Here is a 57,671-nt window from a genome sequence, read left to right as displayed (position 1 = left end):
AATTGCCTTTCGCTGATTACAAACTACTATAGAAATTGTTTTGAATCACTTAAGCACTTTTGGGTATAAGAAAGCCATGGCACTCTTCATCGCAAAAGTGGAACTTATTATAGCATTTACTAATCAAATACAACAAAAGTAAATAGTACCTAAAGTTACCATTGAAACCAGGTCTATACCTTAGAAAAGCGAACAAAAACACCCATAATGAAATCAAATTATTTGAAAATTAAAACTCATAATACAGCAATCACAGGGATATATTGTCTACTAATAGGAGTAATATTATTTACTTAGCTATAACTTTTTTATATTTGTGACCTATTTAAAATTAGACTATGACTACAGTAAAAATTATTAATAAATCCCAACATTCTTTACCAAATTACGAAACTGCACAATCTGCAGGTATGGATTTGAAAGCAAACTTAAGTGAAGCAGTAACTTTGGGAAGTTTAGAAAGAGCAATTATACCTACAGGATTGTACTTAGAACTACCTGAAGGATATGAAGCACAGATACGCCCTCGAAGCGGATTAGCTGCAAAAAAGGGAATCACTCTATTAAACAGTCCTGGGACAATCGACGCAGACTATAGAGGAGAAATAGGAGTGATTGTAGTCAACTTATCCAAAGAGCCATTCACAATCGAAAATGGAGAGAGAATCGCTCAAATGGTTATAGCAAAATATGAACAAATTGCTTGGCAACCCGTTGAAGTATTAACTGAAACCACAAGAGGAGAAGGTGGATTTGGAAGTACAGGTCGCAAATAGTAAAAGAAAATATTAATAAAAAGATTTAACAAATGAAGATTATAGTTCCAATGGCAGGACGAGGATCTCGCTTACGCCCCCATACACTTACAGTACCTAAACCTTTAATACCAATAGCAGGAAAGCCGATAGTACACAGATTAGTAGAGGATATTGCTAAGGTTTTAAATGACAAGATAGAAGAAATAGCATTCATTATTCACGAAAGCTTTGGAAAGGATGTTGAGAAAGATCTGATCACTATTGCTGAGAAATTAGGAGCGAAAGGAACCATTTGTTATCAAAATGAAGCATTGGGAACGGCTCATGCTATCCTATGTGCTAAAGAAAGTATGCAAGGACCAATTGTCGTAGCTTATGCAGACACATTATTCCGCGCTGATTTCAACTTAGACAAAGATGCCGATAGCGTTATTTGGGTTAAGCAAGTAAAAGACCCAAGTGCTTTTGGAGTTGTAAAAATGAATGACAAAAAGCAAATTATCGATTTCGTGGAGAAACCGAAAGAATTTGTTTCAGATTTAGCAATTATAGGGATTTACTATTTCAAAAGTGGAGAAACTTTACGCAGTGAATTAGAATATCTCTTGGATAATAATATCATCAAGGGAGGAGAATATCAGCTAACTGATGCCTTAGAAAACATGAAACAGAAAGGAATGTTATTCATGCCTGGGCAAGTAGATGAATGGATGGACTGTGGTAACAAAAATGTAACAGTAGACACCAACAATAGAATGCTTGGTTTCTTAGAAGCTGAAAATGCAAATTACATTTCTCCAACTGTAGTAAATGAAAACAGCACAATCATACCACCTTGTTTTATTGGAGACAATGTAGTTTTAAGAAATGCTACAGTAGGTCCAAATGTTTCCTTAGGAGAAAACACAAAAGTAGAAAATGCGACAATCAAAAACAGTTTGATCCAAACAAACTCAATTATTCGCAATGCAAACTTAGACAATGCGATGGTAGGAAACCACGCTGTCTATGATGGCAAACACACTAATATAAGTATTGGAGATTATTCCGTTTTAGAATAAAAAATCTTAAATCCGTTTTAAAAGCAGTTTAAAACGGATTTTTTTTAGTTATATTGGTTCATTAAACCCGTTTAAGAAGCAAATTTGATATGAAAAAAATCTTGTTGGTGGTATTTTGTCTTACCCTTTTAGTAGCTTGTAAAAAAAACAAGAATAGTTTAAACCTTGACGAAGGCAATGCGACAAATACAAAAACTGTCCTTACTATCTTAAATGAACACAGTAAACACGCACAGAACTTTAAGACAACCTTAATTCGAAGTTCAGCCTCTTATGAAACAGATAAGCAAAGTCAAAAGTTTGCTATAGACATCTCCATAGAAAAAGACAAGCAAATCATGCTCAATATACGCTACATTGGTTTTCCAGTAGCTAAAGCGTTGATCACACCTGAGCAAGTTCAATTCTATGATAAGTGGAACAAAGTTTACTTCAAAGGCACCTTTGATATCCTTACGCAATGGATTGGTACTGAATTGGATTTTAACCGATTTCAAAACCTATTACTGGGACAAGCGCTCGATAGCAAAGACAAAACAAACAACCTTCAATCAAGTATTGCAAAAGGCTTACATAAAATAGAATCAACTATCGATACTGATGTACAATCTACCTATTATTTCGAGGACAAAAATGGCCTGTTGAAAAAAGAAGAAATTTCGGAACCACAGCAAAATAGAAAAGTAACTATCAGCTATCCAAATTATCAGCGAATTGGAAAGTACACAGCGCCTACTGAAATAAATATTAAGGCTGAACAAGAAAAAAGCATAAATTTGAACATTCGTTATGAAAAGGTAACATTTAATGAAAAAACCAATTTTCAATATAAAGTACCAAGCGGATACAAAGAAATTAAAATAAATCAATAGGGAACCTCGCTACATATGAGAGCAAAATATATTACAATAGCACTACTACTTACATCTGCATTCAGCTGGAGCCAACAAAAAGAAACTCAAGCACAACTTGAACGCAGAAAGCAACAGATTATGATCGAAATCAAGTCTGTGCAAAAGCTATTGCAAGTAGAGAGAACAAAAGAGCGTAATATATTATCCGAAATAGAAGAATTCAATCGCAAAATATCCCTTAATCGCCAATTGATCAATAATGTTCAACAGCAAATTACGGTAACGACAAACAATATCGCGAAAACTCAAAAAGAGATCAACGTACTTGAAGCTGAATTGGAGAAACTAAAAAAGGACTATGCTAATATTATAGAAAAATCCTACAAAAGTAAATCCAATCAAAGCCGCATAATGTACATACTGTCGTCAGATAGCTTTCTGCAAGCTTACAAACGCCTACAGTATATGAAACAATATGCTGAATACCGAAAAGAACAAGGGGATGAATTACAGGAGAAAAAAGAAGTTCTCGATAAAAAGATTGCCAAACTTGCCATAGATAAAGAAAAACAAAGAGTTCTGCTTGAGGAGCAAAAAAGCAATCAAAAAGCATTAGAACAAGATTTAAGTTCACAGACTAATTTAATGGAAATCGTCAAAAAAGATCAAAAGAAATACAATGACGAGATTAAAAAGAAACAAGAACAAACAAAAGAAATAGACAAAAAAATACAACAGCTTATCCGCGAAGCAATTGCCGAGGCAAATAGAAAAGCAAGAGAAGCAGCAGCCAAAGCGGGTAAGACAACGACTAAGTCAACGGCGACTTCATCGTCAGCTACATTTGAATTAACTCCAGAAGGTAAATTAGTCGCTGATAACTTTAAAGCTAACCAAGGAAAACTTCCTTGGCCAGTAGAAAAAGGATATATATCACTGTCGTACGGAGATCAGCCTCACCCAGTACAAAAACATTTGACTATACACAATAGTGGTGTAGAAATCTCGACTGAACAAGGAGCACAAGCAAGAGCTGTTTTTCAAGGAGAAGTCCTACAAGTCCAAGTATTACCAGGGGGAAATAAGGCTGTACTTATTCAACATGGTGATTATATCACAGTATATCAAAACCTAAGTGAAGTATACGTCAAAAAAGGAGATAGTGTAAGTCTGAAACAAAGCATTGGTGTCATTAATACCAATAGCAGTGGTAAGACTGTCTTAAAATTCTTATTAACTCATAATGCGGATATTAACAATCCACAATCTTGGTTGAGTAGAAGTAATTAAAAAGGCTTAAAGCAATGAGTAATCAAAAAAGTATCAATATATATAAATGGATTGAAGATAATAAAAACTTACTTCAACCTCCTGTAGGCAACAAAAACATCTATCCGTTATCAGATGACTATATCGTTATGGTCGTTGGAGGACCGAATGCTCGTAAAGACTTTCACTATAACGAAGCAGAGGAGTTTTTCTTTCAACTACAAGGGACCATCTACATTGACATTCAAGAAAATGGCGAGCGAAAAAGAGTCACTTTAGAAGCAGGTGATATCTATTTATTGCCAGCCAAAGTTCCACATTCACCAATTAGAACAGAGAACTCAGTTGGCTTAGTGATTGAAAAGAAGAGAGCGAAAGGACAAAATACGAAAGATGGATTATTGTGGTATTGCGAGCAGTGCAACCACAAACTACACGAAGTCTACTTTGAACTAACAAACATAGAAACTGACTTCTTACCCCATTTTAACGACTTTTATTCCTCAGAAGAATTAAGAACGTGTAAGAACTGTAACCACATTATGGAATCAGACCCAAAATTCACTAAGTGAAATAACACTTAATCTATCCATATAAAAAATCCCCATTGTTATTTAAAGATAACAATGGGGATTTTTCTTTAACGAACTAAAAATTTCATATAGCAATGCATCAGCTATTCCAAAGATAAGTGACTATGCTAAAAATATAGTCCGTGAAAATTCTCTATTCCGTAAATGCTTGTACATTACTGAAAGATTAGCAGTTACTAAACAAACCAATTTACCCCAAGAACACATTCAAAATAGAGCCTTAATCCCCTCTACGAAGTAGATAAAATGACTAATGACTTAAAGACCTCCTAAGTACAAAAAAAGAGGGCAATACCTTGGGAGTTTTTTGCACCTTTCTTGGGGTATTCTTGCACTTTTCTTCGGAAAAAGGGGTGTTTTCCGAAGAAAACTCCCAGAAACCCCTAAGCATACCCAGAAAAAGTGCGAGGAAAACAACACAAATCACCATTCTAAAACAAAGCAATAAACAATTCGAATAACAAGAAACCACAATGCCTCGGCTATCCCCTATTGACTGCCCAAGACGAAAATTATAAAACACGGCTATGAAAGGTTCAAAAAAACACGTATAGCTATGATAAAGCGCCTTAAATGAATGAAATAAGTAAACTAATCAAACAGTAATCTCAAAGATTTTAAGACACTTATAATCATTTGCCGCAATTTTTATATATTAGCAATCAATCAACTATAAAAACCTAATAAATTAGAAAATGGCAAACTTAAATAACCAATTTGGTATTGAAGAAGCTTTACAGAAGCTTGGCTTAAAAGAAATAAATCACGGTTCATCTACGGGATTAAATTCATTTTCAAATGGAAAAATAATTGAATCTTACTCTCCAGTAAATGGCGCTTTAATTGGCAAAGTACAGGCATCTACTGCTGATGATTATGAAAAAGTAATGCAAACGGCAACGGAGGCATTTAAGACTTGGAGAAATGTACCCGCTCCAAAAAGAGGAGAAATTGTTCGTCAAATAGGTGATGAATTACGCAAAAACAAAGAATATCTTGGAAAGCTTGTATCCTATGAAATGGGAAAAAGCTTACAAGAAGGATTGGGAGAAGTACAGGAAATGATCGATATCTGTGATTTTGCAGTAGGTCTTTCTCGTCAGTTGTATGGCTTAACGATGCATTCTGAAAGACCACAGCATAGGATGTATGAGCAATGGCACCCGATAGGTGTTGTTGGTGTTATTTCAGCATTCAACTTCCCAGTAGCAGTTTGGAGTTGGAATACAATGATTGCATGGGTTTGTGGAGACGTTTGTGTATGGAAACCAAGTTCAAAAACGCCTCTATGTGGAGTAGCATGTCAAAATATAGTATCTAAAGTTTTCAAGGAAAACAATATTCCTGAAGGAGTATGTAACCTCGTAGTTGGGAACGAATGTGGTGATTTGATCAATAATGATCACCGTATCCCGTTAGTTTCCTTTACAGGATCAACACGCATTGGCCGACACGTTTCAAAAACCGTAGCTGAAAGATTTGGAAATACCATCTTAGAATTAGGAGGAAATAATGCTATTATTGTTTCTGAACATGCAGATATCAACATGGTTTTAGTTGGTGCTGTTTTTGGAGCAGTAGGAACAGCAGGACAACGCTGTACAAGTACAAGACGCCTTATCGTACACGAAAGCGTATATGACAAAACCATTGAAGTACTTCAAAAAGCGTATGCACAGTTAAAAATAGGCAACCCTCTTGATGCAACTAATCACGTAGGTCCACTAATTGATAAAGGCGCTGTTCAAGATTACTTAAACGCAATAGAAAAAGCAAAAAAAGAAGGAGGTAAAATAATTGTAGAAGGAGGCGTTCTTTCAGGTGAAGGTTATGAAAGTGGATGCTATGTAAAACCGTGTATCATAGAAGGTAAAAATGATTACGAAATCATACAAGCAGAAACCTTTGCCCCAATCTTATACGTTATGAAATACAGCGATATTCAAGAGGCAATAGCTATGCAAAATGGCGTTCCTCAAGGATTATCTTCATCTATATTCACTACTAACATGAGAGAAATGGAATTGTTCTTATCTCATGCAGGATCAGATTGTGGAATAGCCAATGTCAATATCGGAACATCTGGAGCTGAAATCGGTGGTGCATTCGGAGGAGAAAAAGAAACAGGAGGTGGTAGAGAATCCGGATCAGATGCTTGGAAAGCATACATGAGACGTCAAACCAATACCATCAATTACGGAACTGAGTTACCTTTAGCTCAAGGTATTAAATTTGATTTCTAAACGAATAGATAATAAATACTTATCGCAATACACAGAAAAGGGTTCACTGAGTGAACCCTTTTTATATTTTATCTCTATAAGCTACAATGAATCACGCGCTATACACTATTCTGAGCCGTATTAACGAACGCATCTACCAATCTTACAAGGATTTAATTAATTTTAAAAAAGAGTACAAAACTAATCCCTCTGCAATCAAAATTAAAAGTAGGTTGAAATAAAAGTCAGCATTGTTAAGATACATTTCATAGTTCAAAAAACTAATACCACTCCCCTTAAAAAAAGAAAGGTACAAACTAAAAATAAGTATAAAAAAGAAGCAGACAAGTGCTCCCGTCTTTTGAAATCTACTCATAACAGATCATATTTTAGGTAATTAATACTAGTCCTCATTGCTAATTATATACTACTACTGAAGCAGGCACGGTCGATCAAAGAATTAAACTCAACTACTCCAGGCAGAGTCAAAACAGCAACCTAAGCCAGTAATGTAGTACAGTGAAATAGAGTATTCCCTTTAAAAACATCCTTGAACAATCACCTAAATTTACACTAATTCACACTAAAAGAATTATACAAATCAAACATTAAACCACCAATAATGAAGTGAATAACAGACAAATAAGCACAATCAATATAGGGCATAAAGTCAAAAAAAAAGGAGTTCCTTGAAGGAACTCCTTTTGAAAAAGTATTTATCTCTTATTACGTTCTAAAATCTATATCCAATATTGATACCTGCATTAAACTCAATAGCTGAAAAGCGGTCGTTCACCTCACTACTGAAGTTTCTTGCAATATTTGCAAATGGATTGATAGTAAATGAATCACCCAAAGCCCATTTGTACCCTACTCCAACACCAAATATGAAACTGTCCATATCTACTTTTACAGTTTGATCTACAGCATCTATTTCATTCCATTTATCTTCTTCAAAGTTTCCAAATCTGTATTTCAAAAAAGGAGTAACCACATAACCACTACCATTAGCACCAGTCTTACCTCCAAAGTAATAGTTGTAATTAACCATTAAACTATTTGTCTTAAACTTTTGATTCTTACTGTTCTTTTCAGCGTGATAAGAAAATCGATCATTGATATTGAAATTTGCACCGATCGATTGGTTATGATCGATAAAATGTTCGTACCCTAACTCAACAGAAGCTAATACTAATGTATTCAAAACATTTATTTTAACCTCATTTAAAGCCTGTGCTTTTGCTCCAAAAGTACAAGCTAAAAACATTAGTCCTAAAAATAGTTTTTTCATATTCTAATTTGATTTAACAGCAAATATAATAAAATACTCAGTTATTTATGGTTTCTACCTTCTTCATCTGGATACATAGCGGCCACGGTGTCACTTTGCCAAAACTCCTTAGAATCAATATCAAGTATGGATATCTTTCCTAAAAAAGCAGCTCCTGTATCAATATTCCACACATTAGCAAAGTTTGTTGGTTCTGTAAAACCAAAGTGAGTCACTGGTGTGTGACCAATGTATACTTCGCTGTGATGCTTTAAGCGTCGAGGGTACAAGATATCATCTGGAGAAAGATTCGCATTCATACTCATGACAAGCTCCCACAAAGTACGATCCCAATACAGACTTTCTTCAAAATGTTCATCCGTAATACCTCTTGGATTAGTAAACCCGGCATGTACAAACAATCTATTTTTGTCATCAATATAGTAATTCATTAAAGAGTCAAAAAAATCTAAATGTTTCTGTACCTCTATTTCACTTAACTGACTATACGATTTCATAGAGGCATCTCCTCCATTATACTCCCATAGTTTATTCGTTTCTTTCGTTCTTAACCAATGTACCAAAAGCGTTTCGTGATTTCCTCGAAGAAAGATACACTTCTGTTTTAGTTTTAATTCTAATAGTAGGTTTACTACTTGAGCGGATTCGCTCCATCCATCTACATAATCTCCTAAAAAAATAAGAGTATCATTTGCAGTGACATTTGCACGGTCTAAAACTTGTAGCAGAGCCTTATATCCACCGTGAATATCACCAATAACAAGTGTTCTATTCATTACCTAATCCATTTCATATTTAAGCTTACGCAAGATACGCATTACTTCTTTAAAGGCTACAAACAATTGAGGATCACTGTGTTTTTTTAGGTAATCTTTAACCTCGAGTAGTTCGTCAATAGCTTTGTCGAAACCATTGAGGTAACACAACATCATATTGAAACACAATTTGTTTAAAACGCGTTCTTCTTTAGAGGTCAATCGCATTTCATTTTGGATTTTATAAATGACATTCATACTACTCCCATAAATATGCCCTAGTATATTTCGATTGTAGCTGGGCGGATCAAATAATAAAGTATTTGAAATACCATAAGTTCCATTGTCGTAAAAGTGAATAGCTACCTCTTCGAAAGGATAATAAGATGTTTTGTCATTCAGACCCAAATTTAGATACTCAGTAATAACAAATTCATTGTCGTCATAGTAGATAGTAACAGCATCCAAATCAGAGTAAAAAAGCTGAATCTGCTCGTTGACAAACAGGATATCCACTCGGGAGTAAAAAGGAGTTCCGCGAACTTTCATTTTGTTTCCAGCCCAACAAATGATAAACTGCTCCTTAAAGACACTATATCTGGCTTTTAAATCCTTGTGAGTATCAGCTACAAAACTGACAACTGTATCTAAAAGCGTCTTAAAGTCGATCTGTGAAACATTCTCGATACTTGTCACAACTTTGCTATTATCTTCGATAGGTACCTTTTCATTCGGAACAGAAGTACTCCCAACTCTGTAAAAAAAGGTCCCTTCCTCTATCTCATTAATTTTTCTTTTAAACGTAGTTAGAAGTCCATTTGGCTTAATCGTCACTAATCCAACTACCTTATCCTTAGGCAATAAACCAAAAGGAACATTGTCGTAGACAATGCTGGGTGCATTCTCCAAATAGGCGTTTACGAGATTCTGAATTTTACTATCGTCATAAAAATCTACGCCCGTAATATAATTATCTGTATCTTCAATGCCCACAAGCAAGTAGGAATTGTTGTTAGGGTTTGAATTAGACAAGGCACAGATATGTTTTAGAAACTTAGCTTTGCCTGACTTAGTATGTAGATTAAGCTGTCTTTTCTTATCGTAGAAGCTATTTTCGTCGTAATACCCGAGTATATTTTTAATTAGTAAACGTTTGTTAATCACATCATTTCAATTTTACTTCTTAAAATTATAAAAAGAAAGTCATAATTCACGCTTAATTACAAATTAAGCATTTTACATTTAACCATATATTAACAACTATATAAAGAATATTTTTCCAATTTGCGTAAAGGTTTAAAAAAGAGTCTATTTAACAAAACAAACAAGTATGGATAATACAGCTTCAAATTATGATATTCGTGAATTAAACGAATTAATTGAAAGAGAAAGTTCTTTCATTGATTTGTTGACAATGGAAATGAACAAAGCTATTGTAGGACAAAAACATATGATTGATCGTCTATTAATTGGATTGATAGGACAAGGTCATATTCTACTTGAAGGAGTACCAGGTTTAGCAAAGACCTTAGCTATTAATACACTTTCAAAAGCAGTACATGGAAGTTTTAATAGAATTCAGTTTACTCCAGACTTACTACCTGCGGACGTTATAGGGACAATGATTTACAATGTAAAGGAAAATGATTTCAGTATCCGTAAGGGGCCAATCTTTGCCAATTTTATATTAGCAGATGAGATAAACCGTGCACCGGCAAAAGTACAGTCTGCACTTTTGGAAGCGATGCAAGAGAAACAAGTAACTATCAGTGATGAGACATATAAATTAGAGCAACCGTTCTTGGTAATGGCTACCCAAAACCCAGTTGAACAAGAAGGTACTTATCCATTACCAGAGGCTCAAATGGACCGTTTCATGTTGAAAACGGTGATTGACTATCCAAAGTTAGAGGAAGAACGCCTTGTTATTCGTCAAAATTTAGCGGGAGAAAAACCGCAAATAAACCCTGTTGTAACTTTAGAACAGATCAAACGAGCTCAAGAGGTTGTTAAGAAGGTATACATGGATGAGAAGATTGAAAAATACATCTTAGACATTGTATTTGCAACAAGATATCCTGAGCAATTCAAATTAGAAAAATTAAAACCACTTATTAGTTTCGGTGCTTCTCCTCGTGGAAGTATCAACTTAGCAACAGCTGCCAAGTGTTATGCGTTTATTAAGCGCAGAGGCTATGTTATTCCAGAGGATGTACGCGCAGTAGTAGTAGATGTATTAAGACACAGAATTGGAGTGACATACGAAGCTGAAGCTGAAAATATCACTTCATTAGATATTATAAATCAAATTGTAAATGAAATAGAAGTGCCTTAATAATTAAGGTTCTTCTGGTAATTGATTTAACCTATTTGTACTGATCTACAAATAGGTTTTGAAGTTTGAACATTTTGAAAGATATGCTATGGATACCAAAGACATTTTAAAGAAAGTCAAAAAAATTGAAATAAAAACAAAGCGATTAAGTGATCATATATTCTCAGGGGAGTATCATACTTCCTTTAAGGGTAGAGGGATGACTTTCTCCGAAGTTAGACAATATCAGTTTGGGGACGATGTAAGAGCAATAGACTGGAATGTAACGGCAAGATATAACGAACCTTATATCAAAGTCTTCGAAGAAGAACGCGAATTAACACTAATGTTAATGGTTGATGTTAGTGGCTCTGAAAACTTCGGGTCAACAGATACTTTTAAAAATGAAATCGTAACCGAAATAGCAGCAACTTTAGCTTTTTCAGCTACACAAAACAACGATAAGATTGGTCTAATTCTATTTTCAGATCAGATAGAGCTATTCATTCCTCCCAAGAAAGGAAAAACGCATGTTCTGCGTATTATTCGCGAATTATTAGATTTCAAACCTAAGAGTCAGCATACTGATTTAGCACATGCGTTAGAGTACGCTACGAAAGTTTTAAAGAAAAAAGCTATTGTTTTTGTCCTTTCAGACTTTATCACACCGAACTTTGAATCTACATTGAGGATTACTGCAAAGAAACACGACATTACTGGTATTCGCGTCTATGACAAACGCGAACAAGAAATACCTAATGTCGGTTTAATAACAGTATTTGATGCTGAGACAAGAGAAGAAGTGGTACTCAATACTTCAAGTCAAAGTACGCGTAAAGAATATGAAGCCTACTTCCAGAAAAAGGAAAAGAAATTCTTAAAAGTATTTCAAAAATGTGGAGCAGGTACAATCAACATAGAGGTAAATGACAGTTATGTAAAAAAACTCTTAGGCTACTTCAAATCAAGATAACAATCATGAAAAAGGAATTTCTATATATACTCACAACTTTATTATTTTTTAGTAGTACGCTGTACGCTCAAAATAGAATTGAGTCTAAAGTAGATACCACTCAAATAAAAATAGGTGATAGTTTCTCCTATACAATTACAGCCCATACTAAAGAAGGGACAAAGATTACTTTTCCTGAAACAGAACAAATTGGAGCTTTTGAAGTCATAGAGAACTATCCGACAGATACAGTTGTAAAACAAGATGATATAGAGTTAATCAAGAAGTATGATTTAACGCAATTCGATGAAGGTTCCTACACTCTTCCGCAGGTACCAGTCATTGTAGATGCATCAATGTTCAAGACTGATTCGGTAAGAATTAACGTATTACCTGTACAAGTAGATACTCTAAAAACTCCATTATATGAAATTAAGGGTATTTCAAAAGAGGGTGCATCATTTTCTACTTACTGGTATTACATCATTTTCGTCGTTTTATCCATCGTCGTAGGTATAGCATTGTACTTATTCATTAAATACAAGCAGGAGAAAAACCTAACTGAGGACGATAAATATAAAACCCCTTATGAGAAAGCAGTCAAGAAATTAAAAAAACTTGAGGAGAAAAAGAACTGGACGAGAGGAGATGCTAAACCATATTATTCAGAGATGAGTAATGTCGTAAGAAACTTTCTTGAAGATACATTTGATATTTCTGCAAGAGAAATGACCACCTATGAGATTATGATACTCTTAAAAAACACTTTAAGAGATAAGAATATCAAACTAAAACCAGAGGTTATCAATGAGTTCAAAAGAATTCTCGAAACAGCTGACTTAGTAAAGTTTGCCAAATCTCAACCAACTGAGAGTGAAATCCAAGGAGATACGAGTAAGATACAGGGAATCGTAGATAAGATTAACGAGGCTTATCCTATATCTGCAGCTACTCAGACAGAGCGAATTAGAAGACGAGAAGAAAGGAAAAGACGCCGTATGCGCTTTCGTATTTGGTTGCCAATTGGCGTATCCGTTTTCTTAATGTTACTTACAGGAATAGGCTATTACTTCACTACTGCAAGTGAAAGAGAGTACAGTCTATTTACGTTTAACAACACAAAGAAACTATTGGAAAAAGAATGGATTAGTAGTACGTATGGGTCAAATCCAGGTATCACTATTACTACTCCAGTCGTGTTAGTACGCAAAAATGAAACTGTAATTCAAGAAGCGAAACTTGATGGTTTAGAATCAATACAGCAGTTTAGATTCAAAACTTTGGAGGACCCTATCAGTATGATATTGAGTAATTCAGTAACGACTAAAGAGTTCAAATCAACTGAGAAGGAAATAATCGCTCATGCGATAAAGGCAATTACGCAAAATTACAAAGTAACGGATATACAATATGAGGAAGATGACTTTGAGAACTCAAAAGGTATAGTAGGTACAGAAGTATTTGGTAGTTTCAAATTAGAAGATACGGAGACAGGTAAAATAGAAGAAATAGAATTTGAAGGAGTACTGACCCAATATGGTGAGAACCGTAGTCAGATATGGGTTTTCTATCGAAATAATGATAAACTTGCAGTTGAATTAGTTCAAAGAGTATTTGAATCAATTCAATACAATGAAGAAAAATGATAATGAAAAATGTAACTTTTTTAAATCCAGAGTTATTTTGGCTTTTTCTATTGCTACCAGTGGCATTTTATATTTGGTATATCAATAGAAAAAAACAACATGCTACAGTAAAGTTAAGTACGACAAAAGGAATAAGAAATAGTAAATCAATTCTCATAAAGCTACTACCTGTATCTATTGTACTAAGGCTATTAGCTTTATCAACCTTGATTGTAGCATTAGCACGACCTCAAATAATCAGTGTGGATCATCAGATACATTCTACACATGGTATAGATATTATCATGGCAATGGATATCTCAGGAAGTATGTTAGCGAGAGATTTACAGCCTAATCGATTGGAAGCCTTGAAAACTGTAGCTGCTGACTTTGTCAAACAACGCGTAAGTGATCGCATAGGAATTGTAATCTACGCTGCTGAAGCTTATACAAAAACTCCAGCTACAAGTGATAAGCCACTTATCTTAAATGCACTGCGCACCATAACGTATAGCAATGAAATTGAAGATGGTACTGCTATTGGCGTAGGATTGGGAACAGCGATAAACAGAGTAAAAGATAGTCCTGCTAAGAGTAAAGTCATTATCCTATTAACAGATGGAGTAAATAATACGGGAGCAATTGATCCTATATTGGCAGCAAAAATAGCAAAGGAATACAACATAAAAGTTTACACTATTGGTATAGGTACAAATGGTTTGGCAGATTCACCAGTAGGTATGAAACCTAATGGAGAAGTTGTATATGAAAAAGTCCAAGTAGAGATTGACGAAGAATTAATGAAGGAAATCGCTCAGATGACAGGAGGACAATATTTTAGAGCAACTGACACAGATAGCTTAAAAAATATTTATGAAGAAATCAACCAATTAGAGAAGACAAAAATAGACGAGCAAAAGTTCGTTAATACAGATGAGAAATTTCACTTGTTTGCTTTAATAAGTTTTATTCTCTTAAGCATTGAAATAATACTAAGAAAAACTCTTTTTAGAGGATTTATATAAGTTTATTATGTGGGAACTTGATAATAAAAAATACTTTCTTTTATTAATTGTAATTGCAGCAATTGTAGGTCTTATCATTGCTGATTTGCTATGGAAGAAAAGAAAGCAATCTACTTTTGCTACGCACAAAGCAATGAAAATATTAGCGCCAAACAGATCTAAGAATAAGTCAATCATCAAGGCTGGTCTTTATCTTATGGCATTAGTTTCGATTGTAATAGGATTAGTTAATCCGAAAATTGGAACCAAATTGATAACAGTCAAACGTCAGGGTATTGACATTGTATTTACCTTGGATGTTTCTAAGAGTATGCTTGCAGAGGACATGGCGCCAGATCGTTTGGCTAAAATGAAACAACTGGTTTCACAGATTATCAATAATCTCGGACCTGATAGAGTTGGAATAGTTGGCTATGCTGGAACAGCTTTCCCGATGCTTCCAATTACAACAGACCACTATGCTGCAAAAATGTATTTGCAAACCATGAATACGGATATGGTATCCTCTCAAGGTACCGCTTTTGAAGATGCAATCTATGAAGCGAGTAACTTTTATGATAACCCAAATACCAGTAAAGTGATGATCCTCATTTCTGATGGTGAAGATCACGGAGAAGAAATGGATGGCGCTATCGCTATTGCTTCTCAAAAAGGAATAAAGATTATCACTATCGGAGTGGGTACTGAAAAAGGAGGTCCAATACCTATTCGCACTGCCAAAGGCGTTGAGTATAAAAAAGATTGGGACAACGAAATTGTGATTACAAAACTCAATCCAAATACTTTAAAACACATTGCAGAAAAAACGGGAGGCAAATATTACTATGGATCTAATACCCAAGAAGTCGTTGATTTAGTTAAAAATGACTTGAATAAGATTCAAAAAACAGACTTTGAATCTCAACAGATTTCTGAATATCAATCACAATTTCAGTGGTTTTTGGCATTTGCATTTATTTTAATTTTCATTGACTTATTCATTTTAGAGCGCAAAACACAATGGATGAAAAATCTAAACCTGTTCAATGAAAAGAATGAAGATAATGATTAATGATTTTTGATTATGAAGCACTTATTATATATAATAACTTTCTTTTTTATGTCCTTAGCTACTTTTGCACAAAGTGCTGGTAGAGCCCTAAGTAAAGGAAATGAAGGATATGAACAAAAACATTACGCACAAGCTGAAGCATCCTATAGAATAGCTAATTCTAAATTGGAAAACAATGCTACAGCCGAATATAATTTAGGGAATGCCTTGCTAAAACAAGGTAGAACAAAAGAAGCTATTTCGGCTTATGAACGTGCTATTAAAGTTGCCGATTCTAAATCTGAAAAACACCTTGCCTACCACAATATAGGTAACTCATATATGAAATTAAAGGATTATAAAGCAGCCGAACAAGCATACAAGTCTGCACTGAAAAATAATCCGAAAGATGAAGAAACAAGGTATAATTATGCTGTCGCAAAAAAACTAAATCAGCAGCAGCAAAATAAAGATCAACAAGATCAAAACAAAGATCAACAGGATCAAAACAAAGATCAACAGGATCAAAACAAAGATCAACAGGATCAAAACAAAGATCAACAGGATCAAAACAAAGATCAACAGGATCAAAACAAAGATCAACAAGGTCAAGATAAAGACCAAAATGGTCAGGATAAAGATAAAAAGGATCAGGATAAAGATCCGAAAGATAAAAAAGGAGAAGAAAACAAAGAGGAGGAAAATAAAAAACCTCAAAACAAGGATAACAAGAAGCAAGAAAATAAAGAAGAGGACAAGGAAGATTCTGATGAAAAAGATGGAGATAAAGACAACTCTGACAAGGATAAAGAGAATCAACCATCACAACAGCAGCCAATGCCAAGTAATATGAGTCAAATGCCACAAACGGCAACACAAGCTCAAATGAATCAGATATTACAGTCACTTGAAACAAAAGAGAAACAAGTACAACAACGAATCATCAACAAAGGCAAAGGGGCTGCCACACAAGGAAAAAATACGGGTGACAAAAAGAATGAACGCAAAAAAGACTGGTAGAAAATGAAATCATTTCAGAAATACATACTATTAATATGTTTTATCTGTAGTCAAGCATTATGGGCACAATACACTTTCGAAGCAAAAGTTAGCAGAGAAAATGTGCCCCTAAATGAACATGTTCGTATTGACTTCGTAATGGATGGTGATGGAGATAACTTTACCCCACCAAACTTCAATGGTTTAAAAATCGTTGGAGGGCCTAATCAAGCTGTTAGTCAGTCATGGATAAATGGCAAAAAGACTTTTTCGAAGACTTATTCTTATTTCTTACAATCGACTCGAAAAGGTAATTTCAAAATTGGACCTGCCACTATTGAGATTGAGGGTAAAGAATATAAAACTAATCCCCTATCCATTACTTTTGTTGACGCAGTACAAAAGCAAAATACTCCAAACAGGGGACGTAGTGGTGAATTAAATCAAATTCAACAACAATCCCTCGAGCACATACATTTAGTGACCGAGGTTAGCAACGCGAATCCTTATGTTAATGAGCCAGTAAACATTAGTTTTAAAATATATTTTAAAGAAGGACTCTCTGGTTATAGTGGTAAAAAAATACCTACGTACAAAGATTTTTGGGTACATACTATTCCCCCAACAAGACAACCTGAAATAAAGGTTGGGAAATACAAAGGAGAAACATACAACTACATCGAAATCAAAAGAGATGTAGTTATGGCACAAGAAGTAGGTAGTTATACTATAGATCCACTTGTTCTTGATGTTCAAGCGCAAGTTTATACAGGTAGACGAGATTTCTTCGGTTTTCCTGAAGTTGGCTATGTCGAAAAAGAAATTGGCACCAATAAGGTTACTATAAATAGCAAAGCATTGCCAGAGCAAGGTAAACCACTCAATTTCAGTGGTGGCGTAGGAAAACTCAACTTTAAGGTTACTCCTTCCAAAAGAGAGTTAAAAGCTGGTGATCCATTCACCTTAAAAGTGGAAGTATCTGGTCAAGGGAACCTGAATTTATTAACGATTCCCGAGCCAAAAGCTCATTCGGCATTAGAGTTATATGACCCCGTTTACACAGAGAAGGTTACTCCAACTGTATTCGGATTACAGGGAAAAAGAGCAAATGAATATACTATTATTCCGCAATACAAAGGGGATTACTATATTCAGCCTATGGAGTTTTCATACTTTGATCTATCGAGTAAATCGTATAAAACCATTTCGACAGATAGTCTAAAGATTGCCGTTATAGATGGGCCTGCATTGCCAACAAACACAACAATTCAACATGCTCAAGACTCTGAGGCAATAGACAATAGTGAACTATTTCAACCCATAGAGAACACGGCTACTTTTATTTCTACTGAATCCGAAACAGCTTATTGGTTGTCGACTACTTATTACCTATTGACATTATTTCCAATAGCTGCAATTCCATTCTTTGTATTGGCTGTGAATAGAAAACGCTCTTTAGACAATGACATAGAAGGAAACCGATTACGCACGAACAACCGATTAGCGCGCAAATATTTATCGGAAGCTAAAAAGCACTTAAAAGACAAAGATAGTTTCTATGAAGCTTTAGAACGTTGCTTACACAACTTCCTTAAGGCTAAACTAAAAATAGAAACATCAGAGATGAGTAATGAAACAATTCAGGATCTACTGCAAGATAACCAAGTGACAGAGGAGCAAATTACTGCATTTATGGAGCTAAAGAATGCTTGTGAATGGGCAAGATACACTCCCACTGAACAGGTAGATACAAACAAAGATTACGAATCTGCTATACAAGTAATAAGTCAATTAGAAAAACAATTAAAGTAAACAATGATGAAATATATAATCTATATCCTATTATTTGCTTTACCATCTGTTTCTTTCGCACAAGACAAAAGTCAGTGGGAAAAGAAGTTTGACAATGCTAATAGCTTATATATAAAAGAGAATTATGCAAAGGCTATAGAAATCTATCACGAGTTAATCCAAGAGAAAGATAATTCTCCTGAGGTTTTCTTCAATTTGGCCAATGCTTATTATAAATTAAATAACAATACAGATGCTATTTACTATTATGAAAAAGCGCTAAAGTTAGCTCCAGATACCCAGGCCTTTCTCACAAATCTAAATTATGCTCGAAAGAATCTTGAAGATGATATTACTATTGTAAAAGAATACGACCAACAAGATATCATACACCAAAGTTTAGGAATACTAACAGTTAATCAATGGGCTACTCTGAGTACACTTGCAGCATTCTTAGTCTTAATTTGCTTTATCTGCTACTATTTAACCACTAAAAGTAATGTAAAGAAACTAAGCTTTACCTGCCTTATACTCTTTCTCTTTTTAAGTTTAGTGACAGCTTATAGCGCTTACTTTGAAGACCATTATAAAAGTGACGCTTATTCAGGAATCATTTTCGACAAAGTCTTAGAGCTAAAAAGTGAAGCGCGACATACTTCTGATACCATTAGAGAGCTCCACGAAGGAACAAGAGTTCATGTATTGGAAGAAAAATCTCTTTGGATAAAGGTACAATTGGACAACCAAGAAGAGGGTTGGATAGAGAAGAAATCCATCAAAGTGATATAGTAAAAAAGGGGACAAAAGAATAATTTCTTTTGTCCCCTTTTTTATTTTTAGCCCTATACACAATCGATTAAACAGCTGTAGGTTCCTCTGGTGTAGTAAGCATGTCCACGCTTCTTGCAAACAAGGACTTAACCATATTGTACAAACTTGGTAGAATGTCTTCCGATAAAACTAAGTAAGTCTTATAACTATAAGACTGCTGCAAAGTTTCTGTTTCCACAAGCTTGAATATATTATTTACCTCATCGAATAAACTAAGAAAAACACTTCCTACCAAGATAACTACAAGGATTTGGAACAAAGCACCAAAAAGTCGATTAACAAAACCTAAATAAACAGTCTCGAAAACCTTAGTCAGCATATTAGCGACGAATTTCACAAGTAAAATCGATAAGAAGAAGGTCAAGATAAAAGAGATAATAGGCAGAAAAGAGGTATCCCATCCTAATTTAGTGAACAGCAATTCTTTGACAACGTTCGAAAACTTCAAAGCGCCAATTATACCAATAAGAATTGATAAAAAGGCTGCTACAGAAACAAACAAACCTTTCTTCAAACCTATATAAATACCATATACTAAAACAATACCAGTGATTATATCTAAAACCATCAACCTATTTTTATTACGAATATATTACAAAAACTCATCTTATGACTTACTTTAAAAAATAATTCATCCAAAATCAGGTCTTTTTGCGCATTATCTCAAAAAGACAAACCTCAAAAAAACAATTCAATCTTAGTCCGTTATACAATAATGATTCCAATTTGTAAAATATGGTATCAACCTCAACAGAATAAAACAGAATCAAATTGCAAATTGTATCTTTGTCAACTTATTATAAAATAATATGGCAAGAGATGAACAATTAAAACAACGATGGCAATCGGTTGTTACCAAAATATCAGAGCGCTTTGGAGATGGTGAAACATTAGACTTAGAAGCAATTATATATTTAATAGGCGTACAAGAATTAGGAAAAATAAAAAAACGCTATAAGAAAGACGAAAAAATAAACCTAATGCACATTGCAATATGTAAATTATTAGAGCCTTATGGGTACTATGAGTTTGAATACTTTGACAATGACGGTTGGCCTCACTACAAAACTTTAGAGCACTTACCAGCATTAAAAGCAGGTGAACAAAGTGTATTAATGAAAGAAGCAATTGTAAATTACTTCCTGGAGAATAAGTTTATAGAATAAGCTACATTACAAAGAATTATCAAAAGAATAAGGTTTTAAAATTTTAATGTCTAATTGAAAAGCAGTAAATTTGCGCTTTACTTTACTTAAGATGATAGATAAAATAAAAGAATACATCGGTGAAGCAGAGTTATTTCACACCGATAATAAAGAGACGCTTGAAGCATTTAGAATTAAATTCTTATCAAAGAAAGGAATCTTAAATGACCTATTCGCACACTTTAAAACTGTGCCGAACGAGCAAAAAAAAGAGTTTGGTCAGATAATCAACTCGTTAAAAAATATTGTTGAGGCTAAAGTAAAATCAATTCAAGAAGAACTAGAGTCAAAAGATATACAAGGTTTATATGGAGATCTTACAAGACCAGGTTACCCTTTAGAAATTGGTTCAAGACATCCTATTTCATTAGTAAAAAACCAAATCGTAGATATCTTCAATAGTATTGGATTTAATATATCTGAAGGTCCTGAAATAGAGGATGACTGGCATAATTTCTCTGCGTTGAACTTCCCGGAATATCACCCAGCACGTGATATGCAAGATACTTTCTTCGTTCAAACCAATCCAGAGCACTTACTGCGTACACATACATCATCTGTACAAGTGCGTTATATGGAAAAGAATACACCTCCATTGAGAACTATTTCTCCAGGGCGCGTATTTAGAAACGAAGCTATTTCATCACGTTCACACTGTATATTCCACCAAGTTGAAGGTTTATATATTGACAAAGACGTTTCTTTCGCTGATTTAAAACAAACCTTGTTATACTTCACAAAAGAGATGTTTGGAAAATCTAAGATTAGATTGCGTCCTTCGTATTTCCCTTTTACTGAACCAAGTGCTGAAGTAGATATCTATTGGGGTCTTAAAACCGAAACAGATTACCGAATTACAAAAGGAACTGGATGGTTAGAGATTATGGGATGTGGTATGGTTGATCCAAATGTTCTTAAGAACTGTAATATCGATCCTACCGAATATAGTGGTTTTGCCTTTGGTATGGGAATTGAGCGTATCGCAATGTTATTATACCAAATCGGAGATATCCGTATGTTCTACGAAAACGATGTTCGCTTCTTAGAACAATTTAAAGCAAGTTTCTAATTAGATACACAATAATAAAAGGTCACTTCATTCGAAGTGACCTTTTTGCATACTACTAACTAATATAATTACCTCTGCTATAATTTTACGTCTTTTGAACTAACATCAAAAGAATCAAAACAAAGTAAATATTCCTATTCAATGGGTTACCCCCTAATTCTTCTACAGTATAATCCCTTACACTTGAAACAAGATCAAATCACTAAGAAACAATATGTTATCTTTTTAGATTCAATAAAAAACCCTTTATTCTAAGGTCCTAAAATAAAACAAACCAAGGCAACAGAATAATACAAATCAAATATTCCGCATGAATCGCTTGCATTAATAAAAGGCTTTCTATTTTCAATTAGACGTACATTCTCAATCATTGTTACAGCTGACTCGAAAAATTATTCAAAAAAAAAGTAAGACATCTCAAAAGAAACAATCTAAGTAGATTATAGTATAAACTGCGCATTAAAACTATGCACGCATAATAGTATGTACCTTAAATAGTTAATAAACTGTAAAAGAAAGCTTCATAATAAGAATAAGTTTACCTTTTACTCAATCACTTTTGTATTTTTGTCAGTTCAAACTAAACTAACTATGTCAAGATTTAATCTATTAACTGTAAAAGAAGTTCGCAGAGAGACTCCTAACGCAGTATCAATAGCATTTGATATTCCAGCCGATTTACAACAGGATTATAAATTCACAGCAGGGCAATATCTCAATATTAAATATCAACATGAGGGGAAAGAGATTCGCAGAGCCTATTCTATCTGCTCAACTCCTACCAGTGGAGAATTGAGAATTGCCGTAAAGAAAGTTGAAAATGGAATATTCTCAAGTTACGCAAATGAAATACTGAAAGCAGGTGATCAATTAGAAGTTGAGGCTCCTGAAGGAAGATTTACATTCGAACCGAATGCTACTGTATCTAATAACTATGCTGCATTTGCTGCTGGTAGTGGAATCACTCCAGTGATTGCTATTTTAAAAACAACATTAGAACAAGAACCAAACAGCAAATTTGTACTCATCTATGGGAATAAAAATGCTGAGGAGACAATCTTCCGCGATGAGTTATACAGACTGCAAGAGCAGTACAAAGAACGTTTGTTTATCCACTTCGTTTACTCTCGTATTAGAGAAAACGATTCAATTTTTGGACGTATAGATAAAGCAGCAATCAACTTTGTAGTTAACAATAAACACAAGGATACAACCTTTCAACAATTCTACATTTGCGGTCCTGAAGATATGATTGATACAGTAAGTGCTACTCTACAAGATAGAGGAGTCACTAAGGAAAATATCTCATTTGAAATCTTTACACCTAATACAGATGGAGCTGCTCCAATAGAAATAACTGGTGGAGGAACAATTAAAGTAACTGCTTTGGTTGATGATGATGAAACTACTTTCGAAATGGCAAAAGATCAAGTGTTGTTAAATGGTGTTCTTGAGGCAGGTGTAGATGCTCCTTATTCTTGTCAAGGTGGTATCTGTAGTTCTTGTATGTGCCGTATTATAAAAGGATCTGCTACGATGAAACTCAACAGTATTCTAACGGACCAAGAAGTAGAAGATGGTCTAATTCTGTCTTGTCAAGCAATTGTTACTTCTGATGAGATCTACGTTGATTACGATGATATTTAAAAAATTGCTCAAGGCAATAATCACTACATACAAAAAACAAAAAAGAGGTTATATTTTCATATAACCTCTTTTTCAACTTAGCTTCACTTTTAATTTAATTGGTCACTCCTACTTCGTTTTAGGAATTAAAGTCAGGAATTAAAATATGATTATTATCATATTTTGTATAAATGTATTTAATTTTTTTTGACAACCAAAACTTATTTCACTTTTTAACAAAATTTAAATATTTTTTATAAAAAAGCACAAATAAGGCGCAATAAACTTACAATTCATCTACTTTATATCATAAAAAATAGCGTTACCTATTTTAATGCACATTAGCTTCAATTAAAAGGCAAAATAAACTATTATAAATAAAAAGGCTCTCCCACCGCGTGGAAAAGCCTCTTTCAATCTATCACAACACTAAACTTACTAGTTTCTCATTTACTTGGTCAAAGTTGAATGACGTGTACACACGGTCAAACTCTCCTTTGATTGCTTCATTCATCAGGTTACCTACACTACCTTCGTGTGTATGGTTTACCTCTTTTGACGGTTGATAAGTACCTGCCTCTATCGACAGCCCTATCTCTTTATATGCTTCTCTAAAAGGCATCCCCTTTAGCACATAATCATTCACTACCTCAACGCTAAACAAATAGTCGTATTTCGGATCGCTTAATATCTCTTTATTCACCTCTATATTGTCCAACATCAATTTCAGAATATCTAAACACTCTTTCAATGAAGTGAAAGCTGGGAACAAGTTCTCTTTTAACAACTGAAGATCTCTGTGGTACCCAGAAGGCAAATTAGTAGTCATTAAGGCTATTTCGTTAGGCAAGGCTTGTATCTTATTACATCTTGAACGAATAAGCTCTAAAACGTCTGGATTCTTCTTATGTGGCATAATGCTCGAACCTGTAGTCAAATGATCTGGGAATTTGATAAAGCCCATATTCTGACTCATATACAAGCATCCATCCATCGCGAACTTAGCTAAAGTAGCTGCAATAGCGCTTAACCCTTGTGCTAAGATACGCTCCGTCTTCCCTCTGCCCATCTGTGCATACACTACATTATAGTTCATAGACTGAAAGCCTAATAGGTCTGTAGTCATCTGTCTGTTTAGTGGAAATGATGAACCATAACCTGCAGCTGATCCCAATGGGTTCTTATTCGTCACCTTCCACGCAGCCAGCATCATCTCTAAATCGTCTACAAGGCTCTCTGCATACGCCCCAAACCACAAGCCAAATGACGAAGGCATTGCGATTTGTAAATGCGTATAGCCAGGCAGTAATACATCTTTATACTGATTGCTCAATTGCTGTAGTGTATCAAATACCTCCTTCGTCTTAGTCACAATCTCCTCTATCTCATGGCGAAAATAAAGTTTAAGGTCTACTAATACTTGGTCGTTTCTTGAACGTCCTGAGTGTATCTTCTTACCAGCCTCACCTATTCTTCTGGTCAATAATAACTCTACTTGAGAGTGTATATCTTCTACATCATCTTCTATCTCGAATTGACCAGCTAATATCTCTTGGTATATCTGTTTTAATTCTTTTTGAATAAGGACTAAGTCTTCTGACTCTAATAATCCTATACTTTCTAACATCTGTGTATGTGCTAATGACCCCATAACGTCAAATGCCGCCAAGTTCATATCTAACACTCTATCTTGTCCTACTGTGAAGGTATCTACATTACTATCTACAGTGGTATTCTTTTGCCATAATTTCATTTGCTACACGATTTGCGTTAACATCTCTATATACAAGGCTATTCCCTCTTCTATCTCCTTTACATAGACGAATTCGTCTGCTGTATGCGAGCGAGCAGAGTCGCCAGGTCCACACTTAAGCGATGGAATACTTAACAAGGCTTGGTCACTCGTCGTAGGTGAGCCATAGGTCTCTCTACCCAAGGCTATACCCGCCTGTACGATAGGGTGATCTTTAGCTATAGACGAAGGCTTTAATCGAGTAGAACGCGCATTGACCTCACAGTCTACATGCTGTCTCACTATCTCTAATACTTCTTCGTTTGTATAAGCATCTGTCACACGTACATCTACTACAAAGTCACAAGTAGAAGGCACCACATTATGCTGTGTACCTGCATTGATCATCGTCACACTCATCTTGATAGGTCCAAACTCCTCAGATACCTTAGGGAACTGATAGGTATTAAACCACTCTATATCTTTTATCGCTTTAAATATCGCATTGTCTCCTTCATTACGCGCTGCATGTCCTGAGCGCCCATGAGCTACACAGTCGAGTACCATTAGTCCTCGTTCTGCTACAGCTAAGTGCATTTGTGTAGGTTCTCCTACAATAGCGAATTCTAATTCTCCTAATTTAGGTATTACAAATTCTAAGCCATCATTACCCGATATCTCTTCTTCTGCCGTAGCAGCGATACAGAAGTTATACTTCATCCCCTCTTTCTCATAGAAGTGTAGAAATGTAGCGATTAAAGAGACCAAGCACCCTCCAGCATCATTACTCCCCAATCCGAACAACTTGCCATCTATAACCTCAGGCTTAAAAGGGTCACGGGTATAGTCTTTATTTGGTCTCACGGTATCGTGGTGAGAGTTCAATAAGATCGTAGGCTTACTCGGATCATAATGCTTATTAAACGCCCATACATTAAAAAGCTCTCGGTGAATAGCTACTCCATGAGACTCTAAAAAGTTGGCTATTAGATCAGAAGTCAAGTGCTCTTCTTTACTAAAAGATGGTGATGCTATAAGGCTTTCTAATAAAGCTATTGCCTGTTGTGATAAGTTGTCTTTCATTGTGGTTTTATATAGTTATGGGTCGTTGTCTTGTTATATTCTATTAAAGTTGAATCGTAGTACCAGCTTTTATATCTAATAGATCCTCTGCTTTCTTGATACATACCTTATCTACTCCTTGGTTGACAGCCGCCAAAGCGTTCTCTATCTTTGGCAACATACCATCAGCTATCACCCCTTGTTGTTTTAGTTGTGTAAAGTTCTCTTGATCAATGGTAGTGATCACAGAGTTCTCATCGTTAATGTCCTGCAATACCCCTTTGCGCTCAAAGCAATAGACTAAGGCTACTTTATACTTAGTAGCAAGAGCAACTGCTATATTAGAAGCAATAGTATCTGCATTGGTGTTTAGTAGTTGGCCTTCCTTATCAGCCGTAATCGCAGAGAATACAGGATTAATCCCTATCTCTAACAATTGTTGTAATCGAATCACATTCACATCGCTTGCCTCAAAGTCCCCGACATAGCCGTAGTCTATCGGCTCGATAGGGCGTTTATGACTCTGTATCAGCTTAGCGTCTGCTCCTGAGATTCCCATCGCATCACAACCTCTTGCTTGAAGTTGTGCAGTGATTTGTTTGTTTATCAAACCTGCATACACCATTACAGCTATAGGCAACATCGCCTCATCAGTGATACGACGCCCATTGACCATCTGAGTTTCTATCCCTAACTGAGTAGCCATACGCGTAGCTAATTTACCTCCACCGTGTACTAAGACCTTAGGGCCTTCTATACGAGCATAGATGTCTAAAAAAGCGTTCAACGCAGACTCGTCATCGACGATATTACCTCCTATCTTAATAACTGTAAGGCTTTGCATAATTTATTGGTTTTTAAGCATTTCTTTTAATACAGCTTGTGCTGCCCATACTCTGTTTCCTGCTTCTTGTATCACAATAGAACTATCGCTATCTAATACTTCTGACGAGATCACTAAATCACGTCTAACAGGTAAGCAGTGCATTACTTTGGCTTGATTCGTTGCTTCTAATTTATCCAAAGTCAACATCCAAGATTGATCTGTACACGTTATCTGTCCGTAGTCTTCATAACTCGACCAGTTCTTTACATATACGAAGTCAGCATCTGCTAAAGCTTCGTCCTGATTAGTAGTCACTGTAGCTCCTGCTGTAAACTCCTCTTTCAGCGCATAACCTTCTGGATGAGTCACCACAAAGTCTACAAGACCTTCTGCCTGAGCTCTACACATCCACTCTGCGAAAGAGTTCGGTACTGCCTGTGGAAGTGCCTTAACGTGCGGTGCCCATGTCAATACTACTTTAGGTTTTTTGCCTTGAGGTACTAATTTATCTTGTGCAGCGTCATAGTTATAATCGAAGTGCTCTACTATCGTGATTAAGTCTGTGAAGCTCTGTAGTGGATGTCTTGTCGCGCTCTCTAAGCTCACTACAGGTTTGCCACAGTACTTAGCGAACTTGCTAAACAATTCTTCGCTATAGTCTTCCTCAGCATCTTTTAACCCTGGGAACGAACGAAGTCCTAATATATCACAGTACTCACCCATCACCGCAGCGGCTTCTCTAATATGCTCTGCTGTATTTCCGTCCATCACTACGCCGTCTTTAGTCTCTAAAGCCCAACCGTCTGATGTCATATTCATCACCATTACATTCATCCCTAAGTTCATAGCAGCCTTCTGAGTACTCATCCTTGTACGCAAACTTGGGTTTAAGAATACTAAACCTATTGTTTTGTGCTTGCCAAGAGTTTCTTCTGCAAAAGGGTTTGCCTTACACGCTAATGCGCTATTTACTGCTTTAGATAGGGAAGGTATATCGTTAACGGAAAAAAATTGTTTCATTGTAATTGTCTTTTTAGAATTGTTGTAATCTGTTGTTGAATTTATCCAAGAATAAATCTGCATCAGCTTGAGTCAGATTTAATGCTGGTAACAACCGAATTACATTAGGGCTTGCATTACCCGTAAAGATGTGATCTTTCACTAATAGTTCTTTGCGAACCTCTTTTAACTCAGGAGCAAGGTCTATTCCGATCATTAGTCCTTTTCCTCTTACTTCCTGTATCTTATCTAATTTCTTTAATTCATTGATTAAGTAGTTCCCTACTTGGGCGGTATTCGCCATTAGATTGTCTTGCTTCATAACCTCTAATACAGATAAGGCTGCTGCACAAGCTAAGTGATTTCCTCCAAAAGTAGTTCCTAACTGTCCATGCCATGGCTTAAACTGCTCTCCAATCGCCATTGCTCCAATAGGAAATCCGTTCCCCATACCTTTCGCCATCGTATAGATATCAGCACTCACTCCACCGTCATTCACTGCATAGAAAGAACCTGTACGTCCATATCCACACTGTACTTCGTCTGCGATAAATACAGCTCCGTACTGTGTAGTAAGACTTCTAATCTTCGCTAAGAAGCTATCAGTCGCTACTTGTATTCCTCCTACACCTTGTATCCCTTCTATAATCACTGCTGTTACTTCATCACCATAAGAGGCAAATGCTTGTTCAAGAGCCTCTTCATCGTTAAAAGGCAAGAACACAATGTTCTCCGTTTGATTAACTGGGGCAACTATCTTTGGGTTATCAGTAGCAGAAACGGCAAGAGATGTTCTCCCGTGAAAAGCTTTATCAAAAGCGATTACTTTCTTTTTACCATTGTAAAAAGAAGCTAATTTTAAAGCGTTTTCATTTGCTTCTGCTCCTGAATTACACAAAAACAATTGATAATTGTCCAACCCAGCTACTTCCCCTAATAAGGCAGCTAATTGCTGTTGTAGAGGAATTTCTATAGAATTAGAATAAAATCCGATTTTGTTTAATTGGTCAGTTAATCTCGCTACATAGTGCGGATGAGTATGTCCGATAGAGATCACAGCGTGCCCTCCATATAAGTCTAAATACTCTTGACCGTTGTTGTCATATACTCTACTCCCTAATCCTTTTACAATCTCGATAGGGTTCAGTGGGTATACATCATATAATTTCATCATAATAAATCGTTGTTAGAAAGCCGAAGCTTTTAGTTGTAAACCTGTTTTTTCGTCTAATCCGAATAGCAAGTTCATGTTTTGAACAGCTTGTCCGCTTGCTCCTTTTAGTAGGTTATCTATCGCACTGGTCACTAATACATCATTTCCATTCTTTACGATAGACACCAAGCATTTATTCGTATTTACCACTTGCTTTAAGTCAATACCCTTTTTGCTTACATGCGTAAATGGATGCGATGCATAATACTTCTCATAAACATTATACAATTCCTCTTCTGTCAAAGTCGATTCAAACATCACACTGGCAAAAATCCCTCTCGCAAAGTCTCCTCTCTCTGGGATAAACTTAATGTTCTGTACATAGTCTGGCTGTAACTGTACAAGGCTTTCTCCTATCTCACTAAGGTGTTGGTGAGTGAAGGCTTTATATACGGATATATTATTCGCTCTCCAACTAAAGTGAGATGTAGTAGATAGACTCTGACCTGCACCAGTAGATCCTGTCAAAGCATTGATATAAACAGACTCAGGCATCTTAGCTGCATGTGCTAAAGGCAACAAGGCTAACTGAAGAGCTGTAGCAAAACAACCTGGATTAGCGATGTAATTCGCTTTCTTTATCTTCTCTTTATTCAGCTCTGGCAATCCGTAAACGAACTCTCCTGCTGTGTCTTTTAATCTAAAGTCTTGACTGAGGTCTATAATCTTAATCTCCTTATCAATGTCATTTTCTGCTAAGAATACTTTAGAATCGCCATGCCCCATACACAAGAACAGTACATCGATATCCTGCATCAAGGTACTCGTAAACTGTAAGTCTGTATCTCCAAACAAGTCTGTATGCACCTCATATACAGGCTTACCTGCACTACTATTAGAGTGTACAAAGGCAATCTCTACTGCGGGATGAGGTAAGAGAAGTCTTAGTAACTCTCCTCCAGTGTAACCTGCTCCACCTACTATTCCTGCTTTTATTGTTTGCATAGTTCTATTGCTCTTAGTTATTAACTTTGTGCCAAATCATTACTTGGTTACCAAAAATCTTAGAGAATCCTTTTACATCTTCGCCTGTCCATGCATTGTTCATCTCTCCATAGCTACCAAACTTATTAGACATCAGATCATGCGCTGATTCTATACCTATCACTACAAAACGGTGTGGGTGTAACTCTACTGTAACTTTTCCACTTACGGTCTGCTGTGTACTACTCAAGAATGCTTCCATATCTCTCATTACTGGATCGTGGAATTGTCCTTCGTGTAAGTAGTTACCATAGAATGAAGCTAATTGTTCTTTCCAGCTCAATTGCCACTTCGTCAACGTATGTTTCTCTAAAGTGTGGTGAGCTTTCACTAAAATAATAGGTCCTGCTGCTTCAAAACCAACTCTACCTTTGATACCAATGATCGTATCCCCTACGTGGATATCTCTACCGATACCAAATGGTTGTGCCATATCTTGTAATTGTTGGATAACCTCAGTAGGTTTTAGTTGCTTACCATTTAGAGCTACTGGCTCACCTTTCTCAAAAGTAATCTCCACTGTTTCAGGAGTAACTTTAGTAATCGGTGTAGGCCATGCCTCTTCTGGTAAATATAAATGAGAAGTTAGGGTTTCTTTTCCTCCTACTGAAGTTCCCCATAATCCTTTATTAATTGAGTATTTTGCTTTCTCTGCATTGATTTCAACACCGTGTTTTTGCAAGAAGTCAATCTCCTCCTCTCTACTTAACTTTAAATCTCTAATCGGTGTAATAATCTGTACATTAGGCACCAAAATATTAAAGATCATATCGAAACGCACCTGATCATTTCCAGCACCTGTACTACCATGCGCTACTGCTTCTGCCCCTATCTTCTTAGCGTAATTAGCAATAGCTGTAGCTTGACATACACGCTCAGCACTTACTGATAATGGGTAAGTCGCATTCTTCAATACGTTACCAAATATCAAGTACTTCACACTATCGTTATAGTAATCTTCTGTCTCGTCTATAGTCGTATGAGAAGCCACCCCTAAGGCATACGCTTTCTCCTCGATAACCTTCACTTCCTCAGCGTCGAAGCCCCCAGTGTTTACCACTACAGAGTGTACTTCATACCCTAATTCTTCTTTTAAATAAATGACGCAGAAGCTCGTGTCTAATCCTCCGCTAAATGCTAATACTACTTTCTTATTGTTCATGATAGATGGATTTAAAATTAAAATAGATTCGTTTTTTTGACTGTCTTCTTTAATTGCATTTGCAATCTCTTGAGCAAAGAATACTTTTTTTGCATTCCTTTGAGTCTTTCTTTTGCTTTCGCCTTTTGGTCTATTTTATTGCGAAGCTCTTTTTCTTTGTCTTCAGGGTTCCAAAGCATAGCTGTACACAGACAGTTCTTCTTCTCTTTGCTCTGTAAAATTTGGAAGTTAACACAACTCTCGCACCCTTTCCAGAACATCTCATCTTGTGTCAATTCTGAATAAGGAACAGGCTCATAGCCTAATTCTGAGTTGATCTTCATCACAGCAAACCCTGTAGTCAGACCGAATATTTTAGCCTTTGGATACTTCTCTCTTGACAATTCGAATACGCGTTTTTTAATCGCTTTGGCCAACCCTTCTTTTCTAAAAGTAGGATTGACAATCAGTCCAGAGTTGGCTACGTAATCACCGTGACTCCATGTCTCGATATAACAAAAACCAGCCCACGTACCATCTACGTGCAAAGCGATAACAGCCTTGCCCTCAACCATTTTAGTAGCTACGTACTCTGGTTTTCTTCTTGCGATACCCGTCCCTCTGGCAAGAGCCGACTGAGCCATCTCTTCACAAATTTGTTCCGCATATCCTACGTGTGTTTCATTCGCAGGAATAACGATAAACTGATTTGAATTCATTTCAAAACAAGTGATTAGGAATCAAACGCGCTTAAATATTGATACCGAATAGGTACAACAATATACAAACTGTCTGAAAAGCATTAAAAATCAATGATATATGTACAGATATAATGCCAAAGAAGGCATTATATTAAAAAAGGCTAAAAAAGATTAAGCCCGGACGCGAGATACCCGCGATGTAGAAACAGAAGAAACCGCAACAAATGCAAGAGCAATGTTGTCAGAAATAAAAGTCATATTTAAATCGGTTTTCTTCATATCGTATTTGTGCTTAAAGAAGCATGGACAAAGTTTTCTAATTTAAATCGGATTATGCAAGCTTTTTCTTAAAAAAATAAAACAGCCCTCAATGCCTTATATACTACAAGATTGAGTATCATAACCAAAAAAATATTGAAGTGAAACTATTGCTGTTTTTGTTTTAAAACGTCATATTCACCTTCTAACCAGATAAACACACCATTAAAAAAAGATTTGATTTGCGAAGGTGAAATACTGTCGTTAAAATTAGTTTAACTTCTAAGTGATAGTCGTCTGTTAGCATAATAATCGCATAGTGGTCGCATGAATTTGCCTATAAAGTATGCGACCACTATGCGATCACATGCCGACCACAAGCCGACCACCCTCTTTCAAATGACTTAAAAAACAGGATTACCATTAGCGCAAAATCAAGCATAACGGGCAATTCAATACAGCATTCAACTAATTAATCCCTTCAAGCAAATTATACGATTAAAAATTTGACATTCATTATTTAAACAGAAAATAAAAAGCTATATACACCTAAAAAAAAAGAGGAACATATAGTTCCTCTCTTTCCGTTTAATAACTTTATCAATATTTCTAACTTTCCTACCAGCCAAAAACAGGTTTACTATCCGTATATGTAAATGTCAGTTCCTCACCACGAGTTTTATCAACCAATTTACCAGAAATCGTATATGATCCATCTTTATTATCTACTATTTCAATAGAAGTTGCTTTGGTATCATCCGCAACGAAGTAATCCTCATTATTATTCTTGTCAAAATTAATCCAAGCTGTTCCTTGAAAATTTGGCTTGCCATCACTACCTTTAACGTGTTTTCCAACATAATACATCAAAGGTTTCCAAGTATCATAACTCCCCTCTAATGGAGCGACTTTTCCAAAAGGTAGTTGGTAACTTTGCTCTGTTAATTTAACAAGTGGCTCTTGAGTCAACAACCAAATCAAAACATCTTTGTATTCTATCCCATTTCCATCTTGACTCATCTTTTTTGTTGACATCATCAAGTTTGTGCGATACAAGCCAGTTGCTTCATCCAAATCGTCATACATCATAAAACCATCTACTAACTCCAATCCTTTAGGTAAAAGAGTTTTAAAACTATGCTTAATTAAACTGACTTCTTTATCCTCTCCTTTAGCTACCAAGTATAGGTCATACTCCGAATCTTGATGCAGATCATTTACAGTAACTTCAACGGTTTTGTTAACCTCCACAGTGATACCTTTTTGAAAGATAACTTCTGTAGTTATACTTTCATCCGATTTTGGTGTGAGCAAGTAAGCGATTTGTACTGCATTTTTACTGATCACAGTAAAATCAACTTTATCTACACCTACTTCACCTAAAGTAAGTGTTACTTCTGCTTTGGGCGTTTCACTTTCTCCTTCACCCGGTACATTGCGAACACTATTGTCATCACTTGAACAAGCTGCAAATAATCCTCCTACAAATGCCACAAATAATATTAAAAATTTATTTCTCATCTCTCTATGCTAATTATTTATTTAATATGGTATTACTTGAACTGGCCCATTATAAATTGCTTTAAAAGGAGTACCACTATCTCGTGCTATATTAATCTCTATATCGAAAGTATTATTAGCTCCTTTAGTAATAACAATTGATCCACTATCCAAATCTCTTATTGATTCTGAGCCATCTCTCTTCTTAATAAAGTATTCACCTACACCATCTGACGACACCTCCTCTGACCAAGAAGCATAATAGAACTTTCCTGTAGGAAGCTCATGCAACTCTGCTGATATAGATCCTATTTCAAATCCTGCTTCCCAATCTTTACCTTTTAGATTAAGAATATAAACATTAAGCCAGCCTTGGCTTTCAGAATTTACTTTTATCTCTGTAAACTTGATCACTCCATCCTCTTCTTGTACATCTTCTTTTGTAGAAAACTCCGATGATTGCAGTAATGTCTTGCCAGAAGCTTCTATAGCCGCCACATACAAGTTATACTTTGTGTTTTCACTCAAGCCGTCAACCTTTAAAGTAGACTCCCCATCAAGTCTATCAATAGATACACCTTTGGCTAAAACATCCTCAGCAGTTGGAGCTTTTTCAGTTGCCTCTTGTACAATATAGCCAACTTTCTCAGCATACTGAGTTGTAAACTTAAACTCCATCGTTGTGATATCAGCCTCAACAGCTATGATTTGCATTGTTGCACTTTGCATAGTCTTAATCGTTTGAGGATATTTCAAAATTGTCGCTTTGTCTTCTGCATTAATAGCAATAGCTGTCACAGTATACTTGGTATTTGCCTCCAAAGCATCTACTACAACTTCTTCCTCAGTATTTGCTTTCACTTTTACACCTTTCGAAACTATCTCCTCAACAGTAATTGTACTTACATCATCTCCTTTAACGACATAATAGTAAACACTCTTAGCCTCTTTAGAGTTAATTTGAACTGTAGCTGTATTTTGAGTATATGCTATTACAGCAAGTGAAATTTCGGCTTCTTTCACTTTTGGCCCTTCAGGATTAGGTTCCTCTGTTGGAGGAGTTACATTTGGAGCAGTGCTATTGTCATCACTTGAACAACTTATAAAACTGCATAAAACAACAGCACAAAGTCCCTTTGTGTACCAGGTAAGTTTTCTTTTTTTCATTATTAAGGTAATTAAGATTAGTTCGTTTATTTTTTATGTTTTTATTAACAGTCCTAACTTCACAAAAAACACATACTATTAAAAATAATAGTTCAAAAATATATTAATATCAAATATTTTGATTTCCAATATTAATAATTAAAAAAATAAAAACAATCAGTTTCTTAAATAAATATTAAAAATTAACATTTATAATACAATCCCTTAAATGAAAGAAATCAAATAAAAACGACATACCGTCTATACTTATACCAATATTTATCCCAAATAATTATTGAATAAAAAACATTGACATAAAATAGCAATAAGAAGATTAGTTGCCTTACAAGAAGAAATAATTTTGTCTTTACGAGACTTCAAATGTTGTCCTACCACTACATAACCAAACAAAAAATGGCCAACATTGCTGTTGGCCATTAGTTATTAGCAGGTTTATGCCTACTATTTATTCTTTACTTGTTCGATAGCAGCCTCTACTACTTTCTTACTATTCCCGACATAAATGTTACCATCGATAAACATTACTGGGCGATTTAGAAAAGTGTATTGCTCCAGAATAAGCTTTTTAAAATCATCTTCTTGAAGATTCTTGTCTTTTAATCCTTCGCTTTTGTACAGTTGAGCACGCTTATTGAATAGTTTTTCATAACTACCCACTTGCTTATACATTTCTTCTAACTGTGCTGCTGTCACAGGATTCTTCTTAATCTCTTGTAGTTCAAACGTATCTAATTCAGGCATTTCAGCCATGATACGCTTACATGTCGTACAAGTACTTAAATAATATATCTTTCTCATCTTATACATCTTTTACGGTAATGATATGTACTGGACAAACTTTCTCTGCTTGTTCACATGCCTCTAAAATAGTATAATCTGGCGACTTAAGTGTATGAAATCCCTTATTATTCACAGATTTCAATAAGACAGTCTTTCCGTCTTTCTTAGACATCTGAAACTGCTGAGGAGCAACCTCAACACAATAATTACATCCGATACACTTATCGCGTTGTAGCGTAACTATGACCATTATGCCTCTACTATTTTATACAGCTTATCAGATAAGCGAATTCTAAACGGAATTTTGATTGTACAGTCATCTCCTTTAGTCGCTTTCTCTACCTTCTGCTCATTGACGAATAGTTCTTCTACGATCAACTCTTGTGCTCCTGTACTCGGTCCAGTAATCAAGATCTTATCACCAATCTTGATATCATAAGCTTCAATTTTAAACTCTCCGATAGACGCTTTTTGGAAATAGTGAGCCGCTTTACCTACATACACTTTTTTCTGAGTGGCATTACTACCTGGGTTGTCACTCCACTCTCCTAATTTCTGTCCTAAGTAATATCCACTCCAGAATCCACGGTTATATACCGTTTCTAAAGCTTTCATCCACTCTGCTACTTTCTCTTGAGAGTAAGTACCATCAGCGATAGCATCGATAGCCTCACGATAGGTACGAATCACAGTTGCTACATACTCAGGAGCTCTACCTCTACCCTCTATCTTCAGTACTTTGGTTCCTGCATCGATCACTTGATCTAAGAAATCTAAGGTACATAAGTCCTTAGGTGACATCATATACTCATTGTCTATCTCGATCTCAAAACCACTCTCTTGGTCTATTACCGTGTATTTCTTACGACAGTTTTGTTTACACGCTCCTCTGTTTGCAGAAGAGTTATGTGAGTGAAGGCTTAAATAGCACTTCCCTGATACAGCCATACACAAAGCTCCATGACCGAAGATCTCTATCTCTACCAAATTACCAGAAGGCCCTTTCACCTGTTCTCTTTCGATAGCTTCAGTGATCTTTTTTACTTGTCGCAAACTCAGCTCGCGAGATAGCACGATCGTATCAGCGAATAAGCTATAAAACTTAACAGTCTCAATGTTTGTGACATTTAGTTGAGTAGAGATATGTACTTCTAACCCGATCGCTCTTGCAGATGCGATCACTGCCTGGTCAGACGCGATCACTGCTGTAAGCCCTGCCTCTTTTGCCTTATTCAATAAAGTCTTAACCACTGATAAGTCGTGGTCATAAACGATAGTGTTTAACGTCAAATAAGTACGTACATTCTTCTCTTTACATCTTCTCGCAATCTCTTCTAAATCATCAATAGAAAAGTTTACCGTAGAACGCGCACGCATATTTAACTGGTCTACTCCGAAATACACTGAGTCTGCACCGTTATCTAACGCGGCCTGTAAAGACTCGAAGTTACCTGCAGGAGCCATAAGCTCTACTCTTCCTGAAACTGTCATATTCTTAATGCTTAATCTATTATTTTATACAATTGGTCGTTTTTACGAATACGGAAACCTAATTCCATAGTCATCTTATCTCCATTATTAGCTGTACTAACTTCCGCTCCATTTACCATCATCTTCTCTATTGTTAGTCTCTCATCACCTGTAGTAGGCCCTACGATAGCTACTTTATCTCCAACATTTAACTCCTTGTCAACAATAAACTGCCCTACACTTGCTTTAGTAAAGTAATGCTGTGCTGTACCAATAAGTACTTTTCGCTCTGCTTGTTTCTTGCGGATTTGTGTTACTGCACTTACTTTCACTGCCTTCACTTCATCCGTAGCTTTGCGTTCTTTCTGGAACTTTAATGCCTCCGAACGCCCTTTCTTGAATACTAAGTTTCCTTTTTGTACTCCTTGGCGCAGGCGCTTTTGCTCTTCTATAGGCATTTGGATAATATCCAAACACTCATCAGAACAACATCCGTGCATCTGCTCAGCACATTCGCAACACTGAATGAATAACAAATGACATCCTTCATTTGCACAGTTTACGTGAGTATCACATGGTTTACCACACTGGTGGCAGTTAGAGATAATATCGTCTGTGATACGCTCTCCTAAACGGTGGTCAAACACGAAGTTCTTTCCGATGAACTTACTCTCTAATCCTTCCGCCTTTACCTGACGAGTGTATTCGATAATACCTCCTTCTAATTGGTAAACATTCTTAAACCCGTTGTGTTTAAAGTAAGCGGATGCTTTCTCACAGCGGATACCTCCTGTACAGTACATCAGTAGGTTTTTCTCCTCTTTGATGTCTTCTAACTGGTCTTTAATGATTGGCAGTGATTCACGGAATGTGTCCACGTCTGGAGTAATCGCTCCTACGAAGTGCCCTACTTCACTCTCATAGTGGTTTCTAAAGTCCACTACTACCGTATTCGGGTCTTCTAATAACTCGTTGAATTCTTTTGCCTTTAAGTGAATTCCCTTATTCGTCACATCGAATGTATCATCGTTCAATCCGTCTGCTACGATCTTGTGTCTAACCTTTACTGTTAGCTTTAAGAATGATAAGTCATCTTGCTCTACAGCTACATTCAGGCGAATACCTTTCATAAAGTCGTATTGCTCTAAAGTCTCTCTAAATGCATCAAACTTAGATGCAGGTACAGACATCTGAGCATTGATCCCCTCATGAGCTACATAAGTACGTCCTAAAGCGTCTAATGCATCCCAAGCCAGGAATAAGTCATCTCTAAATTGTTGTGGGTTTTCTATTTTGGCGTACGCATAGAAAGATAAAGTCAAACGGTTCTCTCCCGCTTGTTCGATAAGTTCTGCTCTTTCCTCTGCGCTTAATGTGTTATACAGTTGCATGCTATATACTTTTAAGTGTAGATTATATATGTTTGAAATTCTAAATGGAAGAATTTCGGTGCAAAGATACTATTTTGATTGACAAATGAGAATTGAACATCAAAAAAAATACTTAAAACACTAATTATCAATCCATTCTTTAAAAAAGCAGTTATCCTAAACCTACTAAGATTAACAACGAAAAACTGCCTACCAAACAAAACCGACAACATCACATACCATGATCGATCAAAAAAAAGAACTGTCAAAAGTAGCCTAAAAACTCCCTATAATCAGCCATTTTCGCCCCATTTACACCTATAATTGACGATAATTGTAAGATTTCTATAGATATTTGCTCCAGTAAAAAATCGAAAAATGAATAATAAAACACTTGCAATTGTATCATACATTACAATTATCGGATGGTTAATAGCCTATTTTATGGGAAAAGAAAAAGCAGATAATTTTTTAAAGTATCACCTCAGACAATCATTTGGAGTAATGATTGCATCAGTAGTATTAAACGTAGTTTTAAATATTGTGGTAAAAATTGTACCTGCTCTATCGTTCTTAGGTTTAGTTGGATTAGTCATATTAGTGCTTTGGATCATTGGCATCCTCAATGCTCTGAAAGGGGAATCAAAACCATTGCCACTTATCGGAGAATGGTCAAATAAAACATTTACATTCATTAAGTAAAACCAAACACTCAACGTATACGAAAGAAGTTAATTTTATAGTTAACTTCTTTTTTTTATTTCAAATACTCTTTTGTTTAAACAAAATATAATATCCTATCATAATTAACACATACTTATATTTATAATTATTATTTAACTAATTTTACAAAATAACACTACTTGAATTTGCGAGATAGGAACTTCAAGAACTATTATTCATTTAAACTACGCATGTATGGATGGTTTTTTAACACTTTGCTTTATAGCAATCATTGTACTATTACTCGTTATAAACAGTAAGGTAAAAGGACTAAATAATAATATAGACAGTACAAACAAAAAAGTCAATACAGCTTTGAGTATGTTAAATGGTTTATATGAAAAGATGCAGCGCCTCGAGTAGACATTAGGAACAGCAGATCAGATAGCAAAAAAACCTATACAAACACCTGAACCTGCAAAAAAGGAAGAAACAAAAAGACCTGTTGCACCAATATCTAATCCTATAGAGCGTGCTCCAATACCAGAAGTTCGCTCCACTGATACGGCACAAAAAGAAAATTACAAAAAGGTCGATGAGCCAATAAAACAAGAAGCTGTACCTCCTACTGAGGAAAAAATAGAACCGAAGATTTCAGAAAATATTTTGAAAATAAGTGCTCCTGAAATTAAGAAAGAGGACACAAAACCGACAAAGATCACAACTGCAACATCTACTGATCATTTTCAAAATAAACTATTACAACAGTTAAAGAATATCAATTGGCTTAACACTATTGGAATTTTCACACTCGTATTAGGGATAGGTTTCTTTGTTAAATATGCAATTGATCAAAATTGGATAAATGAAATTGGCCGTGTTGCCATCGGAATACTAACAGGGGGAATTTTAATAGGAATCGCCCATAAACTTAGTCAGAAATATCACGCCTTCTCCTCCATACTCATGGGAGGTGGTTTTGCAACATTTTATGTTACGATTACCATTGCTTTTAGAGAATATGAAGTATTTAATCAGATTACAGCTTTTGTTATTTTAATCATCATCACCGTACTCTGTGTACTACTTTCAATTGGATATAAGCGACAAGAACTGACTATATTTGGGTTGATTGGGGGGATGTTAGCTCCGCTTTTAGTGAGTAGTGGCTCAGGCAATCATTTAGTCCTTTTCTCTTACATTTTACTACTAAACAGTGGTGTTCTAATTGTTGCCTACAAAAAGGAATGGTTTATTGTAAACAAATTTAGTTACGTCTTAACTATCTTATACTTCTATACATGGGTAGTATCCAAATATAAAGTAGATTACATCTTGTCTGCTGCCATATTCAATATCTTGTTTTTTATACAATTGGGTGGTTTTATGGTTCTGCGCTACCTCAAAACCAATATCGAAAAGATTCAAATAAGACAACTTATATTCTTTTCGCTATTAAATATCATTATTTTAATAAATGCTATCAAAATTTTCCACAACAAAACGGAGGTTAACTACCTGGGGGTATATCTTATATTATTAGCACTGATAAATGTAGCCTTTTTGGTTATCATAAAGAAAACAACAAAATTTGAAGTTCATTCAAATTTAGGCTACACACTATTGGGATTAATAGTAGGATTTGTTTCCTTGAGTATTCCCATGCAATTAGATGGAAACTATATCACAGTAGCCTGGGCAGTGGAGATGGCTGTACTATATTTCATTTGGAATAAAACCAAGGTTAATTTGTTCCGCATGGGATTCTTTATCCTATCCATACTTACCTTGATTTCCTATATTTATTCTGCAACACTATTCAATCCTGTGGAAATATACGAGGATTTGGATCCTACTCCAATTTTGCCAATTATAATAAATAAATTTACAATGACTGGTATCTTTTTTATACTGTCTGTTTATGTGATTAAAAGATTAGCAGCAAAAAGCGAAATAGACGAAAGTGAAACTAAGGGATTGAAAAACATAGCAATGCTATCAAATACTAACATTCATCAAATCATGTCAGTATCCTTCTTAGCACTGCTATATATTGTTCCTATTTTAGAATTAAGATATCAAATAACGGTTAGAATTGAAAACTTAAGCCCGACAGCTTATATGCAAACGTTTAAAAACGTAGCTATAATCACCTTTACTCTTTTCTACACCTTCATTTTTGTACTCAGATACAAACAGTCTTTTAGTAAAGCATACTATCAAATTATCTTCGCAGTAACGGTCATACTCCTGTTGATATACAACATAAGGATAAGCCATCTTCGCAGTGAGATCTTCATGCGAGATGTATATCCTAAAGCCTATTTTCTAATCCATTTTATAGCTATTGTGGTAGGTATGTCCTTGCTAATTTGGTTATACAAAAGGCAGAAACAAGCAGATAAAAAAAATAGAATCATTTACCTAATCATCTTGTTTGTCAGCATAGTAAGTACCTTGTCTGTAGAACTTGACAACCTCAGCATTTGGATAATTAATGATGTCGAAAGATATACTTCTATTTTAAGTAATGTACATTCGTATGGTTACCCAATTTTATGGGGATTATTAGCTATGGTTCCGATGATTGTAGGAATAAAACAAAACGATGTTGACTTGAGAAAGTTATCCTTAGGAAGTTTTGCATTAATCATTGCTAAATTTTACTTGTACGATGTCTGGAACATGACTCAAGGTGGAAAGATAATCTCATTTGTCATCTTAGGTATAATCTTATTAGTTGTTTCATTTATGATGGAACGCATAAAGCTTCTTGTCAAAGACCAAGATCAAAATAATGATACCTCATCTATCACAAAGGAGTAATAATTAAAGAATCTCTAATGAAAAAAATATATACAATAGCGCTTGTCATACTGAGTACCTACTTTTTAAGTACTCAAGTAGGACATGCTCAATCCAAAACATATACAACTACTATTGCTCCTATAACAGAGAGTGGTTATTACAATATTAAACTAGACAATAGAATAGCAGGTGAAGCTAGTAGCAACTTCTCTAACCTGCGTATAATGCAACGAGATAGTTTAAGTTTTGCAACAACAGAAGTACCATACTTTATCAGAAATGTACAACCGACTTCTAAAGAAACAAAAATCATTGAATACCAAACATCTACCTTAGTAGAACGAGATAGTATTAATCGATTTGTTATACACAATCCTGAAGCAAAAAAGGTCTCAGACTTTTACATCAATATCAATAAAGCGGACGTATCTATACACGCATCTGTACGTGGAAGTAATGACAATCAAAGCTGGTTTATAGTAAAACAAAAAACTCCTATTTATACTTATACATCGTCAAATGATAGTGAAGTAACTTTGTTTATCACTATACCAGAAGGTCGCTATAAATACTATGAGATGGAATTGATCAATAATCAATCCGCTCCTTTAAAACTCAATAAAGTAAGCACTGCTGTAGATACAAAAACCTATGGACAGTTTAGCCCTACTTTACTAAAGTATGCAGATAGTAAAGTCAACAATAAAAACAAAACGTCTATACTATACTTTGCAAAACAACAATATCAATATAGGCTAAATAAGCTATTAATAGAAATAGACTCTCCAAAAGATTATTATCGAAAAGCGATTTTAAGAGACTCTCTAACTAAAACTAATATCTCATTTATACTCTCATCTAAAAATCGAAATGAGTTTATACTAGATGATATATTAGTACAGAATCCGTATATCGAAATCTACAATGGAGATAATACCCCCTTAGTAGTCAAAGCAGTTAATACATATTCATTAACACGCTTCGCTACAGCTTACCTAAATGCCAATACGTCGTATACTGTAAATATAATAGGAGACGAGTATGATACCCCAGAATATGATATACAACACTTTAAAAATGATATACCGTCATCACTTCCTATAGTAGAGACTCATGATTTTCAATTCAATCAATTTCAAAAAGCAAGTCCGGAGGAAATAAAAAAAGCAAATAACGCCATACAATCTATTATACTATGGGGAGTAATAATCATCGTAGGGCTTGTCATCGCATTAATCTGCTATAAAACATTCAAAAAGCAAGATAACTAACAAGTTTTCAATTTTATATCACCCCAACGAACAAAGTGCTCATTGGGGTGTTCTTTTTTGTTTAAAAATCACGATCATATCACCTAAAATTACTTACAAGTCAATTCTGAAAAAGCCAAGTAACACAAATTAGCAGTGAGCGAAAAAGAACAAAATCTACCTCTGAGATTGACAAACCCCTATGCGTACTCCAGGCAAATTCCCCCCTACGCGAAGTACTTAAATAGCCAGCTATTCCCTTAAGGTACATGGCTAAAGCTTACACAAAAAAAAGAATTAAAAACAAAAGCTATCACAATACTGAATAATGTAGCAGTTTACTTCCATAAAACTGCTATAATTTATAGCATAATGATTATACACTCTTGGCAAGTAAATAAATTATATTACTTTTACATCAGTAAGAACCTATTTTTGTAATAAAATGAGTGCAGATAAAGAAGCAAAACTAAAAGCGTTACAGCTAACGCTAGACAAACTAGATAAAACTTACGGTAAAGGTACTGTAATGAAATTAGGAGATACAGCTGTTGAAGAAGTTGAAGTGATTTCGTCAGGTTCTCTAGGGGTAGACTTAGCTTTAGGTGTAGGAGGATATCCAAAAGGAAGAATTATAGAGATATATGGACCCGAATCATCAGGTAAAACGACCTTAACGCTACATGCAATTGCAGAAGCTCAAAAAGCAGGAGGTATAGCAGCTTTCATTGATGCGGAGCACGCATTTGATCGTTTTTATGCACAAAAATTAGGTATCGATATTGACAACCTTATCATTTCTCAACCTGACAATGGGGAACAAGCACTTGAAATTGCAGAAAATCTAATTCGTTCAGGTGCTATTGACATCGTTGTTATTGACTCTGTAGCTGCCTTAACTCCAAAAAGTGAGATTGAAGGAGAAATGGGAGATTCTAAAATGGGATTACATGCTCGTTTGATGTCTCAAGCATTAAGAAAGCTTACTTCTACGATTAACAAAACGAATTGTACTGTATTCTTCATTAACCAGTTGCGTGATAAAATTGGTGTGATGTTCGGTAACCCAGAGACGACAACAGGTGGTAATGCCTTAAAATTCTACGCATCGGTTCGTGTTGATATCCGTAAGTCTACTCAAATAAAAGATGGAGATAACGTAATCGGAAACAGAACTAAAGTAAAAATCGTTAAGAATAAAGTGGCTCCTCCATTTAGAACAGCGGAATTTGACATCATGTATGGGGAAGGAGTTTCTAAAGTAGGTGAAGTACTTGACTTAGCAGTTGACTATGAAATTGTAAAGAAAAGCGGTTCTTGGTTTAGCTATGGAGATACTAAATTAGGACAAGGTCGCGATGCAGTAAAAGCAATCATCAAGGATAATCCTGAATTAATGGAAGAACTTGAAGAAAGAATTAAAGAAGAAATCAAGAATAAAGAAGCTTAAAATATATTCTATCCATATACATAAGCCCTCTAATAACGCAAGTTGTTAGGGGCTTTTTTTTAATATTGTAATCTCACACTATGCAGTCGTAACAACAACAAGTACGATAGCTAAACCTAAAAAGGCTTGAGTAGCCATTTAATCATATGTATTCCCAAAGTACCCTTCTACTGATTAAAGCACAGAATTATTGGTAGAAATAAGAGATTTACTCCCCAATCTATTTATCGCATCTCTGGTCCTAAAAAAACACTATATGCAAAACACCACATGACTAGATAAGCAATCAGACCAAGTATATCAACATATTTTTCTTCTTTATCTGCTTCGGGTGAAGAAGCGTTGCGAACAACGAATCTTACATAACAGATAACTGATATAAAAATCAAAAAACTCATGAACCAAGCTGAAATAAACTTACTCAGTAAACCATGTGATCGCTCAATAACCAAATATGCTAATAAGAAGGGAATACTACCACAAATAGTACGCAAAGCTACTCTACCAATCAGACGCAAAATATTCATACACACAATAATTATTAGTAACACTTAAAAACTGTAAGTCAGCACTCAATACGTTAACAAAACACTGACAACTAAGAAAACAAACAGATAAACAAATAACCAAAACAACGTAAGCCAATCTATATATCGCTGTGATTTTGAGTATTTAGTAAACAATCGAATAACAATCACCAATACGTACAAAAACACAAGGCAACACAAAAACAGCAAAGCATAGTAAAACCTCCACTGTAAATCAATACGGCTGGGAGACGTGAAAATACAAATGCCAGATACAACAATGAAGATAACCGCAAATATTGTCAAACGCTCACGCAACTCTTTTCGAAACAACTGATATTCAGAAAGCATATATTACTATTAAAATACAAGAAGAAATTACAATAGCTATCGATAAAGAACTCAAATACTCCACAAATAGAAAGGAATGACTCAAAACTTTTTACCTCTCCAAAACAGAGAGTCTTTTCGGTAAAGATCCAAATTCTTCAATAACATTAAAAAACACACAATAAATTAACTCGAATACAACGCATACATATCCTAACATCCACACGCAACAAACTCATTCTAAGTTTTTATTATAAATTTAATTAAAAATAGTCATAAATACTGAGTAATCACACCTTAAACACATGTATTAAAAAAGTATTTTTAACTATGCAGCCTGTATTGAAAACATTAGTTTTGCACTTTTAAAAACTCAAAAATTCACTATGAAATCAAGACTATTAGCACTATTGCTAACAATTACAACCTTTCTAAGTTGTGATGATCCCTTCAAAAGACAAGATTTTTATCTATCCAATCCAACTGACAAAGAAATTACAGTATCTATAGATGATAAAAAATACACCTTAGCACCCAATACTTTTGAGGTACTAAAGTTAGACAGTGGAATACACCAATTAGAATACAATGGACAAAAAAATAAGTTCAATGTATTCAAACAAAACTCAGGAGGAATTATCAACCCAACTTTAGAACCACACTATATCTTCTCGATGGTATACGCTACAGAAGGCAACTTTGACAAATTTCGTTCGACTGCGAGAGAAGTAGTTATTGATGATGTACTTTATCAAGATAATATTAAATCGACAAATGCTCTTTTTATAGATAATAACCTATACAGATGTACGTACTTCTTAGGTGAAGAATACCCTACTGAACAGATTACACATAATAAAAATGCAGTTGGTAATTTTTTCAATAAATTCTTTACTAAGGCTGAGTTCATCGCTTTCTACGATGAAGATTTACCTGCTGAGAACAAAGGTTTTCACCAACAAAATAAGGTTGCTGGTGGTGTATGTACCATAACAGAACCAAGCGTTTTAGAATTAAAGCTGCCAATTCTTACACAAGCATCAGATCCTAATAACAGTTCTTTGAATGAAGATCTTTTAAATAAAGCAGATTCACAGGAAATAGATTCTCAAGAAGACAATCCTTATGCAGATTTAGTTGCCTCGTATAAAAAAGAAATGCAGTTAGTCGAAGAATTCAAAATTTCTACAGACACTGAACGTCAGAAAGAAATTCAAAAAGAGCTATTTGATCTCTCTATGAATCGTACTAAGCTTGACATTAACTACAGGAATCTGTCAACCGAACAAAACCAATCTATGAATGACTTTGTTCATGCCAGTGGAAGAATTTCTGGAGCTGGAATAATACAACTGTAAACCATAAACCAAACTATAATTAAAAAGCGATGAGATCCTGTAGATCTCATCGCTTTCCTATTTCTTAGCATATTGATTCTCCCAGTTCAATACCGGCTTATAGAGCAAATCAAAAGCTGTCTCTTTAAGTTCTTTCTTGTGTTCTAAAGTAAGGCCCTTTGTTTCGATACACGGAAACACCTTAACAGGGACTACGCCAGGATGACCAATTCCCCAAACAAAAGGAAAAAAGTGTCTTAAATGCCCAAAGGCAAAGGGCACAATCGGAATTTGATGATCTATAGCCAAGCGAAAGGCTCCATCTTTAAAACTATCTAAGATTATCGTTCTATCGTCGTTGACGCCACCTTCGGGAAAAATACAAATACTAAGTCCCTTATTGATGCGATCTTGTGCACTATCAAAAACTTTCTTCTTACTTCTCGCGTCCTTTCGGTCAACGAGAATACAAGTGCGTTTATAGAAGAAACCAAAAATAGGCAACTTGGATAATTCAGCTTTTCCAACAAATACAAAAGGATTGTCTTTGACCAAGATAAGCATCATCATTATATCTAACATAGAAGTATGGTTGGCAATCAACATATAACTCTTGCCTTTCTCAATCGGGTGATTTTCTTCAATATGGAACCTCATCCCTATTCCATAAAAAGTAAGTATGGCCCATAACCTCGCCAATTTAAAGAAATAAGAGTAGGTCTTGTCTGACCAAATGGTCAACAACAAAAAAGGGGATAGAATCAAGATCACAATGACCATCCAGATATAAAACCACAATCTCCAAAGCGAACTGAAAAATACAGCTAAACTGTTCATCGTATGTATTTGAATAATGTTTATAAACTAAACTCAAAAATAAACAATTCTACTTCCGTGAAAGCACATTAGCAGTAAAAACACAGTCTATAAAATTCATTTCACTTATCTTTGCTACTTTAAAATAATTAATATCACGCAATGGCTAAAATTCTAACAGGAGTTCAAAGCACAGGAACTCCACACTTAGGGAATCTTTTAGGAGCTATTCTACCTGCAGTAGAAATGGCAAACAGAAAAGATAATGAGTCTTTTATTTTTATTGCGAACTTGCATTCAGCAACGCAAATAAAAGACGCAAAAACGTTACAAGACAATACCTATAGTGTTGCGGCTACTTGGCTTGCTTGTGGTGTAGACGTTAATCATGTAACTTTTTACCGCCAGTCAGATGTACCGCAAACAACTGAACTTACATGGTACTTAAGTTGCTTCTTTCCATTTCAACGTTTAACATTAGCCCATTCGTTTAAAGATAAAGCAGATGTTTTATCAGATGTTAATGCTGGTTTGTTTACCTATCCTATGCTAATGGCTGCAGATATCTTGTTGTATGACGCAGAGTTTGTCCCTGTTGGAAAAGATCAGTTACAGCACTTAGAAATCACTCGTGATGTAGCCTCTCGATTCAACCACCAAATGGGTGAAACTTTTGTATTGCCAGAGGCTAAGATTCAAGAAGAAGTAATGGTGGTACCTGGTACTGACGGAAACAAAATGAGTAAATCAAGACACAATACAATTAATATCTTCCAAACGGATAAAGTATTGCGAAAAGAAGTAATGAGCATTGAGACTGATAGTACACCACTTGAAGAACCAAAAAACCCAGATACTTGTAATGTGTTTACCATTTATAAACTATTAGCTACACCTGAGCAAGTTGAAGCTATGAGAGCTAAATACTTAGGTGGTAACTATGGCTATGGACATGCTAAACAAGAGCTATACGAACTAATCGTGGATAAATTCAAAGAGGTTCGCGAAAAATATGAATACTATATCAACAACCGAGAAGAAGTTGACCGCCTATTAGGTATTGGTGCAGAAAAAGCATCTGTAATCGCTACAAACACATTGAATAAAGTAAGAGAAAGACTTGGATATAATGTGAAGAAATAAACAGTGAAGTCGATAACTAAGGTTATCGACTTTTTTTATACTATTTCAAAATATCGACCTGGCAATGGACGGATCAAACCCTTTAGCTCCAAATTTAGCAAAGCATTACTGACTTTGTAAATAGGCAGCTCTGTCCCTAAAGCAATGAGATCCAACAGCTCCCTTTGTTCTACTACGAGGTAATCGTACACCGCTTTCTCATCCGCTGACAAATCAACAAATAATTCTGGTTGAATTGACTTGACTTTTCTACTTTCCTGATTCCAATTTAATCCCTCTACTATTTCCTTTGAACTGGTGAGGAGTTGAGCGCGTTGAGTGCGTATCACTTCATTACAACCTTGGCTTGTAATATCATTAATTCGACCAGGAACGGCAAACACTTCTCGATTATAATCATTAGCAAAAGATATAGTACTCATTGCCCCCCCTCTTAAGGCACTTTCGATAACAATCGTCGCTTGACTAAGACCGGCAACGATGCGATTGCGCTGAATGAAATTTTCTCGATCGACTTTGCTATAAAGAGGAAATTCGGTTAAAATACTACCCGACTTTTCAATTTGTTGAGCGACAAACTTATGCTGTTCTGGATAAATACGCTCAAGACCATGTCCGAGTATAGCTACAGTTTGTAAATTACAATCCAAGGCAGCTTTGTGGGCACAAATATCAATACCATAAGCCAAACCACTTACGATGATAGGATTAAACTCTGCTAAGTCACTGATAATTTTCTGACAGAAATCCATACCTCTACTACTCGGTTGTCTTGTCCCAATAATGCTAATCACTTTCCTATCTGACCAATCAAACAAGGCAGAAGATGAATAAAGTAAGATAGGGCAATCAATACACTGTTTCAATAAAAAAGGATACTTATCACTTAGGAAATAATACACCGTAATATTGTGCTTTATAATCGCCTCAATTTCAGCATCTGCTCGCTCTAAAACACGCTTATCACTCAACTTCCTTAACAAGAGGTCACTAATCTTAGGTACGAGCATTAACTCTTTTGAAGATAAGAAAAACACTTGCTTTGCACTACCAGCAAATTCAATCAAACGCTTGGCTAATATAGGCCCAATACCATTAACTTTAGTCAGTGCTATTGCGTAAAACAATTCCTCTTGAGAGATATCTGCATTCATAATTTGCTAAATATTAAGACAATTTGTATCTTTATTTAATCAACAAAAACCACTCCAAAAAAGCGTAATATAAAGGGAAACACAAGTAATTAATTAAAAGGAAATCAAACACTTATTCCTTTATGAGAATCCCGAAAATATTTGATAAAAACATTTGGTTTAAGTTTGGTTTAATGTAATTTTGCGTTTATGAATATACAGGCTTACATATCGACATTACTATATCGTTACCAATGTGTAATCGTTCCAGGTTTTGGTGCATTCTTATCAGAGATGCAATCTTCTTACTTTGACGAAAAGACAAATTCGTTTTTTCCTCCTACTAAGAAGCTATCTTTCAATGCAAACATCACCAACAACGACGGTTTATTAGCTAACCATATTGCAAGAGTGGAAAACATTGCTTTTGAACAAGCAACAAAGGCTGTAAAAGAAGTAGTTTCTCAGTGGGAAAATACCTTATTGAAAGAAGATAGTTTAACAATCGAGGGAATCGGTAGTTTCCACACAAATCAAGAAAACAAACTTGTATTTGAACCGATTGAAAATGATATCTTATTAAAAACGTCATTTGGCTTATCAGCAGTTAATGTAACGCCAATTGTTCGTACACCACTTATTACAGCTATAGAAGAAAGTGAAACTAATCGAAGAAGACCTGTATTCAACTTCTTTAAGTATGCTGCTATGCTTGCTGTTATTGCAGGAGGTGGAGCAATAGTTGTCAATGAATATGACTCTCATGTAGAGAAAGAAATATTACAAATGGAAAAAACGGTACAATCACAAGTACAAAACAAAATACAACAAGCTACATTTGTAATTGAGCCATCTGCTACAACAATTACCTTACCCGTAAAAGAGGAAATTGAGCAAAAAAATGACACGCCTTATTACATTATCGCTTGTGCCTTCAGAAATGGAGAAACAGCACAACAGGAGGCTTTAAAATTAAAAACAAACGGATATCCAACAGCACAAGCATTGGAGCGTACAAAATACGGCATGTATCCAGTAACTTACGGAGGATATACTACTCAAGCAGAAGCACAAAAAGAATTGAGAAGAATCCACAGTAAACTAAATAAAGATGCGTGGATATTAGTACAATAAACAATATAACGAAATCCTGAAAACGAAATGTTTTCGGGATTTTTTATTTGTACTATATTTGCCGAAAATAAAACAAATGGACGCAAAATTCGTATCTGCATCAGCTACCTATATGACTGATTTAGTTTTACCTGGTGAAACAAATCCTTTAAATAATATGTTTGGCGGTGAATTATTAGCAAGAATGGATAGAGCTGCAGGAATCGCAGCAAGAAGACATTCGCGTAGAGTATGTGTAACAGCATCAGTAAATCACGTAGCTTTTAATAGACCTATTCCATTAGGTAGTGTTGTAACCGTAGAAGCTAAAATATCAAGAGCATTTAATAGCTCAATGGAAGTATATCTTGATGTATGGATTGAAGACAGAGAATCTGGCTCAAAAAAGAAAGCTAATGAAGCTATCTATACTTTTGTAGCAGTAGATGATACAGGACATCCGGTTCAGATTCCAGAAATCATTCCAGAATCAGATTTGGAAAAAGAAAGATACATTGGAGCATTAAGACGCAAGCAGTTAAGCCTTGTTTTAGCAGGAAAGATGAAACCAAATGAAGCAACTGAACTAATTGCTTTATTTCAAGAATAATTAGACGTATGAAAAAACTTCTTTACTTTTTAATTGCAATACTATTTACAATGCAAACTACTGAAGTGTTTGCTTGGGGTACAACAGGTCACCGAGTTGTATCAGAAATTGCAGAAAGAAACTTAACTAAAAAGGCTAAAAAAGAAATTAGCAAAATTATAGGCAAACAGAAATTAGCTTATTGGTCAAATTGGCCAGACTTTTTGAAGTCAGACCCTTCATGGAAGTTTTCTGATTCATGGCATTACGTTAATTTACCAGGCAACTTAGACAGAGCTGCATTTGATGAAGAACTGGCTAAATCTACTGACGAAAACTTATACAAAAGAACCTTACTCTTAATAGAAGAACTGAAAAGTGATAAACTAAGCTTAGTCGAAAGACAACAAAAGCTATACTTCCTTATTCACATTATCGGTGATGCTCATCAACCACTACACATTGGTAGATTAGAGGATTTAGGGGGAAATAGAGTAAAAGTAGAATGGTTTAGAAAACCGACAAACCTTCACAGTCTTTGGGATTCGGCTTTAGTTGATTTTGACAAATACAGCTATACAGAATATGCTACTGTCTTAGATGTTCACTCAAAAGAATACAACAATAACCTTACAAAAGGATCTTTAGAAGATTGGTTATTTGATTCTTATTCGATGGCTAACAAACTTTATGATAGCGTAGAAGAAAGTGAATCATTAAGCTATAGATACCACTTTGATCACAAAGATGATGTAGAAATACAACTTTTAAAAGGAGGGCTGAGATTAGCACAAGTTTTAAACGAAATCTTCAAATAAGAAAAGGCAGAACAATATGTTCTGCCTTTTTGCTTTATAATTTATTTTTAGTCTATTATTATCTCGAATAAGTACTTCGACTACTTGAACTTGAGCTACTACTTGAAGGACGACTATAACTGCTACTTGAGCTACTCGGGCTGCTGTAAGACGAACGACTATAACTGCTACTTGAGCTACTACTTGAAGGACGACTATAACTACTGCTTGAGCTACTCGGACTACTGTAAGACGAACGACTATAGCTCCTACTTGAAGGACGACTATAGTTACTACTTGAGCTACTGCTCGGACTACTGTAAGACGAACGACTATAGTTACTACTTGAGCTACTGCTCGGACTACTGTAAGTTGAACGACTATAACCGCTGCTTGAGCTACTTGGACTGCTGTAAGTTGAACGACTATAGTTACTACTTGAGCTACTGCTCGGACTACTGTAAGTTGAACGACTATAGTTACTACTTGAGCTACTCGGACTGCTGTAAGTTGAACGGTTATAATTACTTGAATTAGCTGACTTACTTCCGCTATAAGACGTACGGCTATAGCTACTATTATTACTATTAGCGTTATTATTGCTATAGCTATTTCGGCTATACGTAGTTCTACTATAATCACCTATAGACTCTTTTCTACCGGCATTCAAATCTTGGTAATTTGTATATCCTGCGTCTTTATAGGTTGTTCTAAATGATTTTTCAGGGTTTTGTTTTTCGTAATAAGTTGTACGATTACTGCTATAGACTTGTTCAGCAGTTCGACTATATCTATATGGGTGATAAAAATAGTTGTTGTTGTAATCAATATGAGCGTGGATATGCGTAACATAACGATGTGTAGCATATGGCGAATATCCATAGTAATAACTTGGATAATAATTCCAATACCAACTTGAATGATAAGGTCTATATGAGCTTACCCAAAACAGAGAAAATAAAGGAGGTGTACTATAATACACTGGCTCATAGATATAATTCGGTCCATAAAAATATGGATTACCTACAAACTGTACGTACGTTGTCCCTCTGCGATTATCTTTTTCCACTTCAATAGTAAGAACATCTTGGTAGCGGTCAGCTCCCAAAACAGCTTGAACAATAATAACATGGGTATAATTCTCAACAACTTCCACAACACGTAGATAATCTACATACCCGTCATTGTTTAAATCTAAGTTAGATATCCTAAGTTCAGGATCGTTTAATCGGTATTCAAAATCAGCCAAATCAGAAGATTGACCAAAAATAGAGGCAACTGCTTGAATATCTAAATTATCACTTATCCCATAGCTTACAGCTTGAACTGTCGTCTTTTGGGCATAGAGTGACATACTCAACAAAGCAACTATTAAACCTATAAAATATTTCAATTCTCTCATAACAATCATTTTTAGATAGACTCATCTATTGCAATCAATAGATGCAATAAACATACCATTGATATAAAGCAAGATACAGAAAAAGACTATACACGACTTATAATAATAACTTAAATTCAACAAGAGTATTGTATTGTCGCCTTACTACTAAAGGAAACTTTCTGAGGCAATACAAGTTAGAATACCCACTTTAGATTTAAAAATAGTTCAGTACAAATTCATAGAACATCACATAAAAACAAGATAATTGATAGAAAGAAATATACATACAGGAAAATCAAAGCGCACATTGTGTAATAATCTCATGTAAACAACCTACTTAAAACAATGTTTTTGAAGTAAATACATTTTTTGAGAAGTGTAGCATATAGTCTTACATTTTTAGTAATTTTGCTCTATAATTCAGATATATGATTGAAAAAGAAGAAATAAATTTTGAACGCTCAGTAATAGTTGGAATTATTACTCAAGATCAAGATGAGTCAAAATTAAACGAATACTTAGATGAGTTAGAATTTTTGACATTTACAGCAGGAGGAGAAGTCCACAAACGTTTTTCACAAAAAATGGATAAACCAAATCCAAAAACATTTGTTGGAACTGGAAAAATGGAGGAAATACATCATTATATCGTTGAAAATGATATACACACCGTTATTTTTGATGACGAATTATCTCCTGCACAACAAAAGAACATATCTAAGATACTCGATTGCAAAGTACTTGACCGTACAAACCTAATCTTAGACATTTTTGCCCAAAGAGCACAAACGTCTTATGCGAGAACACAAGTGGAATTGGCACAGTTTCAATATCTCTTACCAAGGTTATCTGGTATGTGGACACACTTGGAGCGTCAGCGAGGTGGAATCGGAATGAGAGGACCTGGAGAAACAGAAATTGAAACCGATAGACGTATAGTTCGCGATAGAATCTCACTTTTGAGAGATAAACTAAAGGTAATTGACAAACAAATGGCTTCACAGCGCAGCAACCGCGGTGCTATGGTAAGAGTGGCATTAGTTGGGTACACCAATGTTGGAAAGTCAACTTTAATGAATGCAATTGGAAAAAGTGAAGTATTCGTTGAGAATAAATTGTTTGCAACGTTAGACACTACTGTTCGAAAAATTGTAATTGGAAATCTACCATTTTTGCTATCTGATACAGTTGGATTTATACGCAAATTACCAACTCAATTAGTAGAGTCATTTAAAAGTACTTTGGATGAGGTAAGAGAAGCTGACTTGTTATTACACGTAGTTGATATATCTCACCATGATTTCGAAGATCACATTGCATCAGTTAATGAGATTCTAAAAGATATTAAAAGTGATGATAAACCAACTATCATGGTTTTTAATAAAATAGACGCTTATGTACCTGAGACAATCGAAATAGATGATTTGATGACAGAGCGCACTTCAAAACACTATTCTATTGACGAGTGGAAAAACACATGGATGAATAAAGTAGGGCAAGATAACGCTATTTTCATCTCTGCTACCAACAAGGAAAACTTTGAAGAGTTTAGAAAGAAAGTGTATGAAAAAGTACGTGAAATACATATTACACGTTTTCCATATAACAACTTCTTGTATCCAGATTACGACCATTTATTAGAACCTGGAGGTGAAGAATAAGTAATTTGTTTATAAATATTTACTGTTAAAAAATAAAAGTAAAAAAAAAATTACTACATTTACACTTACATAAAAAACAAAGATTATATGTATCAATCATTAAATAATAATATCTCTAATAATAATTTGAATTCGCCGTACGATTCAAAGAGGGATGCTATTGTTTTTGATTTAAGTTAATTATATATTATTTCATTATCCGTTTAAAGCTCCTCTTTCGAGGAGCTTTTTTTTGCTTTAAACTGAAACATTTTAAAAATTAAATATCATGAGTAAACAAGAAATTTTACAAACCGAAGAAGCCATTGCACTAGTTAAGAAAACATTTTCTCAAAACTTATGCAATGCATTGAACTTGTACCCTATCTCATCTCCAATGATCGTGAATGAAGGAACAGGAATCAATGATGACTTGAATGGTATCGAGCGTCCAGTGTCGTTTCCAGTAAAATTTCTTAACAATAATCACGGTGTTGTAGTCCACTCTTTGGCGAAGTGGAAAAGAATTCGCCTGAAAGAATTAGAGCTAGAAGTTCATGAAGGTATCTTAACGGATATGAGAGCTTTGCGTCCTGATGAAGACAGTAGCCCAATACACTCAATCTACGTAGATCAATGGGATTGGGAATTAAAGATTGACAAAGTAGATCGAAGTTTGAGTTACTTAAAGAAAATTGTGAGACTGATCTATCAATCCCTGCTAAACACGGAAGAAGAAGTTCACTTGCAGTATGGATACGAAAGAGTATTGCCTAAAAAGCTATCTTTTATTCATTCTGAGCAACTTTTACAACTTTACCCTACACTAACTCCAAAAGATAGAGAACATGCCATAGCGAAAGAATATGGCGCTGTATTTATCATAGGAGTTGGCTACAAATTAAGCAACGGAGAATCCCATGATAGTCGCTCAAGTGATTATGACGATTGGAGTACTATCTCAGAAGACAAGTACCACGGTTTAAATGGGGATTTGCTTGTATGGGATGAAGAGTTGAGTCGCTCATTAGAATTATCTTCCATGGGGGTTCGAGTAGATAAAGATGCATTGGAACATCAATTGGCCTTAACTGGATCACAAGACAAATCAAAGTTATACTATCACAATTTATTGTTGACGGATCAGTTACCACTATCCATAGGTGGTGGATTAGGACAATCGAGAATATGTATGTTTCTCTTAAAGAAAAAACACATTGGAGAAGTCCAAGCAAGTATTTGGCCAGACCAAGTAAGAGAAGACGCAATAAAACAAGGCATCAACCTTCTATAATAAAAAAGGCACAATACGCTAAATCGTATTGTGCCTTTTTCATATTCTTTAAAAGATAGCTTTCTTAGAAATTATAGCTTAAGCCAACTCCTAATACTTCTCTTAACTGAAATCCTTTGTAAGCTTGGTCATCGTAAACCGCTTGGAAAGTAAAGTTAGTTGATAAGTACTTGTTGATTTTCATCACTAAGTTCAATTGATAGTCAACTACAACGTTTCCTGGTTTTTCTAAATAATTAGAATAAAGGTTTAAGATATTCTCAGCAGATACATTCTCCATAATGTCGAATTTGTAGTATCCGTTGATAGACATCCCCAGTTGATACTCCATTGATTTTCCTTTCTCAACACCAAAAGCGTCTCCAAAATCAGTAAAATGACTGTGAACGAAGATAAATCTCGAAGTTGCAGGAGCAATGTTAACTTTTAAGTTATCATTTTTCTTCCACAACATACCAGGTCCGATTTGTAAGTAAGCAGGAGACATAAAGTGTGAATTGTATCCACCGTCTTTATCTGTTCCTCTATCCATTTGTGTCTTAAAGTTTAAGAATAATGAATAGTACCAATTGTTAGACGCTTGCTTACCTAAAACTGAATTCAACTCTAAACGGTCATTAGTTTTCTTTTGGTCCTCCCCTTTTAGCTTCGTAAAACCATAGTTCACGATTAACTTGTTATCCCAAGTCCAATCCTCTTTTTGGTAATTCAAATCATAATTCAAATTCAAATTTCCAGAAAAGTTATTATCTCCACCAGCTTGCCAGTTTGAGAAACTCGATTGGCTCACAAGAACTGCAAAGTTCCCTTTAGATTTCCATGGACCAGTTACTTCCGTAGTCTCAGCTTCTTGAGCATGAGATGAATAAAAAGCAGAAACAGCTAATAAACTTAATAAGAATTTTTTCATATTGTTAAATTTTT

At 35.2% G+C, this 57,671-nt stretch carries 51 protein-coding genes; 28 read left to right on the top strand and 23 right to left on the bottom strand.

The annotated features are described in order from the left end of the window. The first annotated feature begins 338 nt into the window (after positions 1–338). The 6 genes from dut (at position 339) to amaB (ending at position 6,778) form a co-directional block, all read left to right on the top strand. On the top strand, positions 339–776 hold the full coding sequence (gene dut, locus NWE55_RS07710; protein WP_155091976.1) for a dUTP diphosphatase: 438 nt from the start codon (positions 339–341) through the stop codon (positions 774–776). A 32-nt stretch (positions 777–808) separates the two neighbouring features. Next, entirely contained in the window at positions 809–1,819 is a 1,011-nt protein-coding gene (locus tag NWE55_RS07705) for a sugar phosphate nucleotidyltransferase (protein WP_155091975.1), read from the top strand. Positions 1,820–1,908: 89 nt separating this feature from the next. Next, entirely contained in the window at positions 1,909–2,691 is a 783-nt protein-coding gene (gene lolB1, locus NWE55_RS07700) for a lipoprotein insertase outer membrane protein LolB1 (RefSeq protein WP_258204685.1), read from the top strand. A 15-nt stretch (positions 2,692–2,706) separates the two neighbouring features. Then, the gene (locus tag NWE55_RS07695; protein WP_155091973.1) at positions 2,707–3,963 is read left to right on the top strand and encodes a murein hydrolase activator EnvC family protein; all 1,257 of its coding nucleotides are present in this window, start codon (positions 2,707–2,709) and stop codon (positions 3,961–3,963) included. 14 nt (positions 3,964–3,977) lie between these two features. After that, positions 3,978–4,514, top strand: a complete 537-nt coding sequence (locus tag NWE55_RS07690; RefSeq protein WP_155091972.1) for a 3-hydroxyanthranilate 3,4-dioxygenase — start codon at positions 3,978–3,980, stop codon at positions 4,512–4,514. A 716-nt stretch (positions 4,515–5,230) separates the two neighbouring features. Then, a complete protein-coding gene (amaB, locus tag NWE55_RS07685) occupies positions 5,231–6,778 on the top strand; it encodes an L-piperidine-6-carboxylate dehydrogenase (protein ID WP_155091971.1) in 1,548 nt (515 codons plus the stop codon). A 712-nt stretch (positions 6,779–7,490) separates the two neighbouring features. Here the strand turns inward: amaB and NWE55_RS07680 are convergent. Genes NWE55_RS07680 through NWE55_RS07670 form a run of 3 tightly spaced genes read right to left on the bottom strand, consistent with a single transcriptional unit; the run spans position 7,491 to position 9,967 of the window. Next, positions 7,491–8,048 carry a DUF3575 domain-containing protein gene (locus NWE55_RS07680; protein ID WP_155091970.1) on the bottom strand — a complete coding sequence of 186 codons (558 nt, stop codon included), beginning with the start codon at positions 8,046–8,048 and terminating at the stop codon, positions 7,491–7,493. Positions 8,049–8,089: 41 nt separating this feature from the next. Then, on the bottom strand, positions 8,090–8,824 hold the full coding sequence (locus NWE55_RS07675; protein ID WP_160339723.1) for a metallophosphoesterase: 735 nt from the start codon (positions 8,822–8,824) through the stop codon (positions 8,090–8,092). 3 nt (positions 8,825–8,827) lie between these two features. Then, the gene (locus NWE55_RS07670; protein ID WP_160339722.1) at positions 8,828–9,967 is read right to left on the bottom strand and encodes a DUF5929 domain-containing protein; all 1,140 of its coding nucleotides are present in this window, start codon (positions 9,965–9,967) and stop codon (positions 8,828–8,830) included. A gap of 166 nt (positions 9,968–10,133) precedes the next feature. Here NWE55_RS07670 and NWE55_RS07665 point away from each other — a divergent pair, with 166 nt between their 5' ends. From NWE55_RS07665 to NWE55_RS07630, 8 genes are all read left to right on the top strand, one after another. Further along, positions 10,134–11,138 carry an AAA family ATPase gene (locus tag NWE55_RS07665; RefSeq protein ID WP_155091968.1) on the top strand — a complete coding sequence of 335 codons (1,005 nt, stop codon included), beginning with the start codon at positions 10,134–10,136 and terminating at the stop codon, positions 11,136–11,138. A gap of 88 nt (positions 11,139–11,226) precedes the next feature. Further along, on the top strand, positions 11,227–12,090 hold the full coding sequence (locus NWE55_RS07660) for a DUF58 domain-containing protein (protein WP_155091967.1): 864 nt from the start codon (positions 11,227–11,229) through the stop codon (positions 12,088–12,090). A 5-nt stretch (positions 12,091–12,095) separates the two neighbouring features. Further along, positions 12,096–13,715 carry a BatD family protein gene (locus NWE55_RS07655; RefSeq protein WP_155091966.1) on the top strand — a complete coding sequence of 540 codons (1,620 nt, stop codon included), beginning with the start codon at positions 12,096–12,098 and terminating at the stop codon, positions 13,713–13,715. Positions 13,716–13,717: 2 nt separating this feature from the next. Next, on the top strand, positions 13,718–14,719 hold the full coding sequence (locus tag NWE55_RS07650) for a vWA domain-containing protein (protein WP_155091965.1): 1,002 nt from the start codon (positions 13,718–13,720) through the stop codon (positions 14,717–14,719). A 7-nt stretch (positions 14,720–14,726) separates the two neighbouring features. Beyond that, positions 14,727–15,770, top strand: coding sequence for a VWA domain-containing protein (locus tag NWE55_RS07645; RefSeq protein WP_155091964.1), 1,044 nt, complete (start codon positions 14,727–14,729; stop codon positions 15,768–15,770). A 12-nt stretch (positions 15,771–15,782) separates the two neighbouring features. Further along, positions 15,783–16,769 (top strand): tetratricopeptide repeat protein, encoded by a 987-nt coding sequence (locus NWE55_RS07640; RefSeq protein WP_258204684.1) that lies wholly within the window; start codon positions 15,783–15,785, stop codon positions 16,767–16,769. Positions 16,770–16,772: 3 nt separating this feature from the next. Next, positions 16,773–18,560, top strand: coding sequence for a BatD family protein (locus NWE55_RS07635; RefSeq protein ID WP_155091962.1), 1,788 nt, complete (start codon positions 16,773–16,775; stop codon positions 18,558–18,560). 3 nt (positions 18,561–18,563) lie between these two features. After that, the gene (locus NWE55_RS07630; protein ID WP_230381507.1) at positions 18,564–19,328 is read left to right on the top strand and encodes a tetratricopeptide repeat protein; all 765 of its coding nucleotides are present in this window, start codon (positions 18,564–18,566) and stop codon (positions 19,326–19,328) included. Between the two features lie 67 nt (positions 19,329–19,395). Here the strand turns inward: NWE55_RS07630 and NWE55_RS07625 are convergent, their stop codons facing one another. Next, complete coding sequence (locus NWE55_RS07625) at positions 19,396–19,938, bottom strand: CvpA family protein (protein WP_155091961.1); 543 nt, start codon at positions 19,936–19,938, stop codon at positions 19,396–19,398. Positions 19,939–20,179: 241 nt separating this feature from the next. Between NWE55_RS07625 and NWE55_RS07620 the strand changes: the two genes are divergently transcribed. The 3 genes from NWE55_RS07620 (at position 20,180) to NWE55_RS07610 (ending at position 23,291) form a co-directional block, all read left to right on the top strand. Then, positions 20,180–20,536 (top strand): hypothetical protein, encoded by a 357-nt coding sequence (locus tag NWE55_RS07620; RefSeq protein ID WP_155091960.1) that lies wholly within the window; start codon positions 20,180–20,182, stop codon positions 20,534–20,536. A 91-nt stretch (positions 20,537–20,627) separates the two neighbouring features. Continuing rightward, the gene (gene pheS / locus NWE55_RS07615) at positions 20,628–21,644 is read left to right on the top strand and encodes a phenylalanine--tRNA ligase subunit alpha (protein WP_155091959.1); all 1,017 of its coding nucleotides are present in this window, start codon (positions 20,628–20,630) and stop codon (positions 21,642–21,644) included. A gap of 591 nt (positions 21,645–22,235) precedes the next feature. Further along, complete coding sequence (locus NWE55_RS07610; protein WP_160340165.1) at positions 22,236–23,291, top strand: ferredoxin--NADP reductase; 1,056 nt, start codon at positions 22,236–22,238, stop codon at positions 23,289–23,291. A 400-nt stretch (positions 23,292–23,691) separates the two neighbouring features. Here NWE55_RS07610 and argH read toward each other — a convergent pair whose 3' ends face one another. The 14 genes from argH to trhO form a co-directional block, all read right to left on the bottom strand. Continuing rightward, positions 23,692–25,023, bottom strand: coding sequence for an argininosuccinate lyase (argH, locus tag NWE55_RS07605; RefSeq protein ID WP_006257999.1), 1,332 nt, complete (start codon positions 25,021–25,023; stop codon positions 23,692–23,694). 3 nt (positions 25,024–25,026) lie between these two features. Beyond that, positions 25,027–26,085 (bottom strand): M20 family metallo-hydrolase, encoded by a 1,059-nt coding sequence (locus tag NWE55_RS07600; protein ID WP_155091957.1) that lies wholly within the window; start codon positions 26,083–26,085, stop codon positions 25,027–25,029. 43 nt (positions 26,086–26,128) lie between these two features. Then, on the bottom strand, positions 26,129–26,908 hold the full coding sequence (gene argB / locus NWE55_RS07595) for an acetylglutamate kinase (protein ID WP_155091956.1): 780 nt from the start codon (positions 26,906–26,908) through the stop codon (positions 26,129–26,131). Positions 26,909–26,911: 3 nt separating this feature from the next. Next, entirely contained in the window at positions 26,912–27,910 is a 999-nt protein-coding gene (locus tag NWE55_RS07590) for a Rossmann-fold NAD(P)-binding domain-containing protein (protein WP_155091955.1), read from the bottom strand. Positions 27,911–27,923: 13 nt separating this feature from the next. Then, on the bottom strand, positions 27,924–29,063 hold the full coding sequence (locus NWE55_RS07585; protein ID WP_155091954.1) for an aspartate aminotransferase family protein: 1,140 nt from the start codon (positions 29,061–29,063) through the stop codon (positions 27,924–27,926). Between the two features lie 12 nt (positions 29,064–29,075). Then, on the bottom strand, positions 29,076–30,047 hold the full coding sequence (argC, locus tag NWE55_RS07580; RefSeq protein WP_155091953.1) for an N-acetyl-gamma-glutamyl-phosphate reductase: 972 nt from the start codon (positions 30,045–30,047) through the stop codon (positions 29,076–29,078). Between the two features lie 13 nt (positions 30,048–30,060). Next, on the bottom strand, positions 30,061–31,248 hold the full coding sequence (gene argG, locus NWE55_RS07575) for an argininosuccinate synthase (RefSeq protein WP_155091952.1): 1,188 nt from the start codon (positions 31,246–31,248) through the stop codon (positions 30,061–30,063). Between the two features lie 17 nt (positions 31,249–31,265). Continuing rightward, positions 31,266–31,946, bottom strand: a complete 681-nt coding sequence (locus tag NWE55_RS07570; RefSeq protein WP_155091951.1) for a GNAT family N-acetyltransferase — start codon at positions 31,944–31,946, stop codon at positions 31,266–31,268. A gap of 858 nt (positions 31,947–32,804) precedes the next feature. Beyond that, a complete protein-coding gene (locus tag NWE55_RS07565) occupies positions 32,805–33,707 on the bottom strand; it encodes a hypothetical protein (protein ID WP_155091950.1) in 903 nt (300 codons plus the stop codon). A 21-nt stretch (positions 33,708–33,728) separates the two neighbouring features. After that, positions 33,729–34,853 (bottom strand): hypothetical protein, encoded by a 1,125-nt coding sequence (locus tag NWE55_RS07560; protein WP_155091949.1) that lies wholly within the window; start codon positions 34,851–34,853, stop codon positions 33,729–33,731. A gap of 441 nt (positions 34,854–35,294) precedes the next feature. After that, complete coding sequence (locus NWE55_RS07555) at positions 35,295–35,651, bottom strand: arsenate reductase family protein (RefSeq protein WP_155091948.1); 357 nt, start codon at positions 35,649–35,651, stop codon at positions 35,295–35,297. 1 nt (position 35,652) lies between these two features. Then, positions 35,653–35,883, bottom strand: coding sequence for a ferredoxin (locus NWE55_RS07550; protein WP_006257855.1), 231 nt, complete (start codon positions 35,881–35,883; stop codon positions 35,653–35,655). Continuing rightward, positions 35,883–37,124, bottom strand: coding sequence for a peptidase U32 family protein (locus tag NWE55_RS07545; protein ID WP_155091947.1), 1,242 nt, complete (start codon positions 37,122–37,124; stop codon positions 35,883–35,885). Before NWE55_RS07545 ends, NWE55_RS07550 begins: the two co-directional genes overlap by 1 nt. Positions 37,125–37,135: 11 nt before the next feature. Next, complete coding sequence (gene trhO, locus NWE55_RS07540) at positions 37,136–38,494, bottom strand: oxygen-dependent tRNA uridine(34) hydroxylase TrhO (protein WP_258204683.1); 1,359 nt, start codon at positions 38,492–38,494, stop codon at positions 37,136–37,138. Between the two features lie 357 nt (positions 38,495–38,851). On the opposite strand from trhO, the gene NWE55_RS07535 reads away from it, so the two are divergent. The 4 genes from NWE55_RS07535 (at position 38,852) to recA (ending at position 44,644) form a co-directional block, all read left to right on the top strand. Further along, positions 38,852–39,175, top strand: a complete 324-nt coding sequence (locus NWE55_RS07535; RefSeq protein ID WP_155091945.1) for a DUF4870 domain-containing protein — start codon at positions 38,852–38,854, stop codon at positions 39,173–39,175. A gap of 627 nt (positions 39,176–39,802) precedes the next feature. Further along, positions 39,803–41,962, top strand: coding sequence for a DUF2339 domain-containing protein (locus NWE55_RS07530; RefSeq protein ID WP_258204682.1), 2,160 nt, complete (start codon positions 39,803–39,805; stop codon positions 41,960–41,962). Positions 41,963–41,979: 17 nt separating this feature from the next. After that, positions 41,980–43,215, top strand: coding sequence for a hypothetical protein (locus tag NWE55_RS07525; protein ID WP_155091943.1), 1,236 nt, complete (start codon positions 41,980–41,982; stop codon positions 43,213–43,215). 424 nt (positions 43,216–43,639) lie between these two features. Further along, positions 43,640–44,644 (top strand): recombinase RecA, encoded by a 1,005-nt coding sequence (gene recA / locus NWE55_RS07520; protein WP_155091942.1) that lies wholly within the window; start codon positions 43,640–43,642, stop codon positions 44,642–44,644. 224 nt (positions 44,645–44,868) lie between these two features. Here the strand turns inward: recA and NWE55_RS07515 are convergent, their stop codons facing one another. After that, a complete protein-coding gene (locus NWE55_RS07515; protein WP_155091941.1) occupies positions 44,869–45,171 on the bottom strand; it encodes a hypothetical protein in 303 nt (100 codons plus the stop codon). Between the two features lie 716 nt (positions 45,172–45,887). Here NWE55_RS07515 and NWE55_RS07510 point away from each other — a divergent pair. Continuing rightward, on the top strand, positions 45,888–46,859 hold the full coding sequence (locus NWE55_RS07510) for a hypothetical protein (protein WP_155091940.1): 972 nt from the start codon (positions 45,888–45,890) through the stop codon (positions 46,857–46,859). A gap of 57 nt (positions 46,860–46,916) precedes the next feature. Here NWE55_RS07510 and NWE55_RS07505 read toward each other — a convergent pair whose 3' ends face one another. Continuing rightward, entirely contained in the window at positions 46,917–47,675 is a 759-nt protein-coding gene (locus tag NWE55_RS07505) for a lysophospholipid acyltransferase family protein (RefSeq protein ID WP_155091939.1), read from the bottom strand. Between the two features lie 141 nt (positions 47,676–47,816). Between NWE55_RS07505 and trpS the strand changes: the two genes are divergently transcribed. After that, positions 47,817–48,797 (top strand): tryptophan--tRNA ligase, encoded by a 981-nt coding sequence (gene trpS / locus NWE55_RS07500; RefSeq protein ID WP_155091938.1) that lies wholly within the window; start codon positions 47,817–47,819, stop codon positions 48,795–48,797. Between the two features lie 35 nt (positions 48,798–48,832). On the opposite strand, the gene dprA is transcribed toward trpS, so the two are convergent. Further along, positions 48,833–49,951 (bottom strand): DNA-processing protein DprA, encoded by a 1,119-nt coding sequence (gene dprA, locus NWE55_RS07495; RefSeq protein ID WP_160339811.1) that lies wholly within the window; start codon positions 49,949–49,951, stop codon positions 48,833–48,835. Between the two features lie 189 nt (positions 49,952–50,140). Between dprA and NWE55_RS07490 the strand changes: the two genes are divergently transcribed. From NWE55_RS07490 to NWE55_RS07480, 3 genes are all read left to right on the top strand, one after another. Then, positions 50,141–51,064: an HU domain-containing protein gene (locus NWE55_RS07490; protein WP_155091936.1), complete on the top strand. Its 924-nt coding sequence runs from the start codon at positions 50,141–50,143 to the stop codon at positions 51,062–51,064. Positions 51,065–51,140: 76 nt separating this feature from the next. Continuing rightward, positions 51,141–51,653: an acyl-CoA thioesterase gene (locus tag NWE55_RS07485; RefSeq protein ID WP_155091935.1), complete on the top strand. Its 513-nt coding sequence runs from the start codon at positions 51,141–51,143 to the stop codon at positions 51,651–51,653. A gap of 8 nt (positions 51,654–51,661) precedes the next feature. After that, positions 51,662–52,450, top strand: coding sequence for a S1/P1 nuclease (locus tag NWE55_RS07480; RefSeq protein ID WP_155091934.1), 789 nt, complete (start codon positions 51,662–51,664; stop codon positions 52,448–52,450). 58 nt (positions 52,451–52,508) lie between these two features. Here NWE55_RS07480 and NWE55_RS07475 read toward each other — a convergent pair whose 3' ends face one another. Beyond that, the gene (locus tag NWE55_RS07475; protein ID WP_160339810.1) at positions 52,509–53,831 is read right to left on the bottom strand and encodes a hypothetical protein; all 1,323 of its coding nucleotides are present in this window, start codon (positions 53,829–53,831) and stop codon (positions 52,509–52,511) included. Positions 53,832–54,241: 410 nt separating this feature from the next. Here NWE55_RS07475 and hflX point away from each other — a divergent pair, with 410 nt between their 5' ends. Together hflX and asnA are read left to right on the top strand one after the other, a co-directional pair. Further along, positions 54,242–55,474 (top strand): GTPase HflX, encoded by a 1,233-nt coding sequence (gene hflX, locus NWE55_RS07470; RefSeq protein ID WP_155091933.1) that lies wholly within the window; start codon positions 54,242–54,244, stop codon positions 55,472–55,474. 268 nt (positions 55,475–55,742) lie between these two features. Next, on the top strand, positions 55,743–56,747 hold the full coding sequence (gene asnA, locus NWE55_RS07465; RefSeq protein WP_155091932.1) for an aspartate--ammonia ligase: 1,005 nt from the start codon (positions 55,743–55,745) through the stop codon (positions 56,745–56,747). A 64-nt stretch (positions 56,748–56,811) separates the two neighbouring features. On the opposite strand, the gene NWE55_RS07460 is transcribed toward asnA, so the two are convergent. Further along, positions 56,812–57,657, bottom strand: a complete 846-nt coding sequence (locus tag NWE55_RS07460; RefSeq protein WP_155091931.1) for a DUF3078 domain-containing protein — start codon at positions 57,655–57,657, stop codon at positions 56,812–56,814. Positions 57,658–57,671: the final 14 nt, after the last annotated feature.

This window comes from Myroides albus, from assembly GCF_024722315.1.
Lineage (GTDB): Bacteria > Bacteroidota > Bacteroidia > Flavobacteriales > Flavobacteriaceae > Flavobacterium > Flavobacterium album_A.
Note: the sequence above shows the minus strand (reverse complement) of the source record. Positions and strands in the feature narration are given on the sequence as shown.

Coding starts and splice junctions, on each gene's coding strand:
- NWE55_RS07510 (WP_155091940.1), top strand. CDS start 45,888: ATGAAATCAAGACTATTAGCACTATTGCTAACAATTACAACCTTTCTA.
- NWE55_RS07515 (WP_155091941.1), bottom strand. CDS start 45,171: ATGAATATTTTGCGTCTGATTGGTAGAGTAGCTTTGCGTACTATTTGT.
- lolB1 (WP_258204685.1), top strand. CDS start 1,909: ATGAAAAAAATCTTGTTGGTGGTATTTTGTCTTACCCTTTTAGTAGCT.
- NWE55_RS07555 (WP_155091948.1), bottom strand. CDS start 35,651: ATGAGAAAGATATATTATTTAAGTACTTGTACGACATGTAAGCGTATC.
- NWE55_RS07475 (WP_160339810.1), bottom strand. CDS start 53,831: ATGAGAGAATTGAAATATTTTATAGGTTTAATAGTTGCTTTGTTGAGT.
- NWE55_RS07505 (WP_155091939.1), bottom strand. CDS start 47,675: ATGAACAGTTTAGCTGTATTTTTCAGTTCGCTTTGGAGATTGTGGTTT.
- trhO (WP_258204683.1), bottom strand. CDS start 38,494: ATGCAACTGTATAACACATTAAGCGCAGAGGAAAGAGCAGAACTTATC.
- pheS (WP_155091959.1), top strand. CDS start 20,628: ATGATAGATAAAATAAAAGAATACATCGGTGAAGCAGAGTTATTTCAC.
- argC (WP_155091953.1), bottom strand. CDS start 30,047: ATGCAAACAATAAAAGCAGGAATAGTAGGTGGAGCAGGTTACACTGGA.
- NWE55_RS07665 (WP_155091968.1), top strand. CDS start 10,134: ATGGATAATACAGCTTCAAATTATGATATTCGTGAATTAAACGAATTA.
- NWE55_RS07565 (WP_155091950.1), bottom strand. CDS start 33,707: ATGAGAAATAAATTTTTAATATTATTTGTGGCATTTGTAGGAGGATTA.
- NWE55_RS07485 (WP_155091935.1), top strand. CDS start 51,141: ATGGACGCAAAATTCGTATCTGCATCAGCTACCTATATGACTGATTTA.
- hflX (WP_155091933.1), top strand. CDS start 54,242: ATGATTGAAAAAGAAGAAATAAATTTTGAACGCTCAGTAATAGTTGGA.
- argG (WP_155091952.1), bottom strand. CDS start 31,248: ATGAACAATAAGAAAGTAGTATTAGCATTTAGCGGAGGATTAGACACG.
- NWE55_RS07620 (WP_155091960.1), top strand. CDS start 20,180: ATGGCAAGAGATGAACAATTAAAACAACGATGGCAATCGGTTGTTACC.
- NWE55_RS07660 (WP_155091967.1), top strand. CDS start 11,227: ATGGATACCAAAGACATTTTAAAGAAAGTCAAAAAAATTGAAATAAAA.
- NWE55_RS07690 (WP_155091972.1), top strand. CDS start 3,978: ATGAGTAATCAAAAAAGTATCAATATATATAAATGGATTGAAGATAAT.
- dut (WP_155091976.1), top strand. CDS start 339: ATGACTACAGTAAAAATTATTAATAAATCCCAACATTCTTTACCAAAT.
- argH (WP_006257999.1), bottom strand. CDS start 25,023: ATGAAATTATGGCAAAAGAATACCACTGTAGATAGTAATGTAGATACC.
- amaB (WP_155091971.1), top strand. CDS start 5,231: ATGGCAAACTTAAATAACCAATTTGGTATTGAAGAAGCTTTACAGAAG.
- NWE55_RS07675 (WP_160339723.1), bottom strand. CDS start 8,824: ATGAATAGAACACTTGTTATTGGTGATATTCACGGTGGATATAAGGCT.
- NWE55_RS07630 (WP_230381507.1), top strand. CDS start 18,564: ATGATGAAATATATAATCTATATCCTATTATTTGCTTTACCATCTGTT.
- asnA (WP_155091932.1), top strand. CDS start 55,743: ATGAGTAAACAAGAAATTTTACAAACCGAAGAAGCCATTGCACTAGTT.
- NWE55_RS07590 (WP_155091955.1), bottom strand. CDS start 27,910: ATGAAACAATTTTTTTCCGTTAACGATATACCTTCCCTATCTAAAGCA.
- NWE55_RS07490 (WP_155091936.1), top strand. CDS start 50,141: ATGAATATACAGGCTTACATATCGACATTACTATATCGTTACCAATGT.
- recA (WP_155091942.1), top strand. CDS start 43,640: ATGAGTGCAGATAAAGAAGCAAAACTAAAAGCGTTACAGCTAACGCTA.
- NWE55_RS07600 (WP_155091957.1), bottom strand. CDS start 26,085: ATGAAAGACAACTTATCACAACAGGCAATAGCTTTATTAGAAAGCCTT.
- dprA (WP_160339811.1), bottom strand. CDS start 49,951: ATGAATGCAGATATCTCTCAAGAGGAATTGTTTTACGCAATAGCACTG.
- NWE55_RS07460 (WP_155091931.1), bottom strand. CDS start 57,657: ATGAAAAAATTCTTATTAAGTTTATTAGCTGTTTCTGCTTTTTATTCA.
- NWE55_RS07655 (WP_155091966.1), top strand. CDS start 12,096: ATGAAAAAGGAATTTCTATATATACTCACAACTTTATTATTTTTTAGT.
- NWE55_RS07570 (WP_155091951.1), bottom strand. CDS start 31,946: ATGAATTCAAATCAGTTTATCGTTATTCCTGCGAATGAAACACACGTA.
- argB (WP_155091956.1), bottom strand. CDS start 26,908: ATGCAAAGCCTTACAGTTATTAAGATAGGAGGTAATATCGTCGATGAC.
- trpS (WP_155091938.1), top strand. CDS start 47,817: ATGGCTAAAATTCTAACAGGAGTTCAAAGCACAGGAACTCCACACTTA.
- NWE55_RS07695 (WP_155091973.1), top strand. CDS start 2,707: ATGAGAGCAAAATATATTACAATAGCACTACTACTTACATCTGCATTC.
- NWE55_RS07550 (WP_006257855.1), bottom strand. CDS start 35,883: ATGGTCATAGTTACGCTACAACGCGATAAGTGTATCGGATGTAATTAT.
- NWE55_RS07650 (WP_155091965.1), top strand. CDS start 13,718: ATGAAAAATGTAACTTTTTTAAATCCAGAGTTATTTTGGCTTTTTCTA.
- NWE55_RS07640 (WP_258204684.1), top strand. CDS start 15,783: ATGAAGCACTTATTATATATAATAACTTTCTTTTTTATGTCCTTAGCT.
- NWE55_RS07585 (WP_155091954.1), bottom strand. CDS start 29,063: ATGATGAAATTATATGATGTATACCCACTGAACCCTATCGAGATTGTA.
- NWE55_RS07625 (WP_155091961.1), bottom strand. CDS start 19,938: ATGGTTTTAGATATAATCACTGGTATTGTTTTAGTATATGGTATTTAT.
- NWE55_RS07535 (WP_155091945.1), top strand. CDS start 38,852: ATGAATAATAAAACACTTGCAATTGTATCATACATTACAATTATCGGA.
- NWE55_RS07705 (WP_155091975.1), top strand. CDS start 809: ATGAAGATTATAGTTCCAATGGCAGGACGAGGATCTCGCTTACGCCCC.
- NWE55_RS07680 (WP_155091970.1), bottom strand. CDS start 8,048: ATGAAAAAACTATTTTTAGGACTAATGTTTTTAGCTTGTACTTTTGGA.
- NWE55_RS07610 (WP_160340165.1), top strand. CDS start 22,236: ATGTCAAGATTTAATCTATTAACTGTAAAAGAAGTTCGCAGAGAGACT.
- NWE55_RS07545 (WP_155091947.1), bottom strand. CDS start 37,124: ATGACAGTTTCAGGAAGAGTAGAGCTTATGGCTCCTGCAGGTAACTTC.
- NWE55_RS07525 (WP_155091943.1), top strand. CDS start 41,980: ATGAAAAAAATATATACAATAGCGCTTGTCATACTGAGTACCTACTTT.
- NWE55_RS07635 (WP_155091962.1), top strand. CDS start 16,773: ATGAAATCATTTCAGAAATACATACTATTAATATGTTTTATCTGTAGT.
- NWE55_RS07645 (WP_155091964.1), top strand. CDS start 14,727: ATGTGGGAACTTGATAATAAAAAATACTTTCTTTTATTAATTGTAATT.
- NWE55_RS07480 (WP_155091934.1), top strand. CDS start 51,662: ATGAAAAAACTTCTTTACTTTTTAATTGCAATACTATTTACAATGCAA.
- NWE55_RS07560 (WP_155091949.1), bottom strand. CDS start 34,853: ATGAAAAAAAGAAAACTTACCTGGTACACAAAGGGACTTTGTGCTGTT.